Source organism: Acidocella sp. KAb 2-4, from assembly GCF_020567705.1.
Taxonomy (GTDB): domain Bacteria; phylum Pseudomonadota; class Alphaproteobacteria; order Acetobacterales; family Acetobacteraceae; genus Acidocella.
On record NZ_JAJDJU010000010.1, the window covers coordinates 1 to 55,248 of the forward strand.

A 55,248-nucleotide genomic window follows, 5' to 3' on the forward strand; every position below is an offset into this window, starting at 1 on the left:
GATCGATTTGGTCTCCCGCTCGCGCCGCACGGGCCGGTCATCGCGCCCTTGCGCCCGCGCCACCAGGGCCGGGCCATCCTCGCCCAGGGCGCGCGCCTGGCGCTCATCCAGCGCCGCCAGCTGCCCGACGCGTGTGATGCCCATACCCGCCAGCCGCCTGGCCTGCACCGGCCCCACGCCGGGCAGAATCCCCACCGGCTCCAGCGCCAGCTCCCCCGCCGCCTCGGCCCCGAACACAAAGAACCCGCGCGGCTTGCCCCGCTCCGCCGCCAGCTTGGCCAGCAGCCGGTTGGGGGCCAGCCCGATGGAGACAGTGATGCCCAGCTCGCGTTCCACCTGCCTAGCGAAGCGGTTGAGCACCACCGCCGGCGGTGCGCCGTGCAGCGCTTCAGTGCCGGTGAGGTCGAGCACTGCCTCGTCGATCGACTGCATCTGCACTAGCGGCGTCAGCGTCTCGAGCATCGCCCGCACCTGGCGGGAGACAGCCGCGTATTTCGCCATGTCGGGCTTCAGCACCACCGCTTGCGGGCAAAGCTGCCGGGCCTTGAACATCGGCATGGCCGAGCGCACGCCCGAGAGCCGCGCAATGTAACAACAGGTGCTGACCACGCCGCGCGTGCCGCCGCCCACAATCACCGGCACATCCTGCAGCTCCGGCCGGTCCCGCTTCTCCACCGTGGCGAAGAAAGCGTCGCAATCCACATGCCCGATGGCGAGGCTGAACAGCTCCGGATGCCGCGCCACGCGCACCGAGCCGCAGCGCGGGCAGAGATTGCCCGTCTCCACCTCGGCATCGCAGTCGCGGCAGATCGCCGGCATCGCGGCTCAGGTCTGGGAGTCGTCGATCACATAAGCCGCCGTCACCCCGCCATCGATGGTGTAGGCCGAGCCGGTGATGAAGCTCGCCTCGTCGGAGGCCAGGAACGCGACGAGATTGGCGATCTCGGCGGGTTGCCCCAGCCGCCCCATCGGCAAATAGCGGCGGCGCAGCTTCCACGCCTCCTCATCGGCCATGAAGGCCTGCACCAGCGGCGTCGCGGTCGGCCCTGGGCAGATCGCCACGGCGCGGAGTTTCTTGCGCGCATACATCACCGCCAGCTCCCGCGTCATCGACAGCACGCCCCCCTTTGCCGCTGTGTAGGCGATCTGCGGAAAGGCCGAGCCGACCAGGGCGACGATCGAGGCGTTGTTGATGATGACGCCGCCGCCCGCTTCCAGCAGATACGGAATCCCCGCCTTGCAGCACAGGAACACCGAGGTGAGATTGGCCGCGATGGTCTTGTCCCAGGTGGCGAGCGGCGTTTCCACCGGCCCGGCATCGTCCGCGGCGCAGATGCCGGCATTGTTAAACAGCGCATCGATGCCGCCAAACGCCGCCGCGCCCTCGGCGAACATCGCCGCGCAGGCGGCCTCGTGCGTGAGGTTGCCGATCACCGCCACGGCCTTCCCGCCCGCGTCGCGGATCGCCGCCACCGTGGCCTCGGCCGATGCGGCGTGCAGATCGGCGCAGATCACCGCCGCGCCCTCCGCCGCGCATTTCTCCGCCGCGGCGCGGCCGATGCCGCCTCCGGCCCCGGTGATGAAGATCCGTTTACCCTGCAACCGCATGTCAGCCTCTCCCGCGTTGTGGCGTTCAGCCCTGAAGCCGCCTTTGTCTCACTCCGGCGCGTCCGCGGCAATGACGGCGGATGACCAAGGCCGCGCCGGGCGCATCCAGGGGCGCTCCACCGCGCGGTGCAGCCAGGCCGCGAGCAGCAGCGCGAGGCCGGTGCTGGCCGGCAGAAACACTGCGCTGAACCAGCCGGGATGCCCCTGCGCCACCCGCCCCAGCACCAGCGCCACCGCCCGCTGCGCCGGTTCGTTTACCAGGTAGAGCGGGTAGGAGATCGCCCCCAGATATTGCAAAACCCGGCTTTCCAGCACCGCCCCCCAGGCTTGGCGCTGCGCCAGCATCACCAAGCCCCAGGCCAGCGGGGTGAGGGCTTTCCCGGCGCCATCGGGCAGCGCCAGGGCGCAGGCGCCGAACAGGCAGACCCAGAAGCTGCGCCCGCCCTCGCCGCGCAGCCGCGCCGCGCTGGCCAGGCCGAGCGCGAAAAACGGCGCCGCATCGGGCAGAAAGGCGCGGCTGAAGGCGAAGCCGAACGGCAAGACCCGATACACCGCGCCCAGCCCGAGTAGCAGCAGAGCGAGCCGCCCCAGCCGCTGCGGCGCCGCCAGCCCGATCAGCACATAGAATTGCCATTCGGTGGAGAGGCTCCAGGCCGGGCCGAGCAGGGTGACATAAGCGTAAGGCAGCACCGGCTGCGGGATGACGCCCTGCACCAGCGCGAGATGCGCCAGCACATGCGCGAGCAGGTTGGGCGGCAGCGCACCCGCCATGATGTCGCGCCCCTCGGCCCCCACCCAGGCCAGGCCGCGCAGCGGGTCGCCCAGCGCCGTCAGCCCGATGCTGCCCGCCAGAACCAAGCCATATACCGGCAGCAGCCGCCGCGCCCGCGCCCGCATGAAGGGCGCGAACCGCCAGCCGAAGCGCTCCAGCGAGGGCGCGATCACCAGCCCGCTGAGCGCGAAGAACAGGTCCACCGCCGCCTCGCCATGGCGGAAGGGCGACGCCGCCCAGCCGGGCACCGCCGTGAGCGGCAAGGCGTGGCCGAGCATGACGTAAACCGCCAGCACGCCCCGCAGCCCATCCAGTCGCGCCAAGCGCCGCATACCTACAACCTAAAGATGAATATAAGCGAAAATATCGCCATTTTTGCTATATATACAACTTAAAGTCGATTATCTTTTCGCATCGATCACGCCTGCGCCAGCCCTCGGGCCAGATCCTCGATCAGGTCCTGGGTATCCTCCAGCCCCACGGAGAGGCGGATGCAGCCATCGGTAATGCCGAGCCTGGCGCGCTCCTCCGCCCCGATGCGCAGATGCGTGGTGGTCGCCGGATGCGTGGCGAGCGATTTCGTGTCACCCAGATTGTTGGAGATGGTGATGATCCGGAACGCGTTCATCATCCGGAAGGCCGCCTCCTTGCCGCCCTTCACCTCGAAGGTCACCAGCGTACCCCCGTCCGACATTTGCGCCATCGCCAGTTCGCGCTGCGGGTGCGAGGCGAGGGTGGGGTAGAGCGCGCGCGCGATCTTCGGCGAGGCTTCCAGGAATTGCGCGATCGCCTCGGCGGATTTGGACTGAGCCGCGACGCGAAGATGCATCGTCTCCAGCCCCTTCAGGATCACCCAGGCATTGAACGGCGACATCGCTGGGCCGGTGTTGCGGAAGAAGGGCTGGAACACCGTCTCCATCCATTGCTTGCTGCCCAGCACCGCGCCGCCGAGCACGCGGCCCTGGCCGTCCATATGCTTGGTCGCCGAATACACCACCACATCCGCGCCCAGCTCCAGCGGCTTTTGCAGCAGCGGCGTGGCGAACACGTTATCCACCACCACGATCGCCCCCGCCGCATGCGCCAGATCCGACACCGCGCGCAGATCGACAATATCCAGCATCGGGTTGGAGGGCGTTTCCAGCAGCACCAGCGCGGTCGGCTGGCTCAACGCCGCCTTCCATTCCGCCATGTCGGTGCCTTCCACGAACACCGTCTCCACCCCGTATTGCGGCAGCAGGGTGCTGACGATCCAGTGGCAGGAGCCAAACAGCGCCCGCGCCGCCACCACGCGCTGCCCGGCCTTGATGCCGCAGAGCAGCGCCGACGACACCGCCGCCATGCCCGTGGCGGTGGCGCGGCAGGCCTCCGCGCCCTCGATCTTGGCGAGCTTGCGCTCCAGCATCGTCACCGTCGGGTTGGCGAAGCGCGAATACTGGAAATGTTCGACGCGGTTGTCGAACACCGCCTCCGCCATCTCCGCGCTCTCATAGGTGAAGCCAGAGGTCAGGAACAACGCCTCGGCGTTTTCCTCGATATTGGTGCGGATCCGCCCGGCATGGATCAGATCGGTGGCAAGGCGGGTTTTCGGCGTGTCGGACATCGTGGTGGCCCATCCAAAAAAACGTCCGGCCACGGGAGATTGCGGCGCGCGCACACGCCTCAGCCTCTTTAGCGCGCTTATTTTGCTCCTGGCGGCAGCCAGCCTCGCCGCAATCCGGCCGGACAAATCACGAGGTTCGCATCGCCTACGCCTCCCCGCTTGCGCGGTCAATGCTGGCGGGATATGTACGCGCGCACAGGCGGGTATGATGTAATGGTAGCCTGTCAGCTTCCCAAGCTGAATGCGCGGGTTCGATTCCCGCTACCCGCTCCAATTTCCCATCTGGCGATGCCTGCGCAAAGCGCAATCACGCCGGGGGAAGACTTACGATAGAACTCCGATCCATGCGCTCCACCCCCTATCGAACCGGCGGTGCCGGTCAGGCAGGCTGGGTTGCCATTGGCACCTCATGCGGCCGGTATGATGCGCCGCAAAAATAGTTTTCCACCATCCATGCTTCGTTAAAAATCAACGAGTTTAATGGTGGCTGAGCGTGCGGCCGGCAGCAGGTGTTTTGATAAAATCGTTGGTTTTTACGTAGAATTTTGGTTTCCATGGTCTCAGCGGGGGCGTGCGGTCTGTTAACGAGCATAATCCGGTTGTCCCGGCTCTTGCGGCACTGTCCACAAACATATCCACAGGGTTATCAAGAGGCCTGTGGATAAATGCTCCGCCACGCCCAATCTCCGGAGCCCGATCCACCCCGGATTGACATTATTTTTGCGAGTTCAGAATAATGCCGCGGATGGAGCTTGGTACGCTTTTATCAAGCGCGATCATGCGGGCTGAACTAAAGGGAGAGCGGGTGATGAAAATTCTGGGCGCGCTGTTTGCCGCTTTTTTCCTTGCAGGGTGCGCTGTGCCGCAATCCCCGACGTCTGAATACATCCCCGGCCGAATTGTGTCGGTGGCCGACGGCAAGATTATGCCCGTGCAGATCCAGCTGAGCACTTTCGACAATCCGACTGGCAAGATGGTCGCCACTGATCCGGTCTCGGGAGAGGTTCTGGACGGAAATTACACGGCTTTCCCGGCGACCACCTACACCCAGGCATCGCATCCGACATTGTTTGGCAATGAGACCACTGTTTCCACCCAGCAGGTGAGCGACACGGTGCCCGCTTCCGCCACCCTCGTGGGCAACAAGGGCACGGTCATCGTGATCAAGATGCAGATTAAAGCGGGCAACCCTCCGGTTGGGTTTGGCGAAGGCGAGGATAATAAAGGGCGGAAATACACGCTCCAGTTTTGATGGGTGCCGGAGGTTGGCCTGTTTATCATAACCAGGGCGTCTCCGGCCAATCGTGCTTGGGGTAGCGCCCGCGCATGTCGCGCCGCGCATCCGCCCAGCCGCCGCGCCAAAACCCGGCGAGATCGGCGGTGATGGCGATCGGCCGCCCCGCCGGGGAGAGCAGGGCGAGTTGCAGCTTCACCTTGCCACCGGCCAGTTGCGGCGTGGTGTCGGTGCCATAAAACACATGCGCGCGGGCCGAGGCCACCGGCACCGGGCCGCTATAATCGATCCGCACCGTGCCGCGCTTCAGCTTGATCTCGGCGGGCAAGTCCCTGTCCAGCCGCGCCGCGCGCTCATACCCCACCCAGTTGCGCAGCGCCGCCAGCACATCCACGCTGCGGGCGCCGCGCAGGCTGGTCATCCCGGCCAGATAGGGCGCCAGCCAATCCTGCACCGCCGCTGCCAGGGCCTGGCGCGAGAGGTCCGGGTAATCCGGGTCGATGCCGCGCATCACCGCGGCGCGGGCACAGAAATTCTCCGCTGCCTCGGTCCAGTCCAGCTGATCCAGCCGGGTCGCCAGGGCGTTGGCCAGGGCCGCCTGCACCTCGTCCGGCGTGGCCGGGGCGTTGCGGTCGGCCAGCACCAGCGCGCCCAGGCGCACCCGCTCGCGCACCGACACGCTGCCCGATGCCGGATCGAACCCGGTTTCCCGCGTGGTCTTGCAGCGTGCGCGCAAGCTGGCGGGCAGAGCCTCCAGGTCCAGCGGCGCGGCTAGGCGGATGCGGCCGCCTTTCGCCTCCAGCGCCCCCACCACCAGCAGCCGCGCGCGCGCCAGCGGGTCGGCCGGGGAGAGATTGCCCGAGCCGCCGCCCGAGAGGCGGTAGGAGCCCGCCTCGCCCCGCGCCTGACCAATCCGGTCGGGGAAGGCCGCCGCCAGCAGCGCGCCCGGTTCGCCGCCCGCCGGTATTGTGCCCACGCCCAGCCGGTTGCGGTAGATCTTCGCCGCCTGGCGCACACGGGCGAGGATGGCGCGGTCGCCCTCGCCCCGTCCGGCCAATGCCTCGAGCCGCAGCCGCAAATCCGCCGAGGCCTCGCGCCCCAGGAAATCCCTCTCCTCCAGCACCGCCGCGATTTCCGCCGCCAGCGCGCGCTCAGGCTTGGCCTCACCCGCCAGCATCATCGCCGCCAGCCGCGGCTCGGCGCGCAGCCGGGCCATCTCCCGGCCCAGCGCGGTGATCCGCCCGCGCTCATCCACCGCGCCCAGCTCCTCCAGCAGCGCACGCGCGGCCTTCACCGCGCCTTCGGGGGGCGGGTCGATGAAGGGCAGGGTGGCGGGCAATTCGCCCCAAGCGGCGCAGGCCAGCACCAGCCCGGAAAGTTCAGCGGCCAAAATCTCCGGTGTCTCGAACAGCGCCAGCCCCCGGTGCAGCGCCTCGGACCATAAACGGATCGCAACCCCCGGCCCCAGGCGCCCGGCACGCCCCGCGCGCTGCGCCGCCGCCGCCCGGCTGATGCGCAGGGTGGTGAGCCGGGTCAGCCCGGTGGCGCCATCGAGCACCGGCGCGCGGCGGTAACCGCCATCGATGACGATGCGCACCCCCGGAACCGTGAGCGAGGTTTCGGCAATGGAGGTGGAGAGCACCACGCGCCGCCCCTCATGCTCGCGCAGGGCTGTGTCCTGCGCCTCGCGCGAGAGATCGCCATGCAGCGGCAGCACCAGGGCCGGGCATTTCTCCAGCGCCGCCTGGGTGCGGCGGATTTCCGCCATGCCGGGCAGAAACACCAGGATATCGCCCGGATGCGCCACCAGCGCCTCGCGCACCGCCTTGGCCGCCGCCTCCGGCAGATCCCGCGCCGACATGATATCCCGCTTCGCGTGCTGCACCTCGACTGGAAACATCTTGCCCGCGCTCTCGATCACCGGCGCGTCGAGCAGGCGGGAGATTTTCTCCGCCTCGGCGGTGGCCGACATCGCCAGGATACGCAGCTCCGGCCGCAGATTGCGCTGCAAATCCAGCACCAGGGCCAGGGCCAGATCCGCGTCCAGGCTGCGTTCATGCACCTCGTCGAAGATCACCAGATTCACCCCGGTCAGCCCAGGGTCGGTCAGCAGGCGGGAGGTCAGCAGCCCTTCGGTGATCACCTCCACCATTGTCTCCGGCCCCACCGCGCTTTCCAACCGGGTGCGGAAGCCAACCCGCCGCCCCACGCTCTCGCCCAGCAATTCCGCCATGCGCATCGCCGCCGCCCGCGCCGCCAGCCGCCGCGGCTCCAGCAGCAGGATCTTGCCCATGCTCGCCCGCATCGCGGCCAGCGGCACCAGCGTGGTTTTGCCCGCGCCGGGCGGGGCGACCAGCACGGCGTTGCGCGCCTCGGTGGTCAGGGTGCGCAGCAACTCGGGCAGAATGTCTTTTACGGGCAGGTCGATCATCGCCGCCCGGATACCAGAGAGCGCCGCGCCATGCGATATTGCCGCCATGCGCACCGTCTTGCTGTTTCTGCTGTTGTTGCTCCCCGGTCTGGCCCTGGCCACGCCGGGTGATGTGTTCACCTCGCCGCGCGACACGGTGCGGCTGGTGCAGGGGGCGAGCGAGGGCGGGGCGGGGCGGCTGGCGCTGGAGTTCTCGTTGCAGCCGGGCTGGCATATTTATTGGCGCAATCCCGGTGATGCCGGGTTCCCCCCGCGTGTCTCGGCGCCGCCACCGGCGCAGGTCTCTCCGCTCGCCTTCCCGCCGCCCGAATACCTGCTGCAAAACGGCGTCGCGGCCTATGTGCTCTCGGGCCATGTGGTGCTGCCTTTCACCGTGACCGGCGCGCCGCTGGGCGCTGCCATCTCCGCCTCCTGGCTGGTCTGCGCCGATATCTGCGTGCCCGAGCATGCGGCCTTCACACTCAGCCTCGCGGGCGGCGCGGCGCTGCCGCCCTCGGGCATCGTCGCCTCACCCTTCCCCGCCAGCCTGTCGCCCGATGGCACGCTCGCCCTCACCGGCCCCAGCGCCGCGCAGATCGCCGCCGCCCGGTTTTTCCCCGATACGCCGGGCCTGCTCGACAACGCCGCCCCGCAGATTCTGGGCTTCACCGCCGATGGGCTGACGCTGCGCCTCAAACTCGCGGCCCCGCCGCCATCGCCACTCACCGGCGTGCTGGAACTCACCGACCATTCCGGCGCGATGCAGGCCCTGGCGATCAGCGCTCCGCCCGGGCTGCCCGTCGCGCACCCGCCTTATTGGCTGCTGGCGCTGCTCGGCGGGTTGGTGCTCAACTTGATGCCCTGCGTGTTTCCCGTGCTGGCGATGAAGGCCTTCGCCTTCACCCGCCTCGGCGGCGCGGCGCATGGGCATATACGGCGCGAGGCGCTGGGCTACGCGGCGGGCGTGCTGGTCTCGATGCTTGCCCTGGCCGGGCTGCTGCTTGCCCTGCGCGCGGCGGGGGCGGCGGCGTTTTGGGGGTTCCAGTTCCAGTCCCCGGTTTTCGTGGCGGTGGCGGCCTGGATCATTCTGGCCGTCGGGCTCAGCCTCGCGGGCTGGTTCCATCTCGTCACGCCCGGCTTCATCCGCCATGTCCCGGCGCAGCATAGCTTCCTCACCGGGCTGCTGGCGGTGCTGGTTGCCACGCCCTGCACGGCGCCGTTCATGGGCACGGCCATCGCCGCCGCCCTGGCCCTGCCGGTGGCTCCAGCGCTGGGGATTTTCGCCGCGCTTGGGCTGGGGCTGGCGCTGCCTATCCTGGTGCTGGCCACGGCGCCGCAACTCGCGGCCCGGTTGCCGCGCCCCGGCGCCTGGATGCTCTGGCTGCAACGCCTCCTGGCGCTGCCGATGTTCGCCACCTTCGGCTGGCTCGCCTGGGTGCTGTTCCGCCAATCCGGCGCGGCGGGGCTGGCGCTGCTGTTGCTCGGCGGCTTGGCTTTGGCGGTCTTTCTGCGCTGGCGCCCGGTTCTGATTCTGGCGGTGGCGGTGCTGCTGCCGTTTTTGCACGCCTCCCCCGCCGCCCCGGCGCTGACCTTACCCGGCGCACAGCCTTATTCCGCCGCCGCGCTCGCCAGCCTGCGCGCCGCCGACCGCCCGGTCTTCATCGACCTCACCGCCGCCTGGTGCGTCACCTGCCTGGTCAATGAGACGACCACCCTCGCCACCCCCACAGTGCAACGCGCCTTTGCTGCCCGCCATGTCGCGCTGCTGGTCGGCGATTGGACGGACCGCACCCCCGCCCTCACCGCCCTGCTGGCGGCCAATCACCGCGCCGGCGTGCCGCTTTACCTTTATTATCCGCCCGGCGCGGCGGCGGCGCGGCGTTTGCCGCAGATACTCTCGCCCGGGCTGGTCATCGCGGCGCTGGGGCAGTAACACTATTCGGCCCATTGCGCCGGCGCGGCATTCTGCGCCAAGTTCGATGAAGCTTTTATGATATGATATGCGCGAGGACGTATATGGCACAGGGATTCGGTGCGGCGATACGGGGGCGGCATTCACCCATGGATGCGGACGATGTCCGTGCCGCCTATCAGCGCCAGGCGCGCACTTATGACAGCCTGTTCGGCCTCGTCTCGCGGCAGGCCCGGCAGGAGGCGATCGCGGCCGTCAACCGGCTCCCGGCGGAGACGGTGCTGGAGGTTGGCGTCGGCACCGGCCTCGCTCTGCCGCATTACAACCCGGAAAAGCGCATCACCGGCATCGACCTCTCGCACCATATGCTGGAGCAGGCGCGCGAGCGTGTCGCCGCGCTGGGGCTGCACCATGTCGAGGCGCTGCTGGAGATGGACGCCCAGGCCACCAGCTTCCCCGCCGCCAGCTTCGACGCGGCGGTGGCGATGTTCGTCGCCTCCGTGGTGCCGGACCCGCATCTGCTGGTGCGCGAGTTGCGCCGGGTGGTGAAGCCCGGCGGAACCATCCTGTTCGTCAACCATTTCGCGCGTGAGCACGGCCCCATCTGGTGGGCCGAGCGTGCTTTGGCCCCCGCCTCCTCCCTGCTCGGCTGGCACCCGGATTTCCGCCTCGGCCACATCTTCACCCCCGCCGATCTCGCCACCGCGAAGATCCGCGACCTCCGCCCGCTCGGCCTGTTCCGCCTGGTCGAGCTGCCCAACTAGGCGTCGGGTTGACGGATCAGCCCGCCCGGCTACCTTTCACGCGATGAAGGGGACAGCCGATGCGCTTTGAGGGAACCGATAGTTTCGTCGCGACCGAGGATCTGAAAGTCGCGGTCAACGCCGCGGTGGCGCTGGAGCGGCCGCTGCTGATCAAGGGTGAGCCGGGCACCGGCAAGACCGTGCTGGCGCAGGAGATCGCCAAGGCGCTGCACAAGCCCCTGATCTCCTGGCATGTGAAATCCACCACCAAGGCGCAGCAGGGGTTGTATGAATACGACGCCGTCTCCCGCCTGCGGGACTCCCAGCTCGGCGATGCGCGGGTGCATGACATCGCCAACTATATCATCCGCGGCAAGCTGTGGGACGCCTTCGCGGCTGAGGCCGCCCCGGTGCTGCTGATCGACGAGATCGACAAGGCCGACATCGAATTCCCCAACGATCTGCTGCTCGAACTCGACCGCATGGAGTTCTTTGTTTACGAAACCCGGCAGACGGTAAGGGCGAAGCAGCGCCCGATCATCGTCATCACCTCGAACAATGAGAAGGAGCTGCCGGACGCCTTTCTGCGCCGCTGCTTCTTTCACTACATCAAATTCCCCGACCGCGAGACGATGCAGCGCATCGTCGATGTGCATTACCCCGGCATCTCGCGCCTGTTGCTGAACGAGGCGCTGACCAGCTTCTTCGAGCTGCGCGAATTGCCGGGGCTGAAGAAACGCCCCAGCACCTCGGAATTCCTGGACTGGCTGAAGCTGCTCCTGGCCGAGGAGATCGGCCCCGAATTGCTGCGCGAGCGCAACGCCGCCAAGCTGATCCCGCCGCTGCATGGCGCGCTGCTGAAGAACGAGCAGGATGTGCATCTGTTCGAGCGCATCGCCTTCATGGCCCGGCGCGGCTGAGCCATGTTTCTCGCCTTCTTCCTGGCCTTGCGCGCGGCGGGGGTGAAGGCCAGCTTGCGCGAATTCCTCACCTTGCAGGAGGCCATGCGGCAAGGTCTTGCGGGGTTCGATGCCGAGCATTTCTACTACCTCGCCCGCGCCACGCTGGTGAAGGATGAACGCTTCCTCGACAAGTTCGACGCCGTGTTCGCCGAGCATTTCAAGGGCGTGCTGCAACCCCGGCCCGAGGCGCCGGACGAGGTCGCGCCGCAGGAGCTGCCGCGCGAATGGCTGGAGAAACTGGCCGAGCGGCTGCTGAGCGACGAGGAAAAGGCGCAGATCGAGGCGCTGGGCGGCTTCGAGAAACTGATGGAGACGCTGCGCCAGCGTCTGGCGGAGCAACAAGGCCGCCACCAGGGCGGCAATAAATGGATCGGTACCGCCGGCACCTCGCCCTTCGGCGCCCATGGCTACAACCCCGAGGGCGTGCGCATCGGCCAGCAGGGCAGCCGCCATAAATCAGCGGTGAAAGTGTGGGACAAGCGGGAGTTCCGCAACCTCGCCGGCGATGCCGAGCTGGGCACCCGCAACATGAAGATCGCGCTCCGCCGCCTGCGCCGCTTCGCCCGCGAGGGCGCGGCAGAGGAGCTGGACCTCGCCGGCACTATCCGTTCCACCGCCCGCAATGCCGGGTATCTCGACCTGCAAATGGTGCCGGAACGACACAATGCGGTAAAGCTGCTGCTGCTGCTCGATATCGGCGGCTCGATGGATGAGCATGTGCATCTCTGCGAGCAGCTCTTCACCGCCGCCAGCTCCGAGTTCAAGCATCTGAAGCACCTCTACTTCCACAACTGCCCTTACGAGATGCTGTGGAAGGACGCCCGCATGCATGCGGCGGATGCCATCCCCACGCTCGACGTGCTGCACACCTATGATCACACCTGGAAACTGGTCTTCGTCGGCGATGCGGCGATGAGCCCCTACGAGCTGATCTCTCCCGGCGGCGCCATCTCCTCGTGGAGTCAGGAGAGCGGCAAAACCTGGCTGACGCGCATCCTGCACACTTATCCCAAGGCCGCCTGGATCAACCCGGTGCCCGAGAATCTTTGGCAGCACACGCAAACCACGCGGCTGATCGCCGAGCTGATGGAGCGGCGCATGTATGGCCTCACCCTGGAAGGGCTGGACCAGGCCATGCGCCGCCTCATGCAATAGGCTCAGGCGGTCTTCACCTCGATCTTCTTCGCCTTTTCGGTGGCCGCCGGCAGCTTCGGCAGGGTCACGGTCAGCACGCCCTTCGCCACCGAGGCCGCAATCGCCTCCGCGTTCACCCCGTCCGGCAGGTAGAAGCTGCGCTCGAACGCGCCATAGCTGCGCTCGGTGAGGTGATAATTCTTTTCCTCCGTGGTGCTTTCCTGCTGTTTCTCGCCTTTGATCACCAGGGTCCGGCCATCCAGCGCAACCTCCACATCCTCCGCCGCCAGGCCGGGCAATTCAGCGGTGAGGGTGAAGGCCTTCTCGTCCTCGGTGATGTCGACGGAGGGAAGCTTCACGCTCTCAGCGCCGCGGAACAGCGACCACGGGGCAAATGACTGGCTGAATTGCTCGAACACCCGGTCCATCTCGTTGCGGAAAGAGCGCCAGGGATCAGCGGGTTGCGGCGCGGGGCCGGATTTTTTCACCTCGACTTGCGAATTGGCCATGTGAGTCTCCGTTTGCAGACACATCAAACAGGCGGAAATGACCAAGGATCGGCGCCACGAGGCTTCAGGAGGGCGATGCCATTCCCGCTGCGAGGCCGGAGACTATGCAACCCCGAGGATCGTTACCTTGATCCGCGTCAAACGGCGTTTTGGCCCTGGCTGCGGCGCGCCAGGGCCGGAGGGGCTCAGAACCCGCCCTCGAACACGAATTCCGACAGCGGCTTGCGCGGGCTGGGCGCCTCGCGCGCCTGGAGCGCCTCGGGCAGCAGGGTTTTCGGGCCCTGTCGGCCGATCGCCACCGCCGCCTCAACCCGGTAGCCGGCGGGCACGTTGAGCTCGGTATACACATGCTCCCAGTCGATGCCGACCATGCCATGGGCGTGCCAGCCCATGAACGTGGCCTGCAGCGCCAGATAGCCCCAGGCGGCCCCGGTATCGAAGGAATGGCTATGCGAGGGCACCGGCGTGTCCTTGCCTGGCACGGCCATGGTCTCGCAGGAGACGATGAACACGATGGCCGAGGCCGTCTTGGCCCAGGAGCGGTTGAATTCGTTGAGCAGGCCGAGCAGCTTGTCCCAATGCGCATTGTCGCGCCGGGCGTAGATGAACCGCCATGGCTGGGAATTATAGGAGGATGGCGCCCAGCGCGCCGCCTCGAACATCGTGCGCAGGGTCGCTTCTGAGATCTCCTCGCCGGTGAAGGCGCGGGGCGACCAGCGCTCCAGGAAGATTTGTTCGATCGGGTGGTCGGCTGTACGGGAATTCGTGGTGGTCATTGTCGTTTGCTCCTGGCTGTTCCCAGGATCAGACTAGGCAATAACCACCCCGCTGCAAAGCCGGGGCGGCTGACCGCGCCGCCGGCTTATTGCAGGTTGCGGTTCGGCGCTTCGCTGCTCATCGGCGTGGCGGCGGGGGCTTCCGCCACTTCGGCGCCCTGGCCGTTGGCGGCGATCACAGTGCCAGTGTCGGGCCGGTTATAGATAAAGCCATAGGTTGGGTAGGGCGCGCCCCATTTGCTGCTGTCGCCGAGTTCCACGCGGACCTGCGACCAGTCGTTATCGGGCGACACGTCCTGCACGGTAACATCGTTGGTGATCGTGCCCGGGATCCAATTGGCCTGGGTGACGAGGATGGTGCGGCTATCCATCACCGCGGTCACCACCGCCACGTGGCCCAGCGGCATACGCCCGATCGAACGGAAATTCAGCACCGCGCCCTCAACCGGCATATTGCCGCGGGCGTAGCGGCCGGCAGCCTCGGCCCACCACAGATAGGCGTTGCCGGAGAGTTCGATATGCGACACCTCGCGCGCATAAGGCACGCATTGCAGGCCGGAATGGCGGTAGCTGGCGGTGCGTGTGTAGTGGTGGTGATACGCCGTGGCGACCTTATGCGTTTGGCTGGCGTGATGGCTCAGCCGGCTATGGGTGCTGTGGCTGGCATAAGCCACGCGATGATGCTCGGTGCTGACGGCGGTGTGCGCCGTGTGGTGGGTGCTGGCGACGCGGTGGTGGGTGGCGGCGTGGTGGGTGTTGTGGTGCGTGGAGGCCTTGGCCGCATTGCCGGAAACAAAAGGTGCCGCAGCCAGGGAGACGCCCATCAGCACGGTCCGGGTCAAACCCGACAGACTGTAGGGTGTTTTCATGCCGCCCATAAACTGCCTCATTCCCAGATGCCACATACGCCGTTCGGATTATGCTATTGCGCTAAGGGTGTATTGCGCCAGACGCAACCCGTGACTGCGGCAAAAATACAACAGCTTAGAAAATTTGTAATTTTTACGCCGGCGCCAGAGGTGAAGATAAGACAAGTTTCCTATCGTGGCGGCCGCCGCAAACGGCACCGGGGCGGGCACAACAAAGCCGCCGCGAATCCCGAGTCCCGGATCCGGCGGCGGCTTTTAAAATGCTTAATATAAACGAAATAATTCGGCTTCCGGGGCTTACCGGCAGGCCGTGACCATGATCTCCACGAGGTAGCGCGGGTCGGCCAACTCGGCCTGCACGCAGGCGCGCACGGGGGCGGCGCCCTCGGGTAGCCAGGCGGTCCACACTTCATTCATGGCTAAACGATCTGCAATATTTTTCAGCCAGATATGCGCTTGCAGCAGGCGAGTATTGTCGGTGCCATGCGCTTCCAGCAGGGCGTCGATCTGCGCCAGCACGTCCTGGGTCTGCGCCTTGATGCCGGCGTCGGGGTTCGTGGCGACCACGCCCATGGTGTAGACGAAGCCGTGATACTCCACCGCCTTGGAGAGGACGGGGCTGGGTTCGGTGCGGATGATGCGGCTCATGGGATACTCCGTCAGTTGATGATGTGCGGGGCGACGACCGGCACCCCGTTCACCACGGGCTGGCCGTTATTGTTGCCCGTCTTTTCGCAGTCCTGAATCTGGCTGTCACGCGCGCTCAGCGCGCCCATATGCTCGGCGTCGAACACATGGTTCGGTGTGGCGCCGAACATCAGCCCGTTCTGCGAGGTGCGCGCGGATTCATCCAGCGTCGCCTGGTTGAACTGGGCATTCGCCTGCGCGGTGCAGGCGGCGTTTTCGGCCTGCTGCGCCGCGCTTTCCGGCGCGGCGGCGCAGGCGGCCAGCCCCAGACAAGCGGCGGCGGCCAGCAGAACATGCTTCATAGGGTGCGATCCGGGCTTCATGGCGCTTCGCAATAGACCGATTCCGGCAAAACTCAACCGGCGACGCGCAGCATGATCTTGCCGATATGCGCGCTCGTCTCCATTAGCGCATGGGCCGCGGCCACATCCTCCAGAGCGAATACCCGGTCGATCACCGGCGCCACCTTGCCATTAGCCAGCAGCGGCCAGACCTTCTGCTTCAGCGCGGCGGCGATGGCGCCTTTCTCGGCGGTGCTGCGCGGGCGCATGGTCGAGCCCGTCACCGTCAGCCGCCGCACCATGACCAGGCGCAGATCGAACCCGTCGGCCTTCGCCCCCTCCATCACCGCGACCAGCACCAGCCGCCCGCCCTGGGCCAGGCTCTTAAGGTTGCGCGCCGCATAGGGGCCGCCCACGATATCCAGCACCACATCGACGCCGCGTTTATCCGTGATCGCGGCGATCACCTCGGCGAAATCCTGGCGCTTGTAATTGATGGCGGTGGCGCCATAGCGCTCGATCACCGCGCATTTCTCGTCCGACCCGGCGGTGGCGAACACCCGGCAGCCCTGCGCGCGGGCGAGCTGGATCGCGGTGAGCCCGATGCCCGAGGTGCCGCCATGCACCAGCACGCTCTCGCCCGGCTTCAGCCCGGCGATGTCGAACAGATTGGCCCAGACGGTGAAGAAATTCTCGGGCAGCGCGGCGGCGCGGATGGCGTCATACTCATCCGGCCAGGGTAGGCATTGCGCCGCGGGCACCGCCACATATTCCGCGTAGCCGCCACCATTGCACAGCGCGGTCACCCGGTGCCCGGGGTAGAAGCCGCTCGCCATGGCGCCCAGCGCCGCCACTTCGCCCGCCACTTCCAGGCCCAGGATCGGGCTGGCGCCGGGCGGGGGTGGGTATAACCCCTTGCGCTGCTGCACATCCGGCCGGTTGACCCCGGCGGCCATCACCCGAATCAACACCTCGTCATCGCGGGGGACGGGCAGGGGGCCGGTCTCCACCCGCATCACCTCCGGCCCGCCGGGGGTGGGGACATTCACATAGCGCATCGTGTCTGGCAGCTTCATGCGCCAAGAACTCCGCCCTTCGCGCGGTGCCGTCAACCCTTGCTCCCGCCGGGCGCAGATGCGAGTTAGGCGGCGCATGTCTCTTTCCCGCCGCCTCATGCTGGGCTTCGCCGGTGCCTGCGCCCTCGCGCCGCGGGCGGGTGCGGCCACGGTTGCGCTGCCCTCGCCCGCCGCGCCCGCCGCCGGGGCGGTGCTGCCGCTATCGGGCACCGCGTCGCTGCTCGGCGACGAGGTGTTGCGCGGCATCATGCTGGCGGCGGAGGCGGTGAACCAGTCGGGCGGCATCGCCGGCAAGCCGGTATCGGTGCTGCCGGTCGATACCCCTGATCCCGCCCAGGCCGCCCAGGCTGTCAGCGGGCTAGTCTCCGGCGCCCATGCCAACCTCATTCTCGGCAGTGGGATCTCCTCGCTCTCCTTCGCCGCGACCGCCGCGGCCGAGCTGGCGCAGATACCTTTTATAGAGCTGACCGCCCTGGCCGACGGTATCCTCACCCGAGGCTTCAAATACACGCTCCGCACCGGGCCGAGCGCCGCCATGGTCGGCCAGCTCGCGGCGGCCACCATCCAGTCCCGCTTCGCCGGGCGCCGCCTGGGCGTGCTCTACAATACCAGCGCCGCCGCCAGCGCCATCGCCACGGCGGTGCTGGCCGCGCTGGCGGCGGCCAAGCTGCCGGTCGCGCTGGCCGTGAGCTACCCGGAGGATGTCGCCGACCTGTATGACCAGGCGGGGATGCTGATGCGCGCCAAGGTGGATGTGCTGCTGCACGCCGCCGGCCTCGACGACGTGCTCGGCCTCGCCTTGGCGGCGCAAGCGCAGGGCTGGCGGCCCGGCGCGCTGCTCGGCTGCGGCGGCGGCTACCAGCTGCGCGAGGTCCAGGCCGCGCTCGGCCCCGCCACCCTGGGCGGATTCGTGATCGGCGCGCCCTTTTACCCCGCCTCGGCCGCGCCGGTGCAGGCCGCCTATCTCGCCAAATTCGGCATCCCGCCGCGCTCGGCCGACAGCCTCACCGCCTATGCCGGGGCCCGGCTGGTGTTCGGCGCGCTCAACCAGGCCGGGGGCGATTCCGGCAAGCTGCTCGCCACCCTGCGCGCCACCAAGCTGCCGCGCGGCGCGCTGAGCAACGGCTTCGGCGTCAATTTCGACCTCAGCGGCCAGAACCAGGGCAGTTTCGTCGAACTCCAGCAATGGCGCGATGGCGGGCTGGTGCCGGCGGGGGCCTGATTGGCCGCGCCCGCGCCCCGCTTTTTGCTGCATTGCAATAAATTCGCGGTAAACTTGATCTTGCGGGGGGCGCCTTATATCACTTGTATCTAGACAAAGGCTGATCGCACGGCCTGGATGAGCAGCGGGACACAAGAAAAATGCAGCGGAGAATTGTATCGGCCTTGGGTGTAGCGTGTGTGATGCTCCTGTGCGGGCATGTCGCACTGGCCCAGACGGCGTCGGCGGATCCCCTGGCCGCGGCGAATAGCTATGTCAACGCGCCGTTCGACTGGCAGATGTGGCTGCCCAAGGCTGGCAGCCCGATGGAGGCCAGGATCGACTGGCTGATGCAGTATGTGCTGTGGATCATGGCCGGGGTGGTCGGGTTCGTCGGCCTGCTGATGCTGTTTGTCATCATCCGTTTCCGCGCCAACCGGAACCCCAAGCCCAGCCAAGTGACGCATAACACGCTGATCGAGGTGGTCTGGATCGTCGTCCCGGTGCTGATCCTCGCCGTGATCATCGTGCCCTCGATCAACCTGATCTATTACCAGGCCGATGACAGCAACCCGTATCTCACCGTCACCGTCACCGGGCATCAGTGGTACTGGGAATATAACTACAACTCGGTTCCCGGGCTCGATTATACGAGCTACATGATCCCAGATGACCAGATCCAACCCGGCGAGCTGCGCCGCCTCTCGGTCGATCACCCGCTGGTGCTGCCGGTGGGTGAGAAGGTCAAATTCGTGATCACCTCGGGCGACGTGCTGCACGGGTTCTATCTGCCCTCGCTCGGGGTGCAGAAATACGCCATCCCCGGCACCACCCTTACGAGTTGGACGATCATCGACAAGCCCGGCACCTATTACGGCCAGTGCAACCAGATCTGCGGCCTCAACCACGACGCCATGCCGATCGAGATCAAGGCCGTGCCCCTGGCCGATTACATCGCCTGGACCAAGACGGCCCTGGCTACCTACACCGACAACACCGTGCCCGCCACGCCGTTGTCCTCCCCCATGCCCCGCAACCAGTTGGCCGACGCCACGCGCTGAGGAGCCTGCCTGATGTCCACCACCACGCATGACCACGCCCACGACGCCCATGGGCACCACAAGCCGAGCTTCGTCAGCCGCTGGCTGATGAGCACCAACCACAAGGATATCGGCACGCTCTACATCACCGCCGCGTTTATCGGCGCGATGGTCGGCGGCGTGCTGTCGATGATCATGCGGTTACAGTTGATGTACCCGCATAACGACATCATCACCAACGGCAATACGTGGAATGCGATCATCACCGCGCATGGTCTGATCATGATCTTCTGGTTCGTGATGCCGGCGCTCATCGGCGGGCTGGGCAACTGGTTCGTGCCGATCATGATCGGCGCGCCGGACATGGCCTTCCCGCGCCTCAACAATATGAGCTTCTGGTTCCTGGTCGCGGGCTTCGTGTTCGTGATGCTCGGTTTGTTTCTGGGTAATGGAACCGGGGCGGGGTGGACGCTTTATCCCCCGCTCGACAATGCGCAGTACTCCCCCGGCGTCGCCACCGATTTCTCGCTGTTCTCCATCCATCTGGTCGGTATTTCGTCGCTGCTGGGCGCGATCAACTTCATTGCCACCATCCTGAACATGCGCGCGCCGGGCATGACCATGCACAAGATGCCGCTGTTCTGCTGGTCCATCCTGGTCACCGCCTTCCTGCTGGTGCTGGCCATTCCGGTGCTGGCCGGCGCGGTGACCATGCTGATCATGGACCGCAATTTCGGCACCTCGTTCTTCGAGCCGGCCGGCGGCGGCGACCCGGTGCTGTTCCAGCATTTGTTCTGGTTCTTCGGCCATCCGGAAGTCTACATCATGATCCTGCCGGCCTTCGGCATTATCAGCCATGTGGTCTCCACCTTTTCCAAGAAGCCGATTTTCGGCTATCTCGGCATGGCCTACGCGATGGTCATCATCGGCTTCGTCGGCTTCGTCGTGTGGGCGCACCACATGTTCGTCTCCGCCATCAGCACCGATTCCAAGGTGTATTTCGAGGTCGCGACCCTGGTCATCGCCGTACCCACCGGCATCAAGGTGTTCTCCTGGATCGCCACGATGTGGGGCGGCTCCATCGAGTTCAAGACACCGATGCTCTGGGCCGTGGGCTTTATCTTCCTGTTCGTCATCGGCGGCGCCACCGGCATCGTGCTGGCCAATGCCAGCCTCGATCAGGAGCTGCATAACGACTACTTCCTGATCGCGCATTTCCACTACGTGCTGTCGATGGGCGCGGCCTTCGCCATCTTCGCCGGGTTCTATTACTGGATCGGCAAGATGGCCGGGCACCAATACCCCGAATTCTGGGGCAAGGTGCATTTCTGGACCTTCTTCATCGGCGTCAACCTGACCTTCTTCCCGATGCATTTCCTCGGGCTGGCGGGCATGCCGCGCCGCTATCCGGATTACGCCGACGCCTTCGCCGGGTGGAACTATGTCTCCTCGGTCGGCGCCATCATCTCCGGCCTGTCCACGCTGGTGTTCTTCTACGTGCTGTATTCGGTCTTCACCTCCAAGGAGAAGCTGGCCGATAACTACTGGGGCGAGGGCGCGACCACCCTGGAATGGGCCGTTCCCAGCCCGGCGCCGCATCACACGTTTGAAGACGTGCCGGTGATCCGCTGACGACCATGGCCACCGACCACGCCACCTTCACGCCGCATCTGGGCGCCGAGCCGGGCGATTGGCTCGCGCTGCTCAAACCGCGCGTGATCAGCCTGGTGGTGTTCACCGGGGCGATCGGGCTGTTCGTCGCGCCGGGGCATATCAACCCGGTGCTGGCGGCGGTGGCGATCTTCTGCATCGCGCTGGGGGCGGGGGCCGCGGGCGCGATCAACATGTGGTATGACCGTGACATCGACGCGATGATGCGCCGCACCACCGACCGGCCGATTCCGGCCGGACGCATCGAGGCCAGCGGCGCGTTGGGCTACGGCATCGTGCTGTCGGTGATTTCGGTGCTGCTGATGGCGATGGCCACCAACCTCGTCGCCGCCGCGGTGCTGGCCTTTTCGATTTTCTATTATGCGGTGATCTACACGATGTGGCTGAAGCGCCGCACGCCGCAGAACATCGTGATCGGCGGCGGTGCCGGGGCGTTTCCGCCGGTCATCGGCTGGGCCGCGGTTACCGGCCATGTCGGGCTGCTGCCCGTGCTGCTGTTCACCATCGTCTTTTTCTGGACCCCGCCGCATTTCTGGTCGCTCGCCCTCTACGCCGCGGGCGATTACGAAAAGGCGGGCATCCCGATGCTGCCGGTGGTCAAGGGCGCGCGCCACACCCGGCTCAACGTGCTGGTCTATTCCCTGCTGCTGGTCCCGCTCACCGTCTCGCCCTGGGTGCTCGGCCTCACCGGCCGGTTTTATGGCGGCGCGGCGCTCATCAGCAGCCTGGTCTTCGTGTATTTCTGCTGGGGCGTCTATGCAGACCAGCAAGATGCCGAGGGCAACAGCCTGACCAAGGACAAACCAGCCCGGGCCGCCTTCAAATTCTCCATCCTCTATTTGTTCGTCCTGTTCCTCGCCTGCGCGGTTGACAGGCTGATCTGACATGGCGCCCATGAATTCCACCAACGAGACCGACCGTATGCCCCGCGCCGAGATGGGCAAGCCGGACTGGACCCAGGAACAGCGCGACGAATTCATGCGCCGCCGGCGTGGGCGCAACTACCTGCTGCTCGCGGCGCTGGCGGCGTTTTGCCTGATGGTTTACGGCATCGCCATGGTGAAGCTGCATGAATACGGCCAGATGTGGTGAGCATCCGGGCCTGATAACGAGACAGAACACGAGGGGAAGTCAATGAGCGGAACGATCCACACGGCCACCGACCAGATCAAATCGACCGTCCCGCATCCATACCATCTGGTCGAGCCCAGCCTCTGGCCGCTATTCGGCGCCGCTTCGGCGATGATCACCTTCACCGGCGTCATCCTCGCGGCGCATTTCCATATCTTCTATGTGCTGGCCCTCGGCCTGCTTTGCGTCGGGACCACCATGTTTGTCTGGTGGCGCGATGTCATCGCCGAATCCCGCATCCCCGGCCTGCACAAGCTCATCACCCAGGTTGGCCTGCGCTATGGCATGGCGCTGTTCATCTCCTCTGAGGTGATGTTCTTCGTCTCCTTCTTCTGGAACTATTTCAACTACTTCTTCTATCCCGAGAAGATGGGCACGGCCTTCGCCCCGGTCTGGCCGCCGATGGGCGTCACCACCATCGACCCCTTCGCCATCCCGCTGTTCAACACCATGACGCTGCTGCTCTCCGGCACCACCATCACCTGGGCGCATCATTCGCTGCTGGAGGGTGACCGCAAGAATCTGGTGCGTGGCCTGGGGGTGACGATCCTGCTCGGCCTGATGTTCCTGTGCGGGCAGGCCTGGGAATACACGCATTCGCCCTTCCCGTTCTATCACGGCGGCATCTATGCCTCGTCCTTCTTCATCGCCACCGGCTTCCACGGGCTGCATGTGATCATCGGCACCATCTTCCTCATTGTCTGCTTCTTCCGCGCCCGCGCCGGGCAATTCACGCCGGAGCGCCATTTCGGGTTCGAGGCCGCGGCCTGGTACTGGCACTTCGTGGACGTGGTGTGGCTGTTCCTGTTCGTCTGCATCTATTATCTCGGCCGTAGCGCCATCGTCGCGGGCTGAGCCTCTGATCACAGCGTCATGACCAATACCGGCCGCTGGCGCCGGGTGCTCGGGCCGGGCATCGCGGCGCTCGTCGTGTTTTGCCTACTCATCGCGCTCGGCGTCTGGCAGTTGCACCGGCTGAAGTGGAAAGAGGGTATCATCGCGCAAATCCGCGCCGCGCAGATCGCCCCGCCGGTGCCGTTGCCCGCCAGCCCCACGCCGTATCAAAAAGTATGGATCACCGGCACCTGGCTGCCCGGTAAGGCGGCGCTCTATGGCGATGAGGTGCATGATTCGCCCACCGGCCCGGTGTCCGGCGGCGAGTTGATCATGGCCCTGCAGCGGCCGCAGGGGCAGGTGGTGCTGGTCGATCTCGGCTGGGTGCCGCAGCAAAGCCCGGCGCCGCTCACCAATCTGGCGCCCGAGGCCATCGGCTATGTGCATGCGCCCATGCACCCCAACTGGTTTTCGGGCAAAGACGACCCCGCCCATAACCTCTATTACACGCTGGACCCGGCGAGGATTGCCGCCGGGCTGGGGCTGCGAAACGTCGCGCCCTACATGCTCATCGCCATGGGGCCATTGCCGCCGCCGGGCAGCGCCGCCCCGCAACCGGCGCAGAACCTCCCCACGCCGCCGAATAACCATTATGAATACGCGCTCACCTGGTTCGGCTTCGCCGGCGTCCTGGTGTTCGAGTTCATCTTCTTCGCGCGAAAGAGATTACAGCAGCCATGACCACCGCTTATGAGCGCCTGGAGCAGAAATTCGCCCGCATCGCCGTGTTGAACGAGGCTTCGGCCATGCTGAGCTGGGATGCGGCGGCGATGATGCCCGATGGCGGGGGCGAGGCGCGCGGCGAGCAATTGGCCACCCTGGCGGGGCTGGCGCATGACATTCTCTGCGCCGAGGAGATCGGTGAGGATCTGGACGCCGCCGCCCCGGAAACCGATTGGCAGGAGGCCAATGTCGCGCTGATGCGCGACTCCTATATCCGCGCCACCGCCCTGCCGCGCGATTTGGTGGAAGCCAGCGTGCGCGCCGCCCGCGCCTGCGAGACAATCTGGCGCGCCGCCCGCGCGCGCGGCGATTTCGCCGCCGTCGCGACCGCCTTGGCCGAAATCATCAGCCTTACGCGCGAATCCGCGCAGATCCTCGGCCAGGCGCTCGGCCTTTCGCCCTATGATGCGCTGATGAGCCAGTATCAGCGCGGCATTACCGCCGCCGATGCGAGCGCCATCTTCGCGCGCTACGAAACCTTCCTGCGCGACGCTCTGCCCCGCGCCGAGGCGCTGCAAGCTGCCCACCCGCGGGAGGCGCTGCCCCCCGGCCCCTATCCCGAGGCCGTGCAGGAGGCGCTGGCCCGGCAACTCGCCGCCGCCGCCGGGTTGAATTTCACCGCTGCCCGGCTGGACCGCTCCGCGCATCCCTTTTGCGGCGGCACGCCCACCGATATCCGCATCACCACCCGCTATGACGAAGCCGATTTCGCCTCGGCCCTCACCGGCGTGCTGCACGAGACCGGCCATGCGCTATATGAACAGAACCTCCCCGCCGCCTTCCGCCGGCAGCCGGTGGGCGAGGCCGCGGGCATGGCGGTGCATGAAAGCCAATCGCTGATTATCGAGATGCAGGCGGTGCGGTCCGACGCCTTCCTCTCGCACCTCGCCCCCATCCTCACCACCGCCTTTGGCAAACCCGTCACCGTGCCCGCGCTCAAGCACAGGCTGCGCCGGGTGGCGCGCAGCTTCATCCGCGTCGAGGCCGACGAGTTGACCTACCCGGCCCATGTGCTGCTGCGCTTCCGGCTGGAGCAGGCGCTGCTGCGCGGCGATCTCGCCGTGGCCGACCTGCCCGGCGCCTGGAACGAGGGCTTCACCGCCCTGCTCGGCATCACCCCGCCCGACGATGCGCAAGGCTGCCTGCAGGACATCCACTGGTATGACGGCGCGATTGGCTATTTCCCCTCCTACACGCTGGGCGCGATGGCGGCGGCGCAGCTGATGGCGGCGGCGCGCAAGGCGCTGCCCGAGCTGGACGCCCAGCTCGCGCGGGGCGATGTCTCGCCGCTCATCGGCTGGCTGGCCACGCATGTGCATGCGCTGGGCGCCAGCCTCGGCTTCAACGAGATCCTCACCGCCGCCACCGGCGAACCGCTCAACCCCGCGCATTTCGAGGCGCATCTGGCCGCGCGTTATCTCACCTGAAGCGCCTGTCCGGCGGCGTGGCCGCTGGCCCAGGCCCATTGGAAATTATAGCCGCCGAGCCAGCCAGTCACGTCCACAGCCTCGCCGATGAAGAACAGCCCCGGTACGGCGCGGCTCTCGCAGCTCTTCGAGGCCAGCGCTGCCGTATCCACGCCCCCGGCCGTCACTTCCGCCTTGGCGAAGCCCTCATTGCCCGTGGGGGTGAACACGCAGCGGTTCAGCTTTTCGCCCAAAGCGCGCAGGGCCTTGTCCGGCAGATCCGCCATGTTGCGCGCCTCCGCCCCGGCGAAATGCGCCGCCAGCCGCACGGGCAGATGCTCCGCCAGCACCGTTTTCAGCGCCGCTTTCGCCCGCCGCGCCTTGGCCTCCAGCAGGGCCTCCGCCGCCCGCAGCCCGGGGCAGAAATCCACAGTAAAGCCCTCGCCGGGCGCGAGATAGGAGGAGATTTGCAGCACCGCCGGGCCGGACAGGCCGCGATGCGTGAATAACAGGCTCTCCTCGAACCGCGCTTTGCCCGCGCCGATCCGCACGGGGGCGGACACGCCCGCCAGCGTCTCCATCCAGCCGACATCCTGCGCGCCGAAGGTGAGCGGCACCAGCGCCGGGCGCGGCGGCACCACCGCATGGCCGAAGCGCTTGGCCGCCTCATAAGCAAACCCGCTGGCGCCGAGCTTGGGAATCGACAGCCCGCCAGTGGCGATGACCAGGTTGCGCGCGCTCACCCGCCCGGCGGATGTCTCCAGCACAAACGCGCCGTCATGCGAGATCTCGCGCACCGCCATGCCCAGCCGCAACGAGGCTCCCGCGCTCAAATCCAGCAGCATGTCCAAAATCTGCCGCGCGCTGCCATCGCAAAACAACTGCCCGAGGGTCTTCTCGTGATAGGCAATGCCGTAGCGCTCGACCAGCGCGATGAAATCCCGGGGCGTGAACCCGGCCAGCGCGGATTTGCAGAAATGCGGATTGGCCGAGAGGAAATTCTCGGCCCCCACCTTCATGTTCGTAAAATTGCAGCGCCCGCCGCCAGAAATCAGGATCTTCCGGCCCGGCTCTGGCGCATGGTCGAGCACCAGCACGCGCAAACCCCGCCTTGCCGCCACGCCCGCGCAAAACAGCCCGGCCGCGCCCGCGCCGATCACCGCGGCATCATAGATTCCATTCATCCGCCGCTTTTAGCCCCGGCTGCCGGCGAGGCGCAAAAACTGCCGCACGGCGGGCGAGGCCTCGGCCCGCCGGCTGGCGAGCATCAGCTCGGAGATCAGCTCCACCCCCTCCACCGGGCGCAGCACCGTGCCGGGAATGCGGACATTCACCGCGTTTTCGGGAATCAGCCCTACCCCCAGCCCAGCGGCGACGGCGGTGAGCACGGTGAGAAAATCGCGCACCGGGGCCAGGATTTCGGGCGTGAACCCGCCCGCCTCGCCGAGCATGCGGATGCGCGCCAGGAATCCGGCCGCCTCGCCGAAATAGGGCACGATGAATTTCGCCCCCTTCAAATCCGCCGGCCGCAGCGCCGCCTGCGCGGCCAGCTTGTGGTCCTCGGGCAGGGCGATGTGCAGCGCGTCCCGCTGCAACGGCGTCACCTTCACCTCCACCGGGTAATCCGCCCGCGCGCGCAGAAAGCCGAGATCCAGCCGCCCGGCGGCGATTTCCTCCAGCTGGCGCGGCGTTTCCATCTCGCGCAGCCGCACCTCCACCCCCGGCGCCACCGCCCGGTAGCGCCGCACCAGCGACGACACCACGCCCCCCCAGGCGGCGGAGGCGACAAAGCCGATTTCCAGGCCGCCGATCTCGCCCCGCGCCGCGCGCCGCCCAATGGTCTCGCCGCGCTCCGCCTGGCGCAAGATCGCCCGCGCCTCGGGCAGAAACAGCGCGCCGGTCGCGGTCAGCGACACCGAGGAGCGCTTCGCCCGGTTGAACAGCTTACCGCCCAGCGCTGTCTCCAGCCCGGCAATCAGCCGCGACACGCCCGATTGCGTGGTGCCCAGCCGGTCAGCGGCGCGGGCGAAATGCAGTTCCTCGGCGAGGATTTCAAAGCAGCGGAGCTGGCGGAGTTCCATGTGTCTGCTTTAATGCGGATTTTGTATCAAAATCAATTTTTAATCTGTTTGAAGCGTGGCGCGCTTTGCCGCAAAACAGCGTAGCAATTTTGGGAGACCGTCATGACCAAGGGTAAATTGTCCAATTTCGACTGGGCCGACGCGCTGAAGCTGGAAACGCTGCTGACCGAGGATGAGCGCGCCATCCGCGACGCCGCCCATGCTTACGCGCAGGACAAGCTGCAACCGCGCGTGCTCACCGCCTATCGCGAGGAGCGCTTCGACCGCGAGGTGATGAATGAGCTGGGCGAGCTGGGCCTGCTCGGGCCGACGCTCTCCACCCATGGCTGCGCCGATGTCTCCTATGTCGCCTACGGCCTGATCGCGCGCGAGATCGAGCGCGTGGATTCCGGCTACCGCTCCGCCTTCTCGGTGCAGTCCTCGCTGGTGATGTACCCGATCTACGCCTTCGGCTCCGACGCGCAGAAGGATAAATATCTGCCCAAGCTGCGCACCGGCGAGTGGGTGGGCTGCTTCGGCCTCACCGAGCCCGATGCCGGGTCCGACCCCGCCTCCATGCGCACCCGGGCCAAGAAGGTCGATGGCGGCTATCTGCTCTCCGGCTCCAAGACCTGGATCTCCAACTCCCCGATCGCCGATGTGTTCGTGGTCTGGGCCAAGGACGATGCCGGCGATATCCGCGGCTTCACCATCGAGAAGGGCGCCAAGGGCCTCACCGCGCCCAAGATTGAAGGCAAGCTCTCGCTTCGCGCCTCCATCACCGGCATGATCATGCTGGACGAGGTGTTCGTCCCCGATGAGGCGATGTTGAACGTGAAGGGCCTGCGCGGCCCGTTCTCCTGCCTCAACAACGCCCGCTACGGCATTGCCTGGGGCGTGCTCGGCGCGGCCGAATTCTGCTTCCATGCCGCGCGCGACTATACGCTGGGCCGCAAGATGTTCGGCCGCCCGCTGGCCGCCACGCAGCTCATCCAGAAGAAGCTCGCCGATATGCAGACCGAGATCACGCTTGGTCTGCACAGCGCCCTGCAACTCGGCCGCCTGCTCGATGCCGGCGAGGCCGCGCCGGAGATGATCTCGCTGCTCAAGCGCAACAATTGCGGCAAGGCGCTGGATATCGCCCGCCAGGCGCGCGACATCCATGGCGGCAACGGCATCGCCGATGAGTATCACGTGATGCGCCACATGGTGAATTTGGAGACGGTGAACACCTATGAGGGCGCGCATGACGTGCATGCTCTGATCCTGGGCCGCGCCATCACCGGTCTGGCGGCGTTCTGAGCATGGGCCCGCTCGCCGGCATCAAGGTGCTCGACCTCAGCCGCGTTCTGGCTGGCCCCTGGGCCAGCCAGGTCTTCGCGGATCTGGGCGCCGAGGTGATCAAGATCGAGCGCCCAGGCGCGGGGGATGACACCCGCGCCTGGGGGCCGCCTTTCGTGCCGGAGAGCGGGATGAGCGCCTATTTCCTCTGCGCCAACCGCGGCAAGAAATCCGTCACCATCGACATGGGCAAACCCGAAGGCCAGGCGCTGATCAAGCGCCTCGCGGCGCAGAGCGATGTGGTGCTGGAGAATTTCAAATTCGGCGGGCTGGCCAAGCTCGGCCTGGGGCCAGAGCAGCTCTGCGCCCTCAACCCGCGCCTCGTCTATTGCTCCATCACCGGCTTCGGCCAGACCGGCCCCTACCGCCACCGCGCCGGGTATGACTTCCTGATGCAGGGCATGGGCGGGCTGATGAGCGTGACCGGCGAGCCCGAGGGCGAGCCGATGAAGGCGGGCGTCGCGGTGGTGGATGTGTTCACCGGCATGTATGCCGCCACGGCGGTGCTGGCGGCGCTGCTGGAGCGCGCGCAAAGCGGCCAGGGCCAGCACATCGATCTGGCGTTGTTCGACGTGCAGATCGCCACCATGGCCAATCAGATTTCCAGCTATCTTGTCTCCGGCCAGCAGCCCACGCGCCTTGGCAACGCGCACCCCTCCATCGTGCCCTATCAGGTCTTTGCCTCGGCGGATGGTTATCTGATCCTGGCAGTGGGCAATGACGACCAGTTCAGCCGCTTCGTGGCGCTGGCCGGGGCGCCGGAGCTGGCCGCCGATCCGCGCTTCGCCACCAACCCCGAGCGCGTGCGCAACCGTGCCGCGCTGGTCCCGATTTTGGAAAAGCTGCTGCTGCAACGCACCACCAAGGCGTGGTCCGAGGTGCTGGAGGAAGCCGGCGTGCCCGGCGGACCGATCAACCGCTTCCCCGATCTCGACGAGGACCCGCAGGTGCAGGCGCGCGGCATCTTCAACGAGCTTGGTGATGGCATGCGCGCCGTCGCCAACCCGATGCGTTTCTCGCGCACCCCGGCCGATGACAAGCGCCAGCCTCCGGCGCTGGGCGGGGCCACCGACGAGGTGATGGCCGAACTCGGACTCACGGCGGATGAAGTCACCGCCCTGCGCGCCGCCAAGATTATCTGATTTGGCTCATTCCCGCGCCCAGGCGGCGCGGATCTGCTCCGGCGAGGCCCCGAACCAGCGCTTGCAGGCGCGCGAGAACGGGCTGAGCTCGGCATAGCCCAGCAGTTGCGCGATGCTGGAGAGCGACAGATGCGGCAGGCGCAGATAGCTCTCGGCCAGGCTGCGCCGCACATCCTGCACCGACCCGGCATAGGTCAGGCCGAGATCGCTCAGCCGCCGCTGCAGCGTCCAGCGCGCCACGCCCAGCGCCGCGGCGACATTCTCCATTGGCGGCGAGCCCTCGGGCAGGCGCGAGCGGATTTCGGCGCGAAGCCGGTCCGGCAGCGGCACCACGCCGCGGGGCAAACGGCGCATGAAGGCCTCGGCCAGCAGGCGCGAAAACGCGGCCGCATCGGCGCCCGGCATCGGGCGGCGCAGATCGCCGGGGTTGAACACCAGCGCATTGGTGCGCTGACCAAAGAACACCGGCGCGCCGAAAATCTCCTCATGCGCTGCGGCGTCGGGCGGGGCGGGGTGCTCGAAATGCACCTCCTCGGGCGTGAAATGGCGGCCATAGGCCTGGCGCAGCAGGTTTTGGAACATGGCGATGGAGAGTTCCGCATCCTGCCGCCGGTCGAAGATCCGCCAGTCCAGAATCCGGTATTCCAGCCGCAGCAGCCCGCCTTCGGCCTGCAACCGCACCTCGCTGGCCTCCTGGTGCAGCGGGAAGAGGTCGGCGAATTGCCGCAGCGCCGTGCCCACGCTCGGCGCCGCCAGCGCGATATCGCCCACCAGCCCATGGCTGGAGGCGGGGAATTGCCCGCCATAGCGCAGGCCGAAATCCGCGCGTCCGCTCACCCGCGCGGCGCGTTCCATCATATCCACATAGGCGGCGAGCGAGATGCTGCCATCCGTCTCGGCGTTCAGCGTACTGGCGTCGATCCCCGCCGGACCCATGATCCGGTCGGCATCCGCCCCCAACTGGGACAGAAACGGCAGCAGCCCCGCCGTGGCGACCATTGCCACCTGCGCCCCCTGGGCTGTTCTGGCCATATGGCTCATCCTGGTTCAACTCCGCAGCGTTGGCGGTGTGATGTGGTTTTTCCTCTTGGCCGAGACCCTAGAACGCCGCAGATTACCGCGCAACCCGTCCCGATTCCCCGATCAGCTTTTGCGCCAGCAGCACCGGCACGGCGGTGAACAGGATGATCGCGAACACCACCACATTCACCTCGGGCAATTGCTGCCCCAGGCGGATGGCACCGAAAATCCATAGCGGCAGCGTGTTTTGCGCCCCGGCGGTGAAGGTGGTCACGATCACCTCGTCGAAGGACAGCGCGAAAGCCAGCAACGCCCCGGCGCCGATCGCGCTCGCCATCATCGGCAATTGCACGAGGCGGAAGGTGCGGAACGCATCGGCGCCGAGATCGGCCGAGGCCTCGGTGAGCGAGCGCGGCATCCGCCGCAGCCGGGCGACGACGTTGTTGTAAACGATCACCACGCAAAACGTGGCGTGCCCGGCCACGATCGTCCAGAACGACAGATTGATGCCCCAGAACGCAAAATACGAGGCCAGCGCCATGCCGGTGAGGATTCCGGGCAGGGCGATCGGCAGCACGGCGATGAAGCTGACCACCTCCTTGGCGGCGGATTTCATCCGCGCCACCGCCATCGCCGCCAGCGTGCCGAACAGGATCGCCATCACCGTCGCCAGCGCCGCGACCTGCAACGACAGCGTCAGCGCTTGGCGGACCGCCTCGTCATTCCAGGTATCGGCGAACCAGTGCAGCGCGAACCCGGCGATCGGCCAACTCGGGATCGGCGCCGCCGAGAAGGCATAGACGATGATGATCACGATGGGCAGGAACAGGAACGCCATGATCGCGGCCACCGCCGCCCAAACGAGAGTCTCAGAGCGCATCGAAAGCCCCCAGCCGCCGGGCGATCAGCAGAAACACGGCCATGACCCCGAGCGGCAGCGCGGCATAAGCCGCGGCGAAGGGGATGTTGTTGGTAACGCCGACATTGGAATACACCACATTGCCGATGAAATCGGAGCCTTCGCCGCCGACCAGCATCGGCGTCACGTAATCGCCGAGGGTGAGCGAGAAGGTGAAGATCGCCCCCGCCACCATGCCCGGCAGCGCCATGGGCAGCATCACGCGGCGGAAGGTCGCCAGACCATGCGCACCGAGATCGGCCGAGGCTTCGAGCAGGCTGGGCGGAATCCGCTCCACCGCCGCCGCCACCGGCAGAATCATGAATGGCAGCCAGAGATAGGAGAACACGATCCACATCGCCCAGTTGGAGTAGCCGATATGCAGGCCGGGCAGGCCGATCGCCTTCAGCCCCCAGTTCAGCAACCCATCATGGGCCAGGATCAGCCGCCACGCATAAACGCGGGCGAGGTAGCTCGACCAGAGCGGCACCATCACCATCGCCATCAGCGCCGCGCGCAAGCGCGGCCCGGCCAGGCGGATCATCGCGTAAGCCACCGGCCAGGCGAGCGTGATATCGGTGAGCGTCACCGCCGTGGCGATGCCGATCGTGCGCAGCCCGATCCGCGTATAGACCGGGTCGGCCAGTAATTGCTGGAAATTCGTGAAGGAAAAACCGGGGATCAGATTGCCGCTGAGGCTGTCCACCGTCCAGAACGAGGTGACGAACAGCGCGCCGATCGCGGCCAGATACAGGCCGGCGAACCAGAGTGCCGGCAGGCCGAGCAGGGCGGCATTCGCCGCCCCCTCATGCCGCCAGCCGAATGCGGAGAGAAACCGCCGCATCATCAGCCCTTGATGTTCTGCCACTCACGCTGCCAGGCGCTGTAGTCCAGGCAATCATGCTTGCCATTGCCACAGTCCGGAAGCGGAGTTTTCCAGAATTTGATGGAGTCGAAATAGCTTGCCGGGGCGTTCGCGTGATACTGCGCGCAAGAGCCGGGCTGCTGTGCGTCCATTTCCTTGCAGGCCAGGGTGTTCGCCGGGGTCTCGCCGAAATAGATCGCCTGTTCCGCCTGCACTTTCGGCGTCGTCACCCAGTTGATCCACTCATAGGCGCAGTTGGGGTGCGGGGCCTTGGCCGAGATCATCCAGGTATCCGCCCAGCCTGTGGCGCCTTCCTGCGGAATCGTATCCGCCACCGCCACCTTGGCGGCTTGCAGCGTGTTGGTCTGATACGGCCAGGCCGCGCCCACCACCGCGTCGCCCGAGGTGAAGAGCTGGATCTCGTCGGAGGCCAGCGCCCAATATTTCTTGATTAGCCCGGACTGCGCCTTCAGCAGCTTCACCACCGCGTCCATCTGCGTCTGGTTCAGCTCATACGGGTCGGTGATGCCCAGCGATGGATCGGTCTTGGACAGATACAGCGCGGCATCGGCGATCTGGATCGGGTTATCCGGCACCGTGATCTTGCCCTTGTATTTCGGATCATAGATCACGCTCCACGACGTCGGCGCCGAGGCGAACACCTTGGTGCTGTAGAGCAGCGTGTTCGGGCCCCATTCATAGGAAACCCCGTAATGCACCCCGCCCACCGTATTGAAATCCGGGCTTTGCAGCTGCGGAATGAAATTCTTCCAGGCCGGGATCAGCGCGATGTTGATCGGCTGCACGTTGTGCCCATAGATCAGCCGCAGCGTGGCATCGCCCGAGGCGGAGACGACATCGTACTGATCGCCGCCGCCCGAGCGCATCAGCGCCACCATCTCGTCCGACGAGCCGGCATATTTCGCATGCACCTGGCAGCCCGTGGCGGCTTCGAACGGTTTCACCCAGTCATCCTGGGCATAGCCTTCCCAGGCGACGACGTTCAGCACGCCCTCGCCCTTGCCGATGGCCTGCAACGGCTCCATCGCCGCCGCCCCTTGTGCGAACGGCAGCGATACGGACAAGCCCAGCGCCAGCCGTCCGATCGTCTTTCTCACAACGTCCTGCATCATGTCTCTCCCTAGTTGCCGATTTTTCGTGCCGCGTCGCGCGGCCAGACCGCCAGCACGGCATCGCCCGCCGCCAGGCGCAAACGCTCGCCCACGGGCAAGGCGTTGCTTTCCATCACGTTAAGGCTGGTGCCGTCGGCCAGCGCCACCTGATAGCGCGTCACCGCGCCCAGATAGGTCGCCTCGCGCACCACGCCCGGTTGCGCCGCGTGGTTTTCCGGCGCCTCCGCCCCCGCCGCCAGCAGCCGCACTTTTTCCGGCCGCAGCAGTGTGCTGCCTCCCAGCAGGTTGGAGCTGCCCACGAAATCGGCCACGAACACGCTGGCCGGGCGTTCATACAGGTCGAACGCCGTGCCGATCTGTTCGATCCGCCCTTGCGAGAACACCGCGATCCGGTCGCTCATTGAAAGCGCCTCATCCTGGTCGTGCGTCACGTAGATAAATGTGATGCCGGTCTCGTGCTGCAAGCGTTTCAGTTCGGTCTGCATCTGGTGGCGCAGCTTCAAATCCAGCGCGCCGAGCGGCTCGTCCAGCAGCAGCACGCGCGGCTTGTTCACCATCGCGCGCGCCAGGGCCACGCGCTGGCGCTGCCCGCCGGAAAGCTGGGCCGGCTTGCGCCCGGCGAAATCGGCCAGTTGCACGGCGGCCAGCGCCTTTTCGGCCTCGGCATGGGCCTCGGCTTTCGGCATGTTCTTGGCGCGCAGCCCGTAGGCCACGTTTTCCACCAGGGTGAGATGCGGAAACAGCGCGTAATCCTGAAACACGGTGTTCACCGCGCGGGCGAAGGGGGGCAGCGCGGCCACGTCCTGGCCATCGAGCATGATCCGCCCCTTGTCGGGCCGCTCAAACCCCGCGATCAGCCGCAGCGTCGTGGTCTTGCCCGAGCCCGAGGGGCCGAGGAGGGTGAAGAACTCACCCGCATACACGGTGAGATCGAGCTGCGCCAAAGCCACCGCGGCGCCATAAGATTTGGCGACAGCTTCAAGTTGCACGATGGGCTGTTTCGCGGTCTGCAAATCTGTCTCCCTTTTTAACTATGCCACGCTGCCACGGTTTCGCCCCTCGCGGGTTGACCGCCGAGCACAATCCGCCCTGTGCTCCGTGGTCAACAAGGTGCTGGCGGGTCTGGCTGATAATCGGCCCATAATCAGGAGGAGTTACCATGTCGAACAACCTGAAATTCTACATCAACGGCCAGTGGGTGGACCCGGTTGCGCCGAACCGCATCCCGGTCATCGATCCCTCGACCGAGCAGCCCTTTACCGAGATCTCGGGCGGTTCCAAGGCCGATGTCGACAAAGCCGTGGCCGCGGCCCGCGCTGCCTTCAAGACCTTCTCCAAAACCAGCAAGCAATACCGGCTGGACCTGCTGAAGCGCTGCCTGGAGATTTACAACCGCCGCTACGACGATATCGCCGAAGCTTGCACGCGCGAGATGGGCGCGCCGCTCTCCTTCTCCAAGGAGGCGCAGGTCTGGGTCGGCCAGGGGCATTTCCAGGCGCTGATCGACAAGCTGGAGACCTTCGAGTTCTTCGAGACCCGCGGCACCACCCGCGTGGCGCTGGAGCCGATCGGCGTGTGCGGCCTCATCACCCCCTGGAACTGGCCGCTGAACCAGATCGTCTGCAAGGTCGCCCCGGCCATCGCGGCGGGCTGCACCATGGTGCTCAAACCCTCCGAGATCGCGCCCACCAACGCCATCATCTTCGCCGAGATCATGCATGCGGCCGGGGTGCCGGCGGGCGTGTTCAACCTCGTCAACGGCACCGGCCCGGATGTGGGGCAGAAACTGGCCGAACACCCGGATGTGGACATGATGTCCTTCACCGGCTCCACCCGCGCGGGCATCATCGTGGCGCGTGAATCGGCCAACACGGTCAAGCGCGTCTGCCAGGAGCTGGGCGGCAAATCCGCCAACATCCTGCTGCCGGACGTCGATCTTGACGACGCCGTGCGCAAGGGCATCGGCGCCTGCTTCATCAATTCCGGCCAGTCCTGCGACGCCGCCACCCGCATGCTGGTGCCCCGCGCCCTGCACGACAAGGCGGCGGAGATCGCGGCGGATGAAGCCGCCAAGCAGACCACCGGCAACCCGTGGGAGGCCGGCACTGTGCTCGGCCCACTGGTCAGCCAGATGCAGTGGGACAAGGTGCAGCGCTTGATCAAGGCGGGCATCGACGAAGGCGCCACCCTGGCCTGCGGCGGCCTGGGCAAGCCCGAGGGGCTGAACCAGGGCTATTACGCAAAGCCCACCGTGTTCGCCAATGTGCAGCCGGGCATGACCATCGAGAAGGAGGAGATCTTCGGCCCCGTGCTCAGCATCATCCCCTATGACACGCTGGAGCAGGCCATCGAGATCGCCAACGACACCGTGTACGGCCTCGCCGCCTATGTGCAGAGCCAGGATCTGAACAAGGCCCGCGAGGTGGCGGCTGAAATGCGCGCCGGCTCGGTGTACATCAACTACCCCGATCTGGACTTCTTCGCCCCCTTCGGTGGCTACAAGCAGTCCGGCAATGGGCGTGAATACGCCGATTTCGCGCTGCATGATTTCCTGGAGATCAAGGGCATCGTCGGCTACGGCAACCCGTAACCCCACCCGCCGCCGCGCCGGGTTCGCCCGGCGCGGGGCCTCTCACCGCCAGGCTTTGGCGCGGCGCACCGCCTCGGCGAAGCGGTCGCGCCAGGGGGCGGAATCGGTGCCATCCGGCGCCACGATCCGCACCGCGCCGGGCCGCGCCACCTCGCCTCCCGCCGCCAGCGCCGCGCAGCCAAACGCGGTCAGCTCGTCGAATTCCGGGCAGGCGATCTCGCGCGCCAGCGCATTGGCCAGAAACCGCAGGAAGTAGCGGCTGCGGGTCAGCCCGCCATCCACCGAGATCCGCCCGCCCACCGGCACCCGGGCATCCATCGCACGCACCACCTCGGCCGTGCGCAGCGCGATCCCCTCGAGCAGCGCCTGGGCCAGATCGCGCCGGGTCGTCGCCGCGCTCATGCCCACCCACAACGCCGCGGCCGAGCGGTCCCAATGCGGGCAGGCCAGCCCCGAGAGCGCGGGCACGAAGGCCAGCCCCCGGCTGATCGCGGGCGGCGTCTCGAATTCATCCAAGTCCGCGAAGGACTCGAACAGCCCCAGGCGCTGCGCCCATTCCACCGCCGCCCCGGCATCGTACACGCCGCCATCCACGGCATAGGTGCTCACCCCGCCGCGCCGCCACGCCACGGTGGGCAGCAGCCCCTGCTCGGGCGCGCGCACGATCTCGGCCCCCGTCACCGCCAGGGTGAAGGCGCCGGTGCCGAAGGTGATCTTGGCATCGCCCGGCGCGCGGCAGCCATGGCCGTACAACGCCGCCTGCTGGTCCACCACCGAGGCCCGCACCGGCACGTCGTCGATGCGCCCGAAATCCCCCACCGTGTCGCGGATCTCGGGCAGCGCCTCCATCGGCACGCCGAAAACCCGGCAGAGTTCGGCGTCCCATTGCCCGGTGGCGAGGTTCATCAGCGAGGTGCGCGAGGCGGTGGTGACATCGGTGGCGAACTCCCCGGCCAGCCGGTCGAGGAAGAAGGCGTCGGTGGTGCCCAGGCGCAGCCGTCCGGCGGCCAGGGCCGTGCGCGCGGCGGGGATGTTGCGCAGGATCCAGGCCAGTTTGCTGGCCGAGAAATACGCATCCAACGGCAGCCCGGCCCGCGCCAGCGTCTCGGCCTCCGCCCCGGTTTCGCGCAGCGCCTCGACCTCCGCCGCCGTGCGGTTATCCTGCCATACGATCACCGGGCTCAGCGCGGCGCCGGTCAGCTTGTCCCAGGCCAGGCAGCTTTCGCCTTGGTTGGCGATGCCGATCGCCGACGCTGCTCCCGCTGCGTCCAGACAGGCGCGGATATTGGCCAGCAGCTCCTCCGGATCATGTTCCACCCAGCCGGGGCGCGGGTGGTGCTGCGCGTGCCGCACGGCGTGGACGATGCGCGCCTGCCCGTCCCGCAGCCGCAGCGCGCGCGTGCTGGTGGTGCCCTGGTCGATGGCGACGATGCTCACGGCACAATCTCCACCACCAGCTGCCGTGCCTCGCGCGGCGGGCGCATCTCGTCCAGCTCGATCAGGATGCGCCGCTCCGGCCGCGTGGAGATGCGCCGCTTATATAGCACGGCCTCCTCGGAGCTGACGCGCAACCGGCCCGAAATCGCGGCCTCGACCCGCAATTGCAGCCGCCCGCGCAGCGGCGTCACCCGCGCCAGACGCTGCGGCACCACGAATTTCACGCCCTCGCCCGCGACGATATTGATCGACTCCTCCATCGCCGGCAGTCCGCCCGCGAGATCATCGGCGATATACCCACCGATCGCCGCCCCTTCACGGAAGCTCCACCCGGCGGTTTCGATCGGGCGGAGCAGATTCCCTGCGGCGAAATACGCGCCGTCCGAGCAGCGCCCATATTGGTCGATCACAGGGCCAAGGCTGCCGGGATCCAGCGCCAGATGGCTGAGCCGGGCGAGGCTGGCCTCGGGCAGGAACCGTCCGGTCAGCAGCACGCCGTCGCAGGTCAGCTCCCGCCCGCCGCGCAGCCGCACCGCCTCCACCCGGCCATGGCCCCGGATCTCTTCGATGCCGTCGTTGAAATAGGTGGGAATGCCGAGCAGCTTCGGGAACAGCCCGAGCGGCCAGCGCGCCACCGGGCGGGCCCCGGCCTCGACCACCGCTACCGGCCGGATACCATGGCTCCGGCAGGTGGCCAGGGCTGAGAGCCCCACCAGCTCGGTGCCCACCACCACCGGACGGCGGAACGGGGCGAGCCCGTGCAGATGCACATAGGCCTGCAAGGCGCCGGTGTTGAGCACGCCGAGCGGCCTGTCTCCGCCGACGAAGCGTGCGGCGCGCGGCGCCTCCCGCGCGCCAGTGGCCAGCAGCACGCGCCGTGCGCGGATGGTGGCCGCGCCGTTGGGGGTGGCCGCCTGCACCACGCCGCCCGGCTGCAGCGCCGTCACCGAATATCGCGGCAGGATTTCCACCCCGGCTTCTTCCGCCAGGGCGGCGAGGCGGCGCGCATAGGCCGGGCCGGTGAGAATGCGCCCGAACTCCCGCAGGCCGAAGGGCGGATGCCCGCAATGGCGCGGCACGCCGCCCAGCACCGCCTCGCGCTCCAGGATCGCCACGCGCCGCACCCCGCGCGCCTTCAGCGTCAGCGCCGCCGCGATGCCCGCTGGGCCGCCGCCGATGATCGCCACGTCAAGCATGTTCTGCCCCCACCGCCAGCGGGTCGGCAAAGCGGCCGAGCGTGATCTCCGCCAGCCGCGCGTTGCAATAGAAGCCCTGGCAGCGGCCCATCCCGGCGCGGGTGCGCCGCTTCAGCCCGCCGTAATCCTGCGCGGGCAGCGGGCCGTCCAGCGCCGCCTCGATCTCGCGCTTCGTCACCATCTCGCAATGGCAGACGATCTCGCCATAGCCGGGGCTTTGCCAGTCGCGCGGGCCATGCTCGGCCAGCCGCGGCGCCTGCGGCCAGAGGGGCGCGGCGGGCGCGGCATGCGGCCTGGCATAGAGCCGCCAGGCCTGTTGCGCCAAGCCCAGCGCCGCGGTCAGCCCGGTGGAGCGGATGCCGCCCAACACGATGTAATGGCGCTCCGCCTCAACCCGCACGCGGTATTCCTTGCGCTCGGTGGCCGGGCGGATGCCCGCATACACGGCGGTCACCGGCATCCCCGCCAAAGCCGGCACCAGCTCCGCCGCCTTGTCGGCCAACATGCGCAGGGTCGGCTCATCCACGGCGGCGCGCTCGCGCGACTCCTGTTCCTCCGCCGTCGGCCCCACCAGCAGATTACCAAACGCCGTGGGCGTGACCACGATCCCCTTGGTCCGCTCGGTGGGCACTGGCAGCAGGATGGTGCGCAGCAGCTTCGCCGCCGCCTTGTCGAACACCACGAACTGCCCCTTGCGCGGCTTGATGCTGAAGGCGGTGGCGCCGGTCAGGCGCTCATCCACCACATCGCCATACAGCCCGGCGCAGTTGATCACATAGGCGGCCTCCACCGGCCCGCCGCTGGTCTCCAGCCGCCACGCCCCATCCGCGAAGCGGCCGCCCAGCACCTCGGTATGGCGCCGCACCTCGCCGCCATTGGCCAAAGCCTGCAAGACATAGGCGAGCGGCGCGCTCCACGGGTCGATGACATGTTCGCGCGGCACCAGCGCCCCGCCCAGCACGCGCCCGGAGAGTTCCGGCTCGCGCGCCAGCACCTCGGCGCGGGTCAGCAGCCGCACATCCGCCGCGCCATTGCCATGCGCCTGCGCGACAATCCCGGGCAGTTTCGCCAGCTCCTCCTCCGTCCAGGCGGCGACGATGGCGCCCGTCTCCAGCACCGGCAGGCGCAGCCGCTCGCGGATCTCCATGTATTCGGCGTAACCCGCCTGCATGCAGGCGAGTTCCAGGCTGTCCGGCGGCGCGTCGAACCCGGTGTGCAGGATGGCGCTGTTGCCCTTGCTGGCGCCGGAGAGGATATCGGCGCCCTTTTCCAGCAGCACCACCTTCGCGCCCTCCAGCACGAAGCGCCGCGTCACCGCGCAGCCGACGACACCGCCCCCCACAATCGCCACATCAAACATGCCGCCGAGCGTCATCCCGCCCTGTTGCGCTGTCAACCGCTTTTCCCCATAGCCAAAACGCCACGCGCAATTATATTGCGTACAAACCTGTCAGATATTGGGATTTTATGCAGACCGAGACCGAAGCCCTCAGCCTCGATGAGATCGACCGGAAAATCATCGCCGAACTTCAGGCCGATGGCCGCATGACGAATGTGGAACTGGCCCGCCGCGCTGGCATTTCGCCGCCGCCCTGCCTGCGCCGCGTGCGCCGGCTGGAGGAGGCCGGCTACATCCAGGGCTATCACGCGCAGACCGACGCGCAGAAGCTCGGCTGGCAGATCTCCTTTTTCGTCATCGTCGGGCTGGAGAGCCAGAAACATTCGGTGCTGGAGGCGTTCGAGGCCCTGGTGGCGACCTGGCCGGAAGTGCGCGAATGCCACATGATCCGTGGCGGCGGCGATTTCCTGCTGCGCCTGGTGGCGCGCGACGCCGCGCATGAAAACCAGCTCACCGCCCGCCTCACCAACGCCCCCAACGTGGCCAAGGTGCAGACGCTGCAAACCATCCGCACCAGCCGCGCCCTTACGGGTGTGCCGATGGACAAGCCGAATGGGTGAGTTGGCGGTCCTGCTCGCGGCGCTGGCGGTGGGGCTCGCCTGCCGGATCATCCCCGCGCAACTGCCTTACGTCTTTCCGTTCGTGTTCAACCCGCTGGAATTCCTCGGCTGCTGGTTGGTGGCGCTGTGGTATTGGCGCGGGCTGCGGCGCGCGCCGGTGCGCCCCAGCCGGCTGCGGCAAGCGTTCTTCCTCGCCGGTCTGGCCGGGATTTACTTCGTGCTGCAAACGCATTTCGAATATGTCTCGCAGCATATGTTTTTCCTCAACCGGGTGCAGGCGGTCACGCTCGGCATGGCCGCGCCATTCGGCATCGCCATCGGCTGGATGGGCGAGGTGCTGGCGCTGGGCGCGCCGGGCTGGGTGGTGCGCGCCGCCGCCGCCGCCTGGGCGCGGCTGCGCTGGCTGAGTCATCCGGTGCCGGCCACCCTGATTTTTCTCACCAGCACCGATCTCTGGCTGATCCCGCCCGTGCATTTCGCCGCCATGCTCAACCCGCGGCTTTACGCGGTGATGAACATCTCCTGCCTGCTTGGCGGGCTGCTGTTCTGGCTGATGGTGCTGGACCCGCGGCCCAAACCGCCCGCGCGCTTTGGCTATCTCACCCGCGCGGCCACCGGGTTCCTGGTGATGTTTCCGCAGATCGCGGTGAGTGCCTACATCGCGCTGTCAACGGTCGATCTCTACCCGTTTTACACGCTGTGCGGACGGTTGATCCCGTCGATCTCAGCGACAAACGACCAGATGCTGGGCGGGCTGATCCAGTGGATTCCGCCGGGGATGATGAACACCGCGGCGCTGGTCATCGGCCTGAATTCGCTGCGTCTGGCCGAAGCCGAGGCGGATAAGCATTTCGTGCCCCCGCCAGGGGCGAAAATCTATGAGGCGAAATGGACCGGCAGGTAAGGAAAATGCCGCCTTCTGCGGAGAGAAGGCGGCATTCCAGACGCGCTTGAAATGATATCCGCCGCTTTCGTCAAAAAGCGGCGGCGTGCCTCAGGCGGCGATAATCTCGATCTCGGCGAAGAAGAAGGCGATTTCCTGCGCCGCGGCTTCCGGGGAGTCGGAGCCATGCACGGAGTTCGCCTCGATCGACTCCGCGAACTCGGCGCGGATGGTCCCGGGGGCGGCGTTCGCTGGGTTGGTGGCGCCCATGATGTCACGGTTCTTGGCGATGGCGTTCTCGCCATACAGCACCTGCGCGACCACCGGGCCGGAGGTCATGAACTCGACCAGATCGTTGAAGAACGGGCGCTGGGCATGCACGGCGTAGAACGCCTCGGCCTGGGCGCGGGTCAGGTGCAGGCGCTTGGTCGCCGCGATCATCAGCCCGTTCTCCTCGAACTTGGCGTTGATCTTGCCGGTCAGGTTGCGGCGGGTGGCGTCGGGCTTCAGGATGGAGAGGGTGCGTTCAATGGCCATGATGGGTCTACCTGTTGTGAGAGCTTGCGCGCCCATTAGCCGGGCGAACAAGGCTGGGCAACCCCCGCCGCGCAGGATAGAGGTGCGGCCATGAGCGTTTTGAGCCTCGAAGACCTCTCTTACAGCATCGCCGGACGGCCGCTGCTCGACCATGCCAGCCTGATGGTGGATGCCGGGCGGCGCATCGGGCTGATCGGCCGCAATGGCGCCGGCAAGTCCACGCTGCTGAAACTCATCGCCGGGCAGCTGCGGCCGGATGGCGGGTCCATCCGCCTCGGCAACCGGGTGCGGCTGGGCTATGTGGCGCAGGAGGCGCCGGGCGGCGAGATCACGCCGCTCGATGTGGTGCTCGCCGCCGACACCGAGCGCGCCGCCCTGCTCGCCGCGGCCGAGAACCCGGCCACCCAGGCCGAGCGCCTGGCCGAGATCCATGAGCGCCTGTTCGCCATCCAGGCGGATGCCGCCCCCGCCCGCGCCGCCGCCATCCTCGCCGGGCTCGGCTTTAACGAGGAGTGGCAGGCCCGCCCGATGTCCTCCTATTCCGGCGGCTGGCGCATGCGCGTGGCGCTGGCGGCGGTGCTGTTCTCGCAGCCCGATCTGCTGCTGCTGGACGAGCCGACCAACCATCTCGACCTCGAAGCCACGCTCTGGCTGGAAGGCTATTTGCAGAAATTCCCCGGCGCCATCCTGCTCGTCAGCCATGACCGCCAGTTGCTCGACCGCGCGGTGGAGGCCATCGCGCATCTCGACCGCGGCAAGCTCACCCTCACCCCGGGCGGTTTCGCTGAATTTGTGCGCATCAAAACCGAGCGCGCCCTGCAACAGGCGCGCGAGGCCGAGCGCGTGGCCGCGCGGCGCGCGCATATGCAATCCTTCGTCGACCGTTTCCGCGCCAAGGCGACCAAGGCGCGCCAAGCCCAGAGCCGCCTGAAGGCGCTGGAGCGCATGCCGCAGATCGAGGCGGTGGTGGAGGAGCACGCCACCGAATTCTCCTTCCCCTCGCCCGAGGAATTGCCGCCGCCGATGCTCCAGCTCGACGGCGTGGATATCGGCTATGACGGCAAGCCGGTCCTCACCGGCGTCTCCCTGCGGCTCGACATGGAAGACCGCATCGCCCTGCTCGGCCAGAACGGCAACGGCAAATCCACCCTGGCCAAGCTGCTGGCCGGGCGGCTTGCCGCGCTGCGCGGGCGGGAGTTTCGGGTGAAGGGGCTGCGCGTGGGCTATTTCGCCCAGCATCAGGAGGATGATCTGGTGCTGGAGGACACGCCCTATGACCATCTCGCCCGCGCCTTGCCGCAGGCCACGCCAACGCAGATCCGCGCCCAGGCGGCGCGCTTCGGGCTGGATGCCGACCGCGTGAACACCAAGGTCGGCGCCATGTCGGGCGGCGAGAAGGCGCGGCTGCTGCTCGCGCTGGCCACGCGCGACGCCCCGCATCTGCTGATCCTCGACGAGCCGACCAACCATCTCGATATCGACGCCCGCGACGCGCTGGTGAAGGCGCTGACCGCGTTCGAGGGTGCGGTGGTGCTGATTAGCCATGATCCGTATCTGGTGGATCTGGTGGCCGACCGGCTGGTGCTGGTGGCGGGCGGCAAGGCCACGCCGTATGAGGGCGACCTCGCCGCTTATGCCGCCTCGATGAACGAGCGCGCCGCCCCCGCGGCCAAGCAGGTGGAGGCGAAGAAAAACGACAAGGCCGCCCGCGCCGAGGCGCGCGCCAAGCTCAGCGCGCTGCGCCAGGCGGCGAAGGCGGCGGAAAGCGTGCTGGCCAAGCTGCTGGCCGAGAAGGAGACACTGGAAGCGCGGCTGGCGAGCGAGGAGATCTACACCCAGGCGAAGATGGCGGAACTGACCAAGGTGACGCAGCGCCTCGCCGTGGTGAAACGCGAGATCGACACCGCCGAGCATCACTGGCTGGAGGCGCATACGGCGCTCGAAGACGCGGAGTTTTAATCAAACTTTATGTTAGTTTAATTAACCATAAAGTGGTTAATTTAAAAACCGTTCGATTTTAAGCGGGGTTTACCACGCCCTGGCAAAACCAAATCGGCCCGCCGCTCCGGATGGGTGAGCATATAGAGATCGGCGCTGGGCAGAAACAGCTTGCGCCATTCCGTCGGCCAGATCCCGAGATTGCGCCGCTGCGCCGCCTCGATCACGCTGTTGCGGTCGCTATCGACAAAAATCTTCAGGCCGTAAAATGGTTCCAGCAGCGGCACCAGCGCGGAGACGCCCTCCACGATCACTGGCCGCTGCGTGGTGAGATGGCGCGGTATGGCGGAGATGCCGCTGGAGCGTGGATCGAACGGCGCGTAATGGCATTCGCCCCGCGTGGCGAGGTCGGTCACCGCCTGCAGAAATTCCTCGTAGCGGATATAGGGGAATGGAAATCCGGGCTGGCAGCCCCGCCATTCCGCTTCCGGGCGCAGGAATTCGTCCACATGCAGGCAGGCGAAGCCGTGCATCGCGCCCAGCCGCATGGCCAGCGTGGTCTTGCCCGCGCAAGGCAGGCCATCGATGCCGATCAGCGGCGGCGCCAGGCGTTTTGGGAAATCCGCTGGCAGCGCCAATGTCGCGCCGGTGTGCTCCATCGTCTCCCCGGAAATACTGACGTGCTTGCTTCTAGCGCGTCCTCTCCGCCGAGGGGAATCACCCGCGCCGAAAATAATGAAACGATCCCGCGATGAGCGCGCGGCGGCTCAGGCGGGCAGGGTCACACTCACGCGCAGCCCCCGCTCGGGCAGGTTGGTGAGGCTGACATCGCCGCCATGCGCGTGCAGGATGTTGCGGCTGATCGACATGCCCAGCCCGGAGCCGCCGGTCTCGCGGTTGCGGCTGGTTTCCAGCCGGCGGAAGGGCTCGAAGACGCGCTCCATCTCGTCGGGCGGAATACCGGGGCCGTCATCCTCGATGTCGATGCGCACCATGCCCTTGATCGGCGGGTGCAGGGTCACGCGTGCGGCGTCGCCATATTTCAGCGCGTTGCCGATCAAATTGGCGAGCGCGCGTTTCAGCGCCAGCGGGCGGGCGTTGATGGGCAGGTGCTCCGGCCCGGTGTAGCTCAACGCGGCGGCGTGGTCGGGGTCGCCATCGGCGGCGTCGTCGAGGATCGTGCGCAGCAGGCTGGCGAGGTCGAGCCGGGCGATGGCCTCGGTGGTCGTGACGTCGCGGCTGAAGGCCAGCGTTGCCGCCACCATCGCCTCCATCTCGTCGAGATCGGCCAGCATTTTGGTCCGCTGTTCGTCATCCTCCATGTACTCGGCGCGCAGCTTCAGCCGCGTGATCGGCGTGCGCAGATCATGCCCGATGGCGGTGAGCAGGAAGGTGCGGTCTTCGACGAAGCGCCGGACCCGGGCCGCCATGGTGTTGAAGGCCACCGCCGCGGTGACGATCTCGGCCGGCCCGGTTTCGGGCAGGGGCTTGGTGTTGGCGACATCGCGCCCCAGCGCGTCGGCCGCCGCCGCCAGGGTTTTCACCGGCTGCAACAGGCGCCGCACCGCCCAGGTGATCATGACCGCGCCGAGCAGGGTCATCACGATGAAGGCGGTGGCGAAGCCGGGCGAGCGCCAGGGCGCGGGCGGGGGCAGGGTGGAGGTGATGGTGAGCCAGGAGACGGGCGGCAGCAGGGCGGAGATGTCGGGCAGCGGCCCCAGGCTGAGCAGCGGCGGGCCGTTCTCCGGGCCGCCATTGGGCGGCGGCGGGCCGTTTGGCGGGACCGGGAGGAACAAATTATCCGGCAGGCCGAAGCTGATGACGAAGCGCGGCGGGAAACCCTGCATGCGCAGCAGCAGCCCGCGCGGGCGGATGCCGGGGGGGATGCCGTAATCGATGATCGCCGCGCGGATGGCGCCACGGGCGCTTAGCGGCATGGCATAGGTGTGGTCGATCGGCGGCAGCAGCGAGAGGCTGACCGTGTCGCCCTTGGGCAGCGGCTCCTTGGCCAGCAGGGCGGCGCGGTCCTCGGGCGCGGCCAAGGCGATATGGCGGTAGATGATGACCGCGCGGGTGGCGAATTCCTGCTCCTCCTCCAATTGCTGCAGCCGCACCTGGTTCAGGGTGTGGATCAGCAGCCCCAGCAGCTGGATCAGCGCGAACCCGGTCAGCAGGATCAGGATCATCCGCCGCGCCAGGCTGTGGGGCAGGGTGATGAAGTTCAAAGCCGTTCGACGGGGGTTGAGAGCACGTAGCCGCCGCCGCGCACGGTCTTGATGAGTTGGGCGTTGCGCCCGTCATCCTCCAGCTTGCGGCGCAGGCGGGAGATGGCGACGTCGATGGCGCGGTCGAACGGCCCGGCTTGGCGCCCGCGCAGCAGGTCGAGCAGCATGTCGCGCGTCAGCACGCGGTTGGGACGGTCGAGCAGCGCCAGCAGCAGGTCGTATTCGCCGCCGGTGATGGAAACCTCCACCCCGCTGGGGTCGAGCAGCCGCCGCCGCGCGGTTTCCAGCACCCAGCCGGAGAAATGGTAGGTTTTGGCGTGGTCTGGCGCGCGCTCCTCCGACTCGCCCGTGCGGCGCAGCACGGCGCGGATGCGCGCCAGCAGTTCACGCGGGTTGAACGGCTTGGTCACGTAATCATCGGCGCCCAGCTCCAGTCCGATGATGCGGTCGGTCTCCTCCGCCATGGCGGTGAGCATGATGATCGGCACATTGGTCTCGGCGCGGAACCAGCGGGCGAGGTCCAGCCCGCCCTCGCCGGGCAGCATCAGGTCCAGCACCACGAGCTGGTAATGCCCGTTGACGAAGGCGCGGCGGGCCTCCTTGGCGTCGCGCGCGGTGGTCACCCGCAGGCGCTGGCGCTCCAGGAATTTCGCCAACAGCTCGCGGATTTCGCGGTCGTCATCGACGACGAGGATATGCGGCAGCGTGTCCATAGCTGTTACAATAGCGAGGCCGCGGGCGCTTGGGCAGGCCAAGTTGCACTTGGTGACAATTTGCCGCCGGGTGAAAATAACGCTTGCGCCCCGGGGGTGATGGCCGTATTCGGCCCCCACGCAGCAACGTACGTGCCTCTGCCGGTCTCCGGTTACGCAACGGCGTCAAGCGTTCTGGCAGCACGACTGGGGCAACCTGGAAGTCGGCTGGTTCGTTGGACCGTTTTGTAACCATGCCCGCCGCCGCAACAGGCGGGCATTCAGAGAGGAAGGAAGAGAGCGATGACTCCCAAAATCGCTTCGTTTCTTGACACCATGCCGGCCACCCCGTGCCTGGTTCTGGACCTGGACCGCGTGGCCGAGAACTACGCGGCGCTGCACCGCGCCCTGCCCGCCGCCAAGATCTATTACGCCGTGAAGGCGAATCCGGCGGCGCCGATCCTGGCGCTGCTCGCCGGCCAAGGCTCCTGCTTCGACGCCGCCTCCTTGCCCGAGATCGAGGCCTGCCTCGCCGCCGGGGCGCCCGCTTCGGCCATCTCCTTCGGCAACACGGTGAAGAAACCCTCCGCCATTGCCGCCGCGCACGCCCATGGCGTGCCGCTTTTCGCGTTCGACTCGCTCGAGGAGCTGGAGAAGATCGCCGCGCATGCGCCCGGCGCCAAGGTGTATTGCCGCATCGCCGTGAACAATGCGGGGGCGGAATGGCCGCTGAGCCGGAAATTCGGCACCACGCTGGACAAGGCGAAGGCGCTGATGCTGGCCGCGCCCGGGCTGGGGCTGGTGCCGCATGGCTTGTCCTTCCATGTCGGCAGCCAGCAGACCGGCACCGCCGCGTATGAAATGGCGGTGGCCGAGGTGGCGATGCTGTTCACCGACCTCAAGGCCCAGGGCGTGGAGCTGAAGATGCTGAATCTCGGCGGCGGCTTCCCGATCCGCTACCGCGAGGATGTGCCGGAGACCGACGCCTTCGGCACCGCGATCATGGACGCGATGGTGCGGCATTTCGGCAATGATCTGCCGGAGATGCTGATCGAGCCGGGCCGCGCCATGGTCGGCAATGCCGGGGTGGTGGCCTCCGAGGTGGTGCTGGTGTGCCGCCGCATGGAAGAGGATCCGCGCCGCTGGGTGTATCTCGACATTGGCCGCTATGGCGGGCTGGCCGAGACCGAGGGCGAGGCGATCCGCTACCGGATCTCCGCCGGCAACGGGCAGACTGGCCCGGTGGTGCTGGCCGGGCCGTCTTGCGATGGTGTGGACGTGATGTACGAAAAATCCGCGTATCAGCTGCCGCTCGATCTCAAATCGGGAGACCGCGTGCTCATCCACGATACCGGCGCTTATGTAACGTCTTACGCCAGCCAGAACTTTAATGGTTTCGCGCCGCTGCAAGAGTACTATGTATAGCGCAGTTCCAACTGGGAGAGCGTTATGCACGAGATCAAGCTGAAGGCCGCCGATGGCGCGGGTGAGTTCACCGCCTATGTGTGGGAGCCCAAGACCAAACAGAAAGCCGGCGCGGTCGTCTTGATTCAGGAAATTTTCGGGGTGAACGACGCGCTGCGCGCCACCGCCGAGGACCTCGCCGCGCAGGGCTTCATCGCCGTGGCGCCGGATCTGTTCTGGCGTCAGCAGCCGGGCGTGAACCTGACCGATAAGAGCGAAGCCGAGTGGAAGCAGGCCTTCGCGCTGATGAACGGCTTCAACCAGGATAAGGGCGTGGAAGACCTGAAGGTAACGCTGGCCGCCGCGCGCAAGCTGCCCGGCTGCAACGGCAATGCGGGAACCATGGGCTTCTGCCTCGGCGGGCGCCTGGCGGTGATGATGGCGACGCGCTCCGATTCCGATGTCAACGTGTCTTATTACGGCGTCGGCCTCGACAACCTGACCGGCGAGTTCGCCAATATCGCGGCGCCGCTGATGCTGCACATCGCCGAGAAGGACGAATATTTCCCCACCGCCGCGCAGGAGACGCTGCTCGACGCGCTGGAGGATAATGAGTGGGTGGATGCCTTCATCTATCCCGGCGTGCAGCATGCCTTCGCCCGCGTGAATGGCGTGCATTACGACGCCCGCGCCGCCGTGATCGCCAACGGGCGCACCACCGAGCTGCTGGCGGAAATCCTGGAGTGAGGCTGCGCCGCCGCGGGCTGCTGGCCAGCGCCGGGGCGGCCCTGGCATGGCCCAGCCTGGGGCGGGCGGATGATCTGGGCGCCGCCTGCGTGCGGGCGGTGCTGGGGCAGATGGAGGCGCTGGGCGATGGCCCGGCGCTGCTGAATTCCTACCTCGTGGAAACCGGGCCGGGGGCGGGGGATTTCGACCGCACCCAGGCCAATGCCGCTTATGTGTATGACAACGCCCTGGCCGGGCTGCTGCTGCTGGCGGCCGGGCACCGGGCCGAGGCGGCGCGCATCGGCCAGGCCCTGGCGATCGCGCAGGCGCATGACCGTAAATTCGCCGATGGCCGGCTGCGCAACGGCTATCAGGCCGGGGTGATGACCGCCCCCGCCAAGCTGCCCGGCTTTTGGGACGAGACGGCTGGCCGCTGGGACGAAGATCCCTATCAGCTTGGCACCGAGAGCGGGCCGGTGGCCTGGGCGATGCTGCTCTGGGCGGCGCTGGGCATGACCGCGCCGGCCAACCGCGCGGGCAATTTTCTCGACGAGCAATTGCGTGCGCCGGCTGGCTATTATGGCGGGCTTTACGGGTTCGACCCGTCGCAGACCCTGCTGAGCTGGCAGAGCACCGAGCAGAACACCGATTTGGCTGCGGCCTTCCGCGCGCTGGGGCGGGGCGAGGATGCCGCCCATGCCGCGGCGTTCGTGCGGGGGATGTTCGATGCCCGTACGGGATGTTTCCAGGCGGGCACCGCGCCGGGCGGGGCGGTGAATCCGCTGCTCGCCGCCGATGCGGGGATCTGGCCGTTCCTGGCCGGGCTGGGCAGCGCCGAATCCGCCCTGGCGGCGGTGGCGGGGCTGCGCCATGGCGAGGGCATTGGGTTTTCCGCCGCGAGTGACGGCGTGTGGTTCGAGGGCACAGCCTTCGCCGCGCTGGCGCTGAAGCTGGCCGGGCAGGCGGGGCTGGCCGCGTCCTTCCTGACCGCCATCGCCGCCAATCTCTCACCCGAGGGCTATGTGTACGCCACCCAAGCGGCGAGTCTGAGCACTGGGCTAACCGTTGGTCCCTCGCTGCAACCCGGCGTGCCGGCGCAGAAATTCAACTATTACCGGCGCCCGAGCCTGAGCGCGACAAGCTGGGCCGGGCTGGCGGCGCTGGGGGTGAACCCGCTGGCGGCGTAGCCGGGCTTATTTGCCGATACAGAAGCCCGAAAACACGGCGTCTAGAATTTCCTCGACCCCGATGATGCCGACCAGCCGGGCCAGCGCCTGCGCGGCGGCGCGCAGCTCCTCGCCGCGCAATTCCGGGTCTTCCAGGCGCAGAGCCGCGTCCAGCGCCGCCGCGGTGTCGCGCACGCAGGCGATCTGCCGTGGGCGGGCCAGCGCCGCGGCGCCCTTGGTGTCGGTGAGGTCCCGCGCCGCCTGGGCCAGTTGGGTCCGCAATTCGGCCATGCCCAGCCCGGTTTTGGCCGAGACGGCGAAGCCCGGCGCGGGGGCGAGGTCGGCCTTGGTGTGCAGGTAGAGGGCCGGGATGCCCGGCGGGGCGGGCGGGAAATCCTCGCCCGGTGCCGCCGCCAGTAGCAGGAAATCGGCCCGCGCCGCCCGCGCCCGCGCGCGCTTCACGCCCTCGGCCTCGATCGCATCCGCGGTGTCGCGCAGTCCGGCCGTGTCGGTGAGATGCACCGGCACGCCGCCGAGATCGACGCGCACGCCCACCGCGTCGCGCGTGGTGCCGGGAATGGCGGAGACGATGGCGATTTCCTCTCCCGCCAGGGCGTTGAGCAGGGTGGATTTGCCTGCGTTCGGCGCGCCGAGGATCACGAATTCCAGCCCTTCGCGCAGGCGTTCGGCGGCGGGGGCGGTGGCCAGGGCGGCGTGCATCTCGTCGCGCAGCGCGGCGATGCCGTGCACCAGAGCGGCCTCCACCTCGGGGGGCAGGTCTTCGTCGGGGAAATCGATCAGCGCCTCCTGCTGCGCCATGATCTGGCGCAGGCGCTCGCGCCAACCGGCGCAGGCCTCGTGCAGCGCGTCCGCCCCCTCCAGCGCCATCGCCCGCTGCGCCTCGGTCTCCGCCGCGATCAGATCGGCCATCGCCTCGGCCTGGAGCAGATCCATGCGGCCATTCTGGTGCGCGCGGCGGGAGAATTCGCCAGGCTCGGCCGGGCGCGCGCCCAGCGCCGCCAGCGCCCCGCTCACCGCCGCCAGCACGGCCCGCCCGCCATGCAGCGCGAGCTCCACCACATCCTCGCCGGTGAAGCTGTGCGGGGCGGGGAAGATGACGACCAACGCTTCGTCGAGGTCCCGCCCCTCATGGCGCAGGCGGCGCAGTCCGGCGCGGCGCGGTGCGGGCAGGGGGGTGAGGCTGGAGGTGATGGAGAGCGCCTCCGGCCCGGAGAGGCGCAGCACGGTAACGGCCCCGCCGCGGCCGGTGATGGGCGCGAAAATCGTGCTCATGCGCGTTAAGGCTCGGCGCTGGCCAGAATTGCCCGCACCGCTTCGGCCGAGGGCGCGGCCAGCGCGTCACCGGCCAGCCTTTCGCAGAGGCTGAGGCTGGTGGCGCGGATCGCCCGCTTCACCCGTGGTACCGCGTTGCCGTGCATGGAAAGCTGGCGGATGCCCAGCCCCAGCAGCAGCGGGGCCACATGCGGGCGCGCGGCCAGCTCGCCGCAGAGCGAGACGGGAATGCCCGCCCCGGCGGCGAAGCTGGCGGTGAGGTGGATCAGCCGCAGCACCGCCGGTTCCAGCGGGTCGTAGAGTTTGACATCGGCGGGCAGGCTGCGATCAGCCGCCAGGGTGTACATGGTCAGGTCGTTGGTGCCGATCGAGAAAAAATCCGCATGCTGCGCCAGCACGGGCGAGGCCAGCGCCGCGGCGGGGGTTTCCACCATGATGCCGAGCGGCGGCAGGCTCTCCGGCAGGGCGATGGTCTTGCGCCGCTTCAGCCGCCGCCAGACGCGCTGCAAAATCTCGCGCGTCGCCTGCACCTCGGCGGCGACGCTGACCATCGGCAGCAGAATCCGCACCGGCCCGTGCGCGCCCGCGCGCAGAATGGCGGCGAGCTGCGTCTCCAGCAGCGCCGGGTGACGCAGCAACAGGCGGATGCCGCGCAGCCCCAGTGCCGGATTGGCCTCCGGCGTTTCCGGCAAATAGCGCGAGAGCGCCTCAACCTCTTTGTCTGAGCCCCAATCGAGCACCCGGATCGTCACCGGGTCGCCGTCCATCGCTTCCACGATATCTTGGTAGATGCGGGTCTGGGTGTCTTCGTCCGGTGCGGTATCGCGGTTCATGAACATGAACTCGGAACGCAGCAGGCCGATGCCATGCGCTCCCGATTCCGCGATCATGGCCAGTTCGAAGGGCAGTTCCAGGTTGGCCTGCAACTCCACCGCCGTGCCGTCCTTGGTCATCGCGGGCAGGCGTTGCAGCTTGGCCAGGGCGCGGCGCGCGCGCGTCTGCGCCGAGAGTTTCCGTCGCGCCGCTTCCAGGCTGGCCTTGCTGGGGCTGAGCACGATCTCGCCGGTATCGCCGTCGATGATCGTCATGGTGCCGGGCGCCACCGCGTCCAGCACGCCCTCCGCCCCGAGCACGGCGGGCAGGCCGAGCGCGCGCAGCATCACCGCCGTATGGCCCTCGACCCCGCCTTCCTCGGTAACGATGCCCGCAAAGCGCGCGGGCTGGATCAGCGCGGCATCCGAGGGGCGCAGATCGGAGGCGGCGAGAATGCTGCCCTGCGCCAGCCCGGCAAAGCTGCGGAAGGGCTGGCGCGTGAGGTTGCGCAGCAGGCGGCGGCCCAGTTCGCGCACCTCATCGGCCCGGCGCAGGCGCCCGGCGCGCTCCTGCCCGGTTTGCGCCATGATGGCTTCGGCCTGGGCCTCGGTTTCGGCCTGCACGGCGGCTTCGGCGCAAAGCAGCGCCTCCTGCACCCGCGCCTTGATGCCGCGCAGCAGCCGCGAGGGGCCGAGCATGTGCAGGTACACATCCATCAGCGGCGCGATCTCGGCCTGCGAATCCTCGGGCAGCGCGGCGAGCCGGTTCTTCAGCTTTTGCAGCTGGTGGCGCGAGCGGGCCACGGCGTCATCGAGCCGTGCCAGCTCGGGCGCGATTTCGGCCGGGTCCAGCTTCTTGGTGGCGACGACGAGTTCGGGTTCGGCGGCCTCGTGCAGCGGGCCGATGCCGATGCCGGGCGAGACGGGATGGCCGGTGAAACGCTGTTCCTGGCGCCTAGTCTGTTTCATGGAAGCCGGCCTCGATGAGCGCGGCAATGGCATCGAGCGCTTCCTTCGCGTCGAACCCCTCGGCGGAGAGGCGCACCGTGCTGCCGATACCAGCCCCTAGCATCATCAACCCCATGATCGAGCGCGCGGAGACGGATTGCCCGTCCTTGGCCACCTCCACATTGGCGGAAAATTGTTCGGCCAGATTCACCAGCTTGGCGGCGGCGCGCGCATGCAGGCCGCGCTTGTTCACGATGCCGACCTCAGTCGAGATCACGGTGCCTTCCATCGGCCTACTCCGCGGCGCGGCAGGCGGGCGATTGCAGCTCGTGCCCGTTGCAGATGTATTTTCGGCCCGCGGCCTCGGCATGGGCCACGGCTTCGGTCAGGGTCTCCTGGCCGCGGATCTTCGCCAGCTTCACCAGCATCGGCAGGTTGACGCCGCCGATGATCTCCACCCCCGGCTGGCTGGCCATCGACATCGCCAGATTGCTCGGCGTGCCGCCGAACATGTCGGTGAGCAGGATCACGCCGTCCCCGGCATTCACTTCAGCCACCCGCCGGGCGATTTCCGCCCGTTGCCCCTCGAATTCGGCATCCGACTCGATGCAGACGGTGGCGAGGTTTTTCTGTTTGCCGACGACATGCTCCATGGCATCGCGCAGCGCATTGGCGAGGCTGCCATGGGTGACAAGAACCATACCGATCATATGAAGAGGCTCATTCTTTCGCGGATGTTTCCGGGTTCGCGCGCGCAGCGGCGAACCGGGCGGCCTCGCGATGCGTGACGCCAACGCGCCAGCCGAGATTGGCCAAGTGAGTGCTAAGTTTTTCGATCATGTACACAGATCTATGTTGTCCGCCGGTGCATCCGATACATATCGTTGCATATTTTTTTCCCTCTTGCACGAATCTCGGCAGCAAAAATTCAACGATTTCCGTGAGTTTTTGGAAGTATATTGCAAAATCAGGGTCTTGCTCAATGAATCTGCCGACCTCCGGGTCGCGCCCCGAGAGCGGGCGCAGGGCTGGGTCGTAATGCGGGTTGCGCAGGAATCGGGCGTCGAACACCAGATCGGCTTCGGGCGGCAGCCCGGATGGATAGGCGAAGGACATCAGCGAGATCACCATGCCCGGCGCGGCGGCGCCGAAATGCTGCTCGATGAGCGCGCGCAGCCGCGGCAGGGCGAGGTGCGAGGTGTCCACCAGCAGGTCGGCGGCGCGGGCCAGCGGGGCGGTGAGCTGGCGTTCCAGCGCGATGCCCTCGGCGATCGCCTCCGATTGCGCCAGGGGGTGGCGGCGGCGGGTCTCGGAGTAGCGGCGCAGCAGCGCGTCCTCGGCGGCGGTGGCGAACACCAAAGAGGGGGCGAGGCGGCTCTGCTGGCGCAGTTCGCTTAGCGCCTCCAGCACGGCCTGGGCGGCAAAGCCGCGCGAGCGGGCATCGACACCGATGGCGAGGTTTTTATCGGCCCGGGTGGCCAGCGTCACCAGCGTGTCGAGCGGCGGGTTGTCCACGGTCTCGAAGCCGAGATCTTCCAGCGCGCGTAGGATCGAGAGCTTGCCAGCCCCCGACAGCCCGGTCACGAGCACGATCTGCAGCTTGGCCGGCGGCGTATTCATGCGCTGAAGGCGCCCACCAATTGCGGCACGCGCCCGCAGGCGGCGTCCAGAGCCAGGGCGGCGCGTTCTGGGGCCGAGGCGAGGGCAGGATCGAGCGTGATCTCGGGCAGGTCCAGCGCCGCATGGCGGCGGGGCAGGGGCAGTCGCTCGGGCTGCACACCGAGCGCGATGACCAGGCGCAGCCGCGCTTGCGGCAGATAAGGGAGGCGGAAAATACCGAGGCCGCGCACTTCCAGCAGCCCGGCCAGAGGCGCGGGTGCGCGGGCGATGCCGGCTTCCATCAGCACCTGGTCATCGGCCACCAGCATGAAGCCGCGGTGGATCAGACGCAGCAACAGATCGGATTTGCCCGCACCGGCGGGGCCGAGCAGCAATAAGGCGTCGTCACCGTCCGGGCTTTGGCGGGCGGCACAGGAGGCGTGCAGGCGCATGATGCGCGGAATGTGGCAAATTTTGGGCGGTACGAAAAGGGGAGCGGTCCGCCCCCCCCTCTTTATTCCAGCGCTTCAGCTCGCCTTCACCATGCTCTGCGGCATCTCGATGTCGATCTCCAGGGTGGAGACCTGGGCGCTGCGGTCGAGCTTCACATTCACCTTGTCGCGGTCGATGGCGATGTGTTTGGCGATGACCGCGAGGATCTCCTCTTGCAGCACGGCGGCGAGATCGGTGCGGCCGGTGAGGGCCCGCTCATGCGCCAGCAAAACCTGCAGGCGCTCGCGCG

General features: G+C 67.3%; 54 protein-coding genes and 1 tRNA gene (1 of these 55 only partly in view). 23 read left to right on the forward strand and 32 right to left on the reverse strand.

The annotated features are described in order from the left end of the window. The 4 genes from LI953_RS08275 to metZ form a co-directional block, all read right to left on the reverse strand. Window positions 1-819, reverse strand: an 819-nt coding sequence (locus tag LI953_RS08275; protein WP_227075576.1) for a DNA polymerase IV, incomplete at its 3' end; no start/stop codon positions are given. A gap of 6 nt (window positions 820-825) precedes the next feature. Beyond that, window positions 826-1,608 carry an SDR family oxidoreductase gene (locus LI953_RS08280; protein ID WP_227075577.1) on the reverse strand — a complete coding sequence of 261 codons (783 nt, stop codon included), beginning with the start codon at window positions 1,606-1,608 and terminating at the stop codon, window positions 826-828. A 48-nt stretch (window positions 1,609-1,656) separates the two neighbouring features. Beyond that, a complete protein-coding gene (locus LI953_RS08285) occupies window positions 1,657-2,703 on the reverse strand; it encodes an acyltransferase (protein ID WP_227075578.1) in 1,047 nt (348 codons plus the stop codon). A gap of 95 nt (window positions 2,704-2,798) precedes the next feature. Continuing rightward, the gene (gene metZ, locus LI953_RS08290) at window positions 2,799-3,983 is read right to left on the reverse strand and encodes an O-succinylhomoserine sulfhydrylase (protein ID WP_227075579.1); all 1,185 of its coding nucleotides are present in this window, start codon (window positions 3,981-3,983) and stop codon (window positions 2,799-2,801) included. Window positions 3,984-4,182: 199 nt separating this feature from the next. On the opposite strand from metZ, the gene LI953_RS08295 reads away from it, so the two are divergent. After that, window positions 4,183-4,256, forward strand: a tRNA-Gly gene (locus LI953_RS08295). Between the two features lie 472 nt (window positions 4,257-4,728). Beyond that, window positions 4,729-5,235, forward strand: coding sequence for a hypothetical protein (locus LI953_RS08300; RefSeq protein ID WP_227075580.1), 507 nt, complete (start codon window positions 4,729-4,731; stop codon window positions 5,233-5,235). A gap of 25 nt (window positions 5,236-5,260) precedes the next feature. Here the strand turns inward: LI953_RS08300 and hrpB are convergent, their stop codons facing one another. Then, window positions 5,261-7,696: an ATP-dependent helicase HrpB gene (gene hrpB / locus LI953_RS08305; protein ID WP_227075581.1), complete on the reverse strand. Its 2,436-nt coding sequence runs from the start codon at window positions 7,694-7,696 to the stop codon at window positions 5,261-5,263. Here hrpB and LI953_RS08310 point away from each other — a divergent pair. The 4 genes from LI953_RS08310 to LI953_RS08325 all read left to right on the forward strand — a co-directional run bounded on the left by LI953_RS08310 (window position 7,695) and on the right by LI953_RS08325 (window position 12,399). Beyond that, window positions 7,695-9,560 carry a protein-disulfide reductase DsbD gene (locus LI953_RS08310; RefSeq protein WP_227075582.1) on the forward strand — a complete coding sequence of 622 codons (1,866 nt, stop codon included), beginning with the start codon at window positions 7,695-7,697 and terminating at the stop codon, window positions 9,558-9,560. The two genes, hrpB and LI953_RS08310, sit on opposite strands and share 2 nt — an antisense overlap. A gap of 128 nt (window positions 9,561-9,688) precedes the next feature. After that, entirely contained in the window at window positions 9,689-10,303 is a 615-nt protein-coding gene (locus LI953_RS08315; protein ID WP_227075583.1) for a class I SAM-dependent methyltransferase, read from the forward strand. 59 nt (window positions 10,304-10,362) lie between these two features. Then, window positions 10,363-11,202, forward strand: coding sequence for a MoxR family ATPase (locus LI953_RS08320; RefSeq protein ID WP_227075584.1), 840 nt, complete (start codon window positions 10,363-10,365; stop codon window positions 11,200-11,202). A gap of 3 nt (window positions 11,203-11,205) precedes the next feature. Further along, the gene (locus LI953_RS08325) at window positions 11,206-12,399 is read left to right on the forward strand and encodes a VWA domain-containing protein (RefSeq protein ID WP_227075585.1); all 1,194 of its coding nucleotides are present in this window, start codon (window positions 11,206-11,208) and stop codon (window positions 12,397-12,399) included. A gap of 2 nt (window positions 12,400-12,401) precedes the next feature. Here LI953_RS08325 and LI953_RS08330 read toward each other — a convergent pair whose 3' ends face one another. The 6 genes from LI953_RS08330 to LI953_RS08355 form a co-directional block, all read right to left on the reverse strand. After that, on the reverse strand, window positions 12,402-12,887 hold the full coding sequence (locus tag LI953_RS08330) for an Hsp20/alpha crystallin family protein (protein WP_227075586.1): 486 nt from the start codon (window positions 12,885-12,887) through the stop codon (window positions 12,402-12,404). 185 nt (window positions 12,888-13,072) lie between these two features. Further along, window positions 13,073-13,663 carry a nitroreductase family protein gene (locus LI953_RS08335; protein WP_227075587.1) on the reverse strand — a complete coding sequence of 197 codons (591 nt, stop codon included), beginning with the start codon at window positions 13,661-13,663 and terminating at the stop codon, window positions 13,073-13,075. Window positions 13,664-13,749: 86 nt separating this feature from the next. Next, window positions 13,750-14,532 carry a CHAP domain-containing protein gene (locus tag LI953_RS08340; RefSeq protein WP_227075588.1) on the reverse strand — a complete coding sequence of 261 codons (783 nt, stop codon included), beginning with the start codon at window positions 14,530-14,532 and terminating at the stop codon, window positions 13,750-13,752. Window positions 14,533-14,829: 297 nt separating this feature from the next. Next, on the reverse strand, window positions 14,830-15,180 hold the full coding sequence (locus LI953_RS08345; protein ID WP_227075589.1) for a RidA family protein: 351 nt from the start codon (window positions 15,178-15,180) through the stop codon (window positions 14,830-14,832). Window positions 15,181-15,191: 11 nt separating this feature from the next. Further along, a complete protein-coding gene (locus LI953_RS08350; RefSeq protein WP_227075590.1) occupies window positions 15,192-15,521 on the reverse strand; it encodes a hypothetical protein in 330 nt (109 codons plus the stop codon). A 53-nt stretch (window positions 15,522-15,574) separates the two neighbouring features. Further along, window positions 15,575-16,576 (reverse strand): NAD(P)H-quinone oxidoreductase, encoded by a 1,002-nt coding sequence (locus LI953_RS08355; RefSeq protein ID WP_227075591.1) that lies wholly within the window; start codon window positions 16,574-16,576, stop codon window positions 15,575-15,577. Window positions 16,577-16,652: 76 nt separating this feature from the next. Here LI953_RS08355 and LI953_RS08360 point away from each other — a divergent pair, with 76 nt between their 5' ends. From LI953_RS08360 to LI953_RS08395, 8 genes are all read left to right on the forward strand, one after another. Continuing rightward, complete coding sequence (locus LI953_RS08360) at window positions 16,653-17,798, forward strand: ABC transporter substrate-binding protein (protein WP_227075592.1); 1,146 nt, start codon at window positions 16,653-16,655, stop codon at window positions 17,796-17,798. Between the two features lie 182 nt (window positions 17,799-17,980). Continuing rightward, window positions 17,981-18,838: a cytochrome c oxidase subunit II gene (gene coxB, locus LI953_RS08365; protein ID WP_227075696.1), complete on the forward strand. Its 858-nt coding sequence runs from the start codon at window positions 17,981-17,983 to the stop codon at window positions 18,836-18,838. Window positions 18,839-18,850: 12 nt separating this feature from the next. Continuing rightward, entirely contained in the window at window positions 18,851-20,449 is a 1,599-nt protein-coding gene (gene ctaD / locus LI953_RS08370) for a cytochrome c oxidase subunit I (protein ID WP_227075593.1), read from the forward strand. A gap of 5 nt (window positions 20,450-20,454) precedes the next feature. Next, window positions 20,455-21,372 (forward strand): heme o synthase, encoded by a 918-nt coding sequence (locus LI953_RS08375; protein WP_227075594.1) that lies wholly within the window; start codon window positions 20,455-20,457, stop codon window positions 21,370-21,372. A gap of 1 nt (window position 21,373) precedes the next feature. After that, on the forward strand, window positions 21,374-21,580 hold the full coding sequence (locus tag LI953_RS08380) for a hypothetical protein (protein ID WP_227075595.1): 207 nt from the start codon (window positions 21,374-21,376) through the stop codon (window positions 21,578-21,580). 42 nt (window positions 21,581-21,622) lie between these two features. Continuing rightward, entirely contained in the window at window positions 21,623-22,474 is an 852-nt protein-coding gene (locus tag LI953_RS08385; protein WP_227075596.1) for a cytochrome c oxidase subunit 3, read from the forward strand. 18 nt (window positions 22,475-22,492) lie between these two features. Then, entirely contained in the window at window positions 22,493-23,194 is a 702-nt protein-coding gene (locus LI953_RS08390; protein ID WP_227075597.1) for an SURF1 family protein, read from the forward strand. Then, on the forward strand, window positions 23,191-24,663 hold the full coding sequence (locus tag LI953_RS08395) for a carboxypeptidase M32 (protein WP_227075598.1): 1,473 nt from the start codon (window positions 23,191-23,193) through the stop codon (window positions 24,661-24,663). Before LI953_RS08390 ends, LI953_RS08395 begins: the two co-directional genes overlap by 4 nt. Here the strand turns inward: LI953_RS08395 and LI953_RS08400 are convergent. Further along, complete coding sequence (locus tag LI953_RS08400) at window positions 24,651-25,826, reverse strand: NAD(P)/FAD-dependent oxidoreductase (protein ID WP_227075599.1); 1,176 nt, start codon at window positions 25,824-25,826, stop codon at window positions 24,651-24,653. The two genes, LI953_RS08395 and LI953_RS08400, sit on opposite strands and share 13 nt — an antisense overlap. Before the next feature lie 9 nt (window positions 25,827-25,835). Further along, window positions 25,836-26,723: a LysR family transcriptional regulator gene (locus tag LI953_RS08405; protein ID WP_227075600.1), complete on the reverse strand. Its 888-nt coding sequence runs from the start codon at window positions 26,721-26,723 to the stop codon at window positions 25,836-25,838. Window positions 26,724-26,825: 102 nt separating this feature from the next. Here LI953_RS08405 and LI953_RS08410 point away from each other — a divergent pair, with 102 nt between their 5' ends. Together LI953_RS08410 and LI953_RS08415 are read left to right on the forward strand one after the other, a co-directional pair. Further along, entirely contained in the window at window positions 26,826-28,004 is a 1,179-nt protein-coding gene (locus tag LI953_RS08410) for an acyl-CoA dehydrogenase (protein WP_227075601.1), read from the forward strand. A gap of 2 nt (window positions 28,005-28,006) precedes the next feature. Next, a complete protein-coding gene (locus tag LI953_RS08415; RefSeq protein WP_227075602.1) occupies window positions 28,007-29,185 on the forward strand; it encodes a CaiB/BaiF CoA-transferase family protein in 1,179 nt (392 codons plus the stop codon). Between the two features lie 6 nt (window positions 29,186-29,191). On the opposite strand, the gene LI953_RS08420 is transcribed toward LI953_RS08415, so the two are convergent. The 5 genes from LI953_RS08420 to LI953_RS08440 all read right to left on the reverse strand — a co-directional run bounded on the left by LI953_RS08420 (window position 29,192) and on the right by LI953_RS08440 (window position 34,114). Beyond that, window positions 29,192-30,217, reverse strand: a complete 1,026-nt coding sequence (locus LI953_RS08420; RefSeq protein ID WP_227075603.1) for an AraC family transcriptional regulator — start codon at window positions 30,215-30,217, stop codon at window positions 29,192-29,194. A gap of 82 nt (window positions 30,218-30,299) precedes the next feature. After that, window positions 30,300-31,085, reverse strand: coding sequence for an ABC transporter permease (locus LI953_RS08425; protein ID WP_227075604.1), 786 nt, complete (start codon window positions 31,083-31,085; stop codon window positions 30,300-30,302). Continuing rightward, on the reverse strand, window positions 31,075-31,971 hold the full coding sequence (locus LI953_RS15580; protein ID WP_227075605.1) for an ABC transporter permease: 897 nt from the start codon (window positions 31,969-31,971) through the stop codon (window positions 31,075-31,077). The genes LI953_RS08425 and LI953_RS15580 overlap by 11 nt, the downstream gene beginning before the upstream one ends. Continuing rightward, window positions 31,950-33,101, reverse strand: coding sequence for an ABC transporter substrate-binding protein (locus LI953_RS08435; protein ID WP_227075606.1), 1,152 nt, complete (start codon window positions 33,099-33,101; stop codon window positions 31,950-31,952). Before LI953_RS08435 ends, LI953_RS15580 begins: the two co-directional genes overlap by 22 nt. 8 nt (window positions 33,102-33,109) lie before the next feature. Beyond that, on the reverse strand, window positions 33,110-34,114 hold the full coding sequence (locus LI953_RS08440) for an ABC transporter ATP-binding protein (RefSeq protein ID WP_227075607.1): 1,005 nt from the start codon (window positions 34,112-34,114) through the stop codon (window positions 33,110-33,112). Between the two features lie 146 nt (window positions 34,115-34,260). On the opposite strand from LI953_RS08440, the gene LI953_RS08445 reads away from it, so the two are divergent. Then, window positions 34,261-35,691: an aldehyde dehydrogenase family protein gene (locus LI953_RS08445; RefSeq protein WP_227075608.1), complete on the forward strand. Its 1,431-nt coding sequence runs from the start codon at window positions 34,261-34,263 to the stop codon at window positions 35,689-35,691. A 42-nt stretch (window positions 35,692-35,733) separates the two neighbouring features. Here LI953_RS08445 and LI953_RS15585 read toward each other — a convergent pair whose 3' ends face one another. The 3 genes from LI953_RS15585 to LI953_RS08460 are packed head-to-tail and all read right to left on the reverse strand — an operon-like array spanning window position 35,734 to window position 39,720. Beyond that, window positions 35,734-37,128, reverse strand: a complete 1,395-nt coding sequence (locus tag LI953_RS15585) for an FGGY family carbohydrate kinase (protein WP_227075609.1) — start codon at window positions 37,126-37,128, stop codon at window positions 35,734-35,736. Next, window positions 37,125-38,324, reverse strand: a complete 1,200-nt coding sequence (locus LI953_RS08455; RefSeq protein ID WP_227075610.1) for an FAD-dependent oxidoreductase — start codon at window positions 38,322-38,324, stop codon at window positions 37,125-37,127. Before LI953_RS08455 ends, LI953_RS15585 begins: the two co-directional genes overlap by 4 nt. Next, the gene (locus LI953_RS08460; protein ID WP_227075611.1) at window positions 38,317-39,720 is read right to left on the reverse strand and encodes an NAD(P)/FAD-dependent oxidoreductase; all 1,404 of its coding nucleotides are present in this window, start codon (window positions 39,718-39,720) and stop codon (window positions 38,317-38,319) included. The genes LI953_RS08455 and LI953_RS08460 overlap by 8 nt, the downstream gene beginning before the upstream one ends. A 71-nt stretch (window positions 39,721-39,791) precedes the next feature. Between LI953_RS08460 and LI953_RS08465 the strand changes: the two genes are divergently transcribed. Both LI953_RS08465 and LI953_RS08470 read left to right on the forward strand, forming a co-directional pair. Further along, the gene (locus LI953_RS08465; protein ID WP_227075612.1) at window positions 39,792-40,283 is read left to right on the forward strand and encodes an Lrp/AsnC family transcriptional regulator; all 492 of its coding nucleotides are present in this window, start codon (window positions 39,792-39,794) and stop codon (window positions 40,281-40,283) included. Then, entirely contained in the window at window positions 40,276-41,187 is a 912-nt protein-coding gene (locus LI953_RS08470) for a cytochrome c oxidase assembly protein (protein ID WP_227075613.1), read from the forward strand. Before LI953_RS08465 ends, LI953_RS08470 begins: the two co-directional genes overlap by 8 nt. Window positions 41,188-41,277: 90 nt before the next feature. Here the strand turns inward: LI953_RS08470 and ndk are convergent, their stop codons facing one another. After that, window positions 41,278-41,703, reverse strand: a complete 426-nt coding sequence (ndk, locus tag LI953_RS08475) for a nucleoside-diphosphate kinase (RefSeq protein WP_227075615.1) — start codon at window positions 41,701-41,703, stop codon at window positions 41,278-41,280. A 90-nt stretch (window positions 41,704-41,793) separates the two neighbouring features. Here ndk and LI953_RS08480 point away from each other — a divergent pair, with 90 nt between their 5' ends. Then, on the forward strand, window positions 41,794-43,662 hold the full coding sequence (locus tag LI953_RS08480) for an ABC-F family ATP-binding cassette domain-containing protein (RefSeq protein ID WP_227075616.1): 1,869 nt from the start codon (window positions 41,794-41,796) through the stop codon (window positions 43,660-43,662). Window positions 43,663-43,703: 41 nt separating this feature from the next. Here the strand turns inward: LI953_RS08480 and LI953_RS08485 are convergent, their stop codons facing one another. The 3 genes from LI953_RS08485 to LI953_RS08495 all read right to left on the reverse strand — a co-directional run bounded on the left by LI953_RS08485 (window position 43,704) and on the right by LI953_RS08495 (window position 46,579). Further along, the gene (locus tag LI953_RS08485; RefSeq protein ID WP_227075617.1) at window positions 43,704-44,300 is read right to left on the reverse strand and encodes a hypothetical protein; all 597 of its coding nucleotides are present in this window, start codon (window positions 44,298-44,300) and stop codon (window positions 43,704-43,706) included. Between the two features lie 108 nt (window positions 44,301-44,408). Then, window positions 44,409-45,827 carry an ATP-binding protein gene (locus LI953_RS08490; protein WP_408824988.1) on the reverse strand — a complete coding sequence of 473 codons (1,419 nt, stop codon included), beginning with the start codon at window positions 45,825-45,827 and terminating at the stop codon, window positions 44,409-44,411. A 35-nt stretch (window positions 45,828-45,862) separates the two neighbouring features. Then, on the reverse strand, window positions 45,863-46,579 hold the full coding sequence (locus LI953_RS08495; protein ID WP_227075619.1) for a response regulator: 717 nt from the start codon (window positions 46,577-46,579) through the stop codon (window positions 45,863-45,865). A 282-nt stretch (window positions 46,580-46,861) separates the two neighbouring features. Between LI953_RS08495 and LI953_RS08500 the strand changes: the two genes are divergently transcribed. From LI953_RS08500 to LI953_RS08510, 3 genes are read left to right on the forward strand one after another with little or no spacing between them, the layout of a single operon-like run. Continuing rightward, window positions 46,862-47,983, forward strand: coding sequence for a type III PLP-dependent enzyme (locus LI953_RS08500; RefSeq protein WP_227075620.1), 1,122 nt, complete (start codon window positions 46,862-46,864; stop codon window positions 47,981-47,983). Between the two features lie 24 nt (window positions 47,984-48,007). Then, window positions 48,008-48,709 carry a dienelactone hydrolase family protein gene (locus LI953_RS08505; protein WP_227075621.1) on the forward strand — a complete coding sequence of 234 codons (702 nt, stop codon included), beginning with the start codon at window positions 48,008-48,010 and terminating at the stop codon, window positions 48,707-48,709. Then, window positions 48,706-49,875 (forward strand): hypothetical protein, encoded by a 1,170-nt coding sequence (locus LI953_RS08510; RefSeq protein WP_227075623.1) that lies wholly within the window; start codon window positions 48,706-48,708, stop codon window positions 49,873-49,875. Before LI953_RS08505 ends, LI953_RS08510 begins: the two co-directional genes overlap by 4 nt. A 6-nt stretch (window positions 49,876-49,881) precedes the next feature. Here the strand turns inward: LI953_RS08510 and mnmE are convergent, their stop codons facing one another. The 7 genes from mnmE to minE all read right to left on the reverse strand — a co-directional run. Continuing rightward, window positions 49,882-51,147 carry a tRNA uridine-5-carboxymethylaminomethyl(34) synthesis GTPase MnmE gene (mnmE, locus tag LI953_RS08515; protein WP_227075624.1) on the reverse strand — a complete coding sequence of 422 codons (1,266 nt, stop codon included), beginning with the start codon at window positions 51,145-51,147 and terminating at the stop codon, window positions 49,882-49,884. A 5-nt stretch (window positions 51,148-51,152) separates the two neighbouring features. Beyond that, on the reverse strand, window positions 51,153-52,928 hold the full coding sequence (gene ptsP, locus LI953_RS08520) for a phosphoenolpyruvate--protein phosphotransferase (protein WP_227075625.1): 1,776 nt from the start codon (window positions 52,926-52,928) through the stop codon (window positions 51,153-51,155). Next, a complete protein-coding gene (locus LI953_RS08525) occupies window positions 52,915-53,196 on the reverse strand; it encodes an HPr family phosphocarrier protein (protein ID WP_227075627.1) in 282 nt (93 codons plus the stop codon). The genes ptsP and LI953_RS08525 overlap by 14 nt, the downstream gene beginning before the upstream one ends. A gap of 4 nt (window positions 53,197-53,200) precedes the next feature. Continuing rightward, window positions 53,201-53,617 (reverse strand): PTS sugar transporter subunit IIA, encoded by a 417-nt coding sequence (locus LI953_RS08530; protein WP_227075629.1) that lies wholly within the window; start codon window positions 53,615-53,617, stop codon window positions 53,201-53,203. A 10-nt stretch (window positions 53,618-53,627) separates the two neighbouring features. Then, a complete protein-coding gene (gene rapZ, locus LI953_RS08535; protein ID WP_227075630.1) occupies window positions 53,628-54,527 on the reverse strand; it encodes an RNase adapter RapZ in 900 nt (299 codons plus the stop codon). Next, the gene (locus LI953_RS08540; RefSeq protein WP_227075631.1) at window positions 54,524-54,958 is read right to left on the reverse strand and encodes an HPr kinase/phosphorylase; all 435 of its coding nucleotides are present in this window, start codon (window positions 54,956-54,958) and stop codon (window positions 54,524-54,526) included. Before LI953_RS08540 ends, rapZ begins: the two co-directional genes overlap by 4 nt. Before the next feature lie 75 nt (window positions 54,959-55,033). After that, on the reverse strand, window positions 55,034-55,248 hold the 3' portion of the coding sequence (minE, locus tag LI953_RS08545) for a cell division topological specificity factor MinE (protein WP_227075633.1). 46 nt of this gene lie beyond the right edge of the window; the window shows 215 of its 261 coding nt (coding positions 47-261); its start codon lies beyond the right edge, outside the window; it ends in the stop codon at window positions 55,034-55,036.

What these genes read in the sequence shown, in the direction of transcription:
- LI953_RS08280 (WP_227075577.1), bottom strand. Translation starts at nt 1,608, where the DNA reads ATGCGGTTGCAGGGTAAACGGATCTTCATCACCGGGGCCGGAGGCGGC.
- metZ (WP_227075579.1), bottom strand. Translation starts at nt 3,983, where the DNA reads ATGTCCGACACGCCGAAAACCCGCCTTGCCACCGATCTGATCCATGCC.
- LI953_RS08300 (WP_227075580.1), top strand. Translation starts at nt 4,729, where the DNA reads ATGGAGCTTGGTACGCTTTTATCAAGCGCGATCATGCGGGCTGAACTA.
- LI953_RS08310 (WP_227075582.1), top strand. Translation starts at nt 7,695, where the DNA reads ATGCGCACCGTCTTGCTGTTTCTGCTGTTGTTGCTCCCCGGTCTGGCC.
- hrpB (WP_227075581.1), bottom strand. Translation starts at nt 7,696, where the DNA reads ATGGCGGCAATATCGCATGGCGCGGCGCTCTCTGGTATCCGGGCGGCG.
- LI953_RS08315 (WP_227075583.1), top strand. Translation starts at nt 9,689, where the DNA reads ATGGATGCGGACGATGTCCGTGCCGCCTATCAGCGCCAGGCGCGCACT.
- LI953_RS08320 (WP_227075584.1), top strand. Translation starts at nt 10,363, where the DNA reads ATGCGCTTTGAGGGAACCGATAGTTTCGTCGCGACCGAGGATCTGAAA.
- LI953_RS08325 (WP_227075585.1), top strand. Translation starts at nt 11,206, where the DNA reads ATGTTTCTCGCCTTCTTCCTGGCCTTGCGCGCGGCGGGGGTGAAGGCC.
- LI953_RS08330 (WP_227075586.1), bottom strand. Translation starts at nt 12,887, where the DNA reads ATGGCCAATTCGCAAGTCGAGGTGAAAAAATCCGGCCCCGCGCCGCAA.
- LI953_RS08335 (WP_227075587.1), bottom strand. Translation starts at nt 13,663, where the DNA reads ATGACCACCACGAATTCCCGTACAGCCGACCACCCGATCGAACAAATC.
- LI953_RS08340 (WP_227075588.1), bottom strand. Translation starts at nt 14,532, where the DNA reads ATGAAAACACCCTACAGTCTGTCGGGTTTGACCCGGACCGTGCTGATG.
- LI953_RS08345 (WP_227075589.1), bottom strand. Translation starts at nt 15,180, where the DNA reads ATGAGCCGCATCATCCGCACCGAACCCAGCCCCGTCCTCTCCAAGGCG.
- LI953_RS08350 (WP_227075590.1), bottom strand. Translation starts at nt 15,521, where the DNA reads ATGAAGCATGTTCTGCTGGCCGCCGCCGCTTGTCTGGGGCTGGCCGCC.
- LI953_RS08355 (WP_227075591.1), bottom strand. Translation starts at nt 16,576, where the DNA reads ATGAAGCTGCCAGACACGATGCGCTATGTGAATGTCCCCACCCCCGGC.
- LI953_RS08360 (WP_227075592.1), top strand. Translation starts at nt 16,653, where the DNA reads ATGTCTCTTTCCCGCCGCCTCATGCTGGGCTTCGCCGGTGCCTGCGCC.
- coxB (WP_227075696.1), top strand. Translation starts at nt 17,981, where the DNA reads ATGCTCCTGTGCGGGCATGTCGCACTGGCCCAGACGGCGTCGGCGGAT.
- ctaD (WP_227075593.1), top strand. Translation starts at nt 18,851, where the DNA reads ATGTCCACCACCACGCATGACCACGCCCACGACGCCCATGGGCACCAC.
- LI953_RS08375 (WP_227075594.1), top strand. Translation starts at nt 20,455, where the DNA reads ATGGCCACCGACCACGCCACCTTCACGCCGCATCTGGGCGCCGAGCCG.
- LI953_RS08380 (WP_227075595.1), top strand. Translation starts at nt 21,374, where the DNA reads ATGGCGCCCATGAATTCCACCAACGAGACCGACCGTATGCCCCGCGCC.
- LI953_RS08385 (WP_227075596.1), top strand. Translation starts at nt 21,623, where the DNA reads ATGAGCGGAACGATCCACACGGCCACCGACCAGATCAAATCGACCGTC.
- LI953_RS08390 (WP_227075597.1), top strand. Translation starts at nt 22,493, where the DNA reads ATGACCAATACCGGCCGCTGGCGCCGGGTGCTCGGGCCGGGCATCGCG.
- LI953_RS08395 (WP_227075598.1), top strand. Translation starts at nt 23,191, where the DNA reads ATGACCACCGCTTATGAGCGCCTGGAGCAGAAATTCGCCCGCATCGCC.
- LI953_RS08400 (WP_227075599.1), bottom strand. Translation starts at nt 25,826, where the DNA reads ATGAATGGAATCTATGATGCCGCGGTGATCGGCGCGGGCGCGGCCGGG.
- LI953_RS08405 (WP_227075600.1), bottom strand. Translation starts at nt 26,723, where the DNA reads ATGGAACTCCGCCAGCTCCGCTGCTTTGAAATCCTCGCCGAGGAACTG.
- LI953_RS08410 (WP_227075601.1), top strand. Translation starts at nt 26,826, where the DNA reads ATGACCAAGGGTAAATTGTCCAATTTCGACTGGGCCGACGCGCTGAAG.
- LI953_RS08415 (WP_227075602.1), top strand. Translation starts at nt 28,007, where the DNA reads ATGGGCCCGCTCGCCGGCATCAAGGTGCTCGACCTCAGCCGCGTTCTG.
- LI953_RS08420 (WP_227075603.1), bottom strand. Translation starts at nt 30,217, where the DNA reads ATGGCCAGAACAGCCCAGGGGGCGCAGGTGGCAATGGTCGCCACGGCG.
- LI953_RS08425 (WP_227075604.1), bottom strand. Translation starts at nt 31,085, where the DNA reads ATGCGCTCTGAGACTCTCGTTTGGGCGGCGGTGGCCGCGATCATGGCG.
- LI953_RS08435 (WP_227075606.1), bottom strand. Translation starts at nt 33,101, where the DNA reads ATGATGCAGGACGTTGTGAGAAAGACGATCGGACGGCTGGCGCTGGGC.
- LI953_RS08445 (WP_227075608.1), top strand. Translation starts at nt 34,261, where the DNA reads ATGTCGAACAACCTGAAATTCTACATCAACGGCCAGTGGGTGGACCCG.
- LI953_RS08455 (WP_227075610.1), bottom strand. Translation starts at nt 38,324, where the DNA reads ATGCTTGACGTGGCGATCATCGGCGGCGGCCCAGCGGGCATCGCGGCG.
- LI953_RS08465 (WP_227075612.1), top strand. Translation starts at nt 39,792, where the DNA reads ATGCAGACCGAGACCGAAGCCCTCAGCCTCGATGAGATCGACCGGAAA.
- LI953_RS08470 (WP_227075613.1), top strand. Translation starts at nt 40,276, where the DNA reads ATGGGTGAGTTGGCGGTCCTGCTCGCGGCGCTGGCGGTGGGGCTCGCC.
- ndk (WP_227075615.1), bottom strand. Translation starts at nt 41,703, where the DNA reads ATGGCCATTGAACGCACCCTCTCCATCCTGAAGCCCGACGCCACCCGC.
- LI953_RS08480 (WP_227075616.1), top strand. Translation starts at nt 41,794, where the DNA reads ATGAGCGTTTTGAGCCTCGAAGACCTCTCTTACAGCATCGCCGGACGG.
- LI953_RS08485 (WP_227075617.1), bottom strand. Translation starts at nt 44,300, where the DNA reads ATGGAGCACACCGGCGCGACATTGGCGCTGCCAGCGGATTTCCCAAAA.
- LI953_RS08490 (WP_408824988.1), bottom strand. Translation starts at nt 45,827, where the DNA reads ATGATCCTGATCCTGCTGACCGGGTTCGCGCTGATCCAGCTGCTGGGG.
- LI953_RS08495 (WP_227075619.1), bottom strand. Translation starts at nt 46,579, where the DNA reads ATGGACACGCTGCCGCATATCCTCGTCGTCGATGACGACCGCGAAATC.
- LI953_RS08500 (WP_227075620.1), top strand. Translation starts at nt 46,862, where the DNA reads ATGACTCCCAAAATCGCTTCGTTTCTTGACACCATGCCGGCCACCCCG.
- LI953_RS08505 (WP_227075621.1), top strand. Translation starts at nt 48,008, where the DNA reads ATGCACGAGATCAAGCTGAAGGCCGCCGATGGCGCGGGTGAGTTCACC.
- mnmE (WP_227075624.1), bottom strand. Translation starts at nt 51,147, where the DNA reads ATGAGCACGATTTTCGCGCCCATCACCGGCCGCGGCGGGGCCGTTACC.
- ptsP (WP_227075625.1), bottom strand. Translation starts at nt 52,928, where the DNA reads ATGAAACAGACTAGGCGCCAGGAACAGCGTTTCACCGGCCATCCCGTC.
- LI953_RS08525 (WP_227075627.1), bottom strand. Translation starts at nt 53,196, where the DNA reads ATGGAAGGCACCGTGATCTCGACTGAGGTCGGCATCGTGAACAAGCGC.
- LI953_RS08530 (WP_227075629.1), bottom strand. Translation starts at nt 53,617, where the DNA reads ATGATCGGTATGGTTCTTGTCACCCATGGCAGCCTCGCCAATGCGCTG.
- rapZ (WP_227075630.1), bottom strand. Translation starts at nt 54,527, where the DNA reads ATGAATACGCCGCCGGCCAAGCTGCAGATCGTGCTCGTGACCGGGCTG.
- LI953_RS08540 (WP_227075631.1), bottom strand. Translation starts at nt 54,958, where the DNA reads ATGCGCCTGCACGCCTCCTGTGCCGCCCGCCAAAGCCCGGACGGTGAC.